Here is a 57,671-nt window from a genome sequence, read left to right on the forward strand (position 1 = left end):
TACAATTTTAAGCTCCGATTCAACCAAATCAAGGAACAAATTGTTTTTTGGCTTAATTATTTGTTCAACTTCTATCCTGAAAATAATATTCCTATTTTTGTGGAAATTAAAAATAGCTCTTTTTAAGGGTTGACTAAATAGTCCCAAGTTCTTACTAAAAATACTAAGCTATTTGCACATTCAGAGTGTTTTAAAAATCAAAAAAAATATTTTTGAATCATTATAGTTCGTTGAGCATAATTGAAATTTGATAATTATTAAACACATATAAACATAGTTTTTAATGATCTTGATAATCTTTCCATTTTTTAATTTAAAAGAGAATGTTTTACAAACATCAATTGGTTTATCTCGTTATTTTCTACGTTTCTAAATAATTACAATTTATGATTCTAAACAGATTTTAAATTTATATAAATTGCAGCCAAAAGATTACTATAACTTCACTGTAAGGCAAAATTTAATTTCATTAATTTTAAAAAAAAAATATGCAAAATTTCACATCTACTAGTAAAAAACTTCTTATGTTAGCCATTATGCTTTTTGTAAGCATTTCTTGTAGTTCATCAGATTCAGATTCAAATAATAACGATGTAGGTACTCCATCTAATCTTAACGTTACGGCAGAAATTGTCGGGAAGAGTGCAGAGAATCCAAATGGCGATGGAACAGGAATTGTAAAATTTACAATTAACGCAACAAACGCTACATCTTTCAAAATTGCACTTGGAGACGGTGTAACGAAAGAATTAGGGAGTGGTGTTTTTTCTTATACATATAACGCTTCAGGAACAAATAATTATACTGTAATTATTTCAGCTTATAATGGAGTGAAATTTGTAAGTAAATCTTTCACAATCGTACTTTATGTAGCACCTAAGTCAATATGGTCCGATGAATTTAATGGCAGTGGCGCACCTGATAGTTCGAAATGGGGTTATGATTTAGGAGCTGGTGGCTGGGGTAATAATGAATCTCAGAACTATACGAATCGCGCAGATAATGTAAAAGTGGAGAACGGTGTTTTAAAGATAATTGCAAAAAAAGAAAGCTATCAAGGAAGCAATTATACGTCTGCTCGTCTGTTATCTAAAGGAAAATTTTCTGTCAAGTATGGTAAAATAGAATTTAGAGCAAAACTACCCGTTGGTGGAGGTACCTGGCCTGCTTTATGGATGTTGGGAGACAATATCGGAACCGTTAGTTGGCCCGCATGCGGCGAAATTGATATAATGGAACACGTAGGCAATCAACTTAATAAAATTCATGGAACACTTCATTACACAGGTCGTTCTGGTGGAAATGCAGACAGTTCGAGCATCACTATTTCCAATACTACAACTGAATTTCACATTTACAGTATAGATTGGAGAGCGGAAAACATCAAGTTTTATGTTGACAATCAGCTATTCAAAACCTTTGTAAATTCAGCAAATGTTCCATTTAATCAGAACTTTTTCTTGATCATGAATTGCGCTATGGAAGGAAATTTTGGCGGTGCAATAGACCCAAATTTTGTCGCCTCTACTTTCGAAGTGGATTATGTAAGAGTTTATAATTAAGGATTTTGGTTAGTTAGCTTTTCATTATTTGCTTCTGCCAAAAGATACAGAAGCAAATAATGAAAACAATCTTCTTTACAATCAATAATTGTTGGCTATTTTTTTAATTGCTTTAACGTTATTACAATGAAATATTTATTGACTGCAATGCTTTTATTGTTCCTTTTCGAAGGGAATTCACAATCATTAAAGTTGATGACCTATAACATCCGTCTGGACATTGAAAGTGATGGAGAAAACAAATGGTCCAATCGGAAAGATTTTTTTACTTCACAAATACAGTTTTACGAACCCGATATTTTTGGCGTTCAAGAAGCAAAACCCAATCAAGTAATTGACATTGCAACAGCGCTTTCTGCGTATAGTTCTATAGGAATTGGAAGAGATGGTATAGGTGATGGCGAATCTTCGAATATTTATTATAAAAAAGACCGTTTTAAAGTAATAGCAGGCCATACTTTTTGGATTTCCGAAACTCCAGATAGTATTTCAAAAGGCTGGGATGCTGCCTTCAATAGGGTTTGCACGTATGCCTTGTTTAAAGATTTAAATACAAAAAAGCAATTTTGGGTTTTCAATACACATTTAGACCACATAGGAGAATTAGCCAAAACAAAAGGCATTCTACTTATTCTTTCGAAAATTGCAGCATTGAACACCAAAAATGATACGGTGATTTTTATGGGTGATTTTAATTCTAAACCTACAGATAGTCGAATCATAGAACTAAAAAAAGTGATGAATGATACTCGAGATATTTCTGAAACGAAGCCTTTTGGTCCATCGGGAACTTTTAATGGTTTTAAACATAATGAGCCAGTTACTAACTTAATTGATTATGTTTTTATATCCAAAAACAGCAAATTCAAAGTGAAAAAATTCGCTACTTTGAGTGATTCAAAAGAGCTAAAATATCCATCTGATCATTTGCCAATATACACTGAAATAAGTTTTTAATAAAACGAAAAAATGAACAAAATAGAAACGATAATGAAATATTTTCTTTTAGCGGTAATCACTAGTCTAGTATCTAATTGCTCCTCAGGTGGAGAAAAAGCTCCAACACCAAAACCAATTCCGCCTCCAGTGGTAACAAATGAAGTGGATTTTTGGTTGACTAAAGGAGATCAATCGGTATTGCTCAAAAAACAGTCTGCCGTTCTGGCATTTGGCACAACATATAATAGCTATCCCAATATTGAAGTTGATGATACCAAAACTTTTCAAACCGTTGACGGTTTTGGTTACACACTTACTGGAGGAAGTGCGGACGTGATTAATCAATTAACGGCTATCAAAAAGCAGGAATTATTACAAGAGTTATTTGGCTCTAGCGAAAATTCAATTAGCATAAGTTATTTACGTCTAAGCATTGGAGCTTCGGATCTAAACGCAGTACCATTTTCTTATGATGATATGCCACGTGGTCAAACAGATTTGAATTTGACCAACTTTAGCTTGGCTCCAGATATGACTAATTTAATGCCAGTTCTAAAATCAATATTAGCAATAAATCCAAATATAAAAATAATGGCCACACCTTGGTCTCCTCCAGTTTGGATGAAAGATAATAACAGTTTTATTGGCGGAAGCTTGCAACCACAATACTATGGAGTTTACGCTCAATATTTTGTGAAATACATCCAAAAAATGAAAGCTGAAGGGATTACAATTGATGCGATTTGTCCCCAAAATGAACCCTTGCATCCAGGAAATAATCCCAGTCTTTTGATGACAGCATTACAACAAGCAGAATTCATCAAAAATAGTTTAGGGCCAGCTTTTCAAACAGCGAGCATAAACACCAAAATTATTATTTATGATCATAACTGCGATAGACCAGATTATCCGATTGCAGTTTTGAGTGATACTGGAGCAAATCCATTTATAGATGGCTCGGCTTTTCACTTATATGGCGGTGATATTAGTGCTTTATCCACGGTACACAATACATTTCCTAATAAAAATGTTTATTTTACAGAACAATGGACGTCCTCTCAGGGTGATTTTGGAGGGGATCTTAAATGGCATTTAAAAAATGTTGTAATAGGTTCAATGCGCAATTGGAGTAAAATAGCACTCGAATGGAATTTAGCTAATAATGCTTCATTTGGACCTCATACAGCTGGTGGATGTACTCAATGCAAAGGAGCTATAACAGTGAATAGTTCAGAAAGTTTTGTTAGAAACGTAGCCTTTTACATCATTGCTCACGCATCAAAATTTGTTCCCGCAGGTTCAATAAGAATTGGCAGTACTCTTCAAGGAAATCTCAGTAATGTAGCATTTAAAACTCCGGCCGGAAAAATAATCGTACTGGTTGTAAATGATGGAAATACAAATGAAATATTCAATATTAAAATGCATGGGAGATGGTTTACTACTTCATTAGCAAGTGGTTCGGTTGGAACGTATGTGTTTTAGAAAACAAAATACTTCCTTTATATAAAGTTGAAATCAAAATTCAGCCACAAATATTTCAAAAAGAATAACGATAACAATCAAATAAATTATGAAAACAACAATTTCGGTACTGATTTTACTAGTAACATTAAGTGTATTTTCTCAGCAAAAAAGCAAAATGCAACCCAAACCTTTTTCTGTAAATGGTAAAACTGTTATGGTTTACACATCTGCAGACAGTACGAATCTGAGGCTAACAAATACTGATAATTTGAAATTTTCAGTCTTAAAACAACCGTTCGAAACTCAAACCTGTGTGTTTGTAGATCCAAACAAAACCTTTCAAACTTTTTTAGGAATTGGAGGTGCTATTACAGATGCTAGCGCTGAAGTTTTTGCAAAATTACCGCAAAACAAACAACAAGAATTATTGACTGCTTACTATAGTAAAGACAAAGGAATTGGATATTCGCTCATTAGAACTAATATTCACAGTTGCGATTTTAGCAGTGATATGTACACTTATGTCGTCGAAGGAGATGCAGATTTGAAAACTTTTTCTATTGAACATGACAAAAAGTTTAAAATTCCTTTAATTAAAAAAGCAACAGAAACCGCTGGTGGAAAATTGACCTTGTATGCCAGTCCCTGGAGTCCACCTGCTTTTATGAAAGACAATAATGACATGCTAAAAGGCGGAAAATTATTGCCCGAATTTTATCAATCTTGGGCCAATTATTATGTAAAATTCATTAACAGTTATCAAAAAGAAGGGATTCCTGTTTGGGGATTAACGGTTCAAAACGAACCAATGGCCAAACAAACCTGGGAGTCTTGCATTTATACCGCCGAAGAGGAACGTGATTTTCTAAAAAATTATCTTGGGCCAACATTATCCAAAGCTGGACTTGGTGACAAAAAAATTACAGTTTGGGATCACAATAGAGATTTGATTACTCAAAGAGCAACTACCATTCTTGATGATCCTGATGCCAATAAATATGTTTGGGGAGTTGGTTTTCATTGGTATGAAACGTGGACAGGCGGAGCGCCAATGTATGAAAATGTGGGGGCTGTCAAAGAAATGTATCCAAACAAAAATTTACTTTTTACCGAAGGGTGTAACGAAAAATTCGATGCAAATAAATACCAACTTTGGAAAAATGGCGAGCGTTATGGCAAATCCATGATTAACGATTTCAATAATGGAACAGTAGGTTGGACGGATTGGAATATACTATTAGACGAAAAAGGCGGGCCCAATCATGTAGGTAATTTTTGCTTCGCTCCCATTCACGCTGATACCAAAACTGGTGAATTAATCTACACTCCATCCTATTATTTTATTGGACATTTTTCTAAATTTATTGGTAAAGATGCCAAAAGAATTAGTAGTGTAACCAGTCGAAGCCAACTAATTTCCACTTCGTTTTTAAATCAGGACGGAAAGGTAATAACGATTGTTATGAATCAAAGCAACAAAAAAGTAACTTACAATTTGTGCGTTGGAACAAACACAACAGAAATTTCAATTTTGCCAAAAGCTATTCAAACATTGGTGTATTAATATGTAAAAGATCTATATTCTAAAAGTTGTTAGACAAAAGGATTTCTAATTTTTTTTTAAATAATTGAAATGAAAAATATAATTCTGTTTTCTTTAATGTGCTATAGTCTAGCTTCGTTTGGTCAAGGTTTTTTGCATAGAAACGGACAAAACATTGTAGATGGAAACGATAAAAATGTTGTTTTGCGTGGTTTAGGATTAGGCGGTTGGATGATTCAAGAAGGCTATATGATTCAAACTGGTGCTTTTGCAGGACCACAATATAAAATCAAACAAAAAATATCAGATTTGATTGGTGTCGAAAACACCGAAGAATTCTATAAAGTTTATAAAGCAAACGGAATTACAAAGAGAGATATCGATTCTTTGGCTTCTTGGGGATTCAATTCCGTTCGTTTGCCAATGCACTACAATTTATATACGCCTGCAATTGAAAACGAAAAAGACGGCCAAATAACTTGGTTAGAAGAAGGTTTTACCATGACCGATAATTTGTTAAACTGGTGTGCTGCCAATCAGATTTATTTAATTCTAGATTTACATGGAGCTCCAGGAGGACAGGGTCACGACGCCAATATTTCAGATTACGATCCTTCAAAACCATCACTTTGGGAAAGCACTGCAAATCAGGATAAAATCGTAGCACTTTGGGAAAATTTGGCACAACGCTACAAAGACAGTCCTTGGATTGGAGGGTATGACATCATCAATGAACCCAATTGGAATTTTGACAGTAAGAATTTAAATGGTTGTGATGAAAAGTTAAACATCCCTTTGAGAAATTTAGAAATTAGAATTACAAAGGCCATAAGAGAAGTCGATCCGAATCATTTAGTCATCATCGAAGGCAATTGTTGGGGTAATAATTACGACGGAATTTTTCCGCTTTGGGATGATAATATGGCATTGAGTTTTCACAAATATTGGAACCACAATAACGTAGAGTCAATTCAAAAATTCTTAGATTATAGAACTCAATACAATGTGCCTATTTGGTTAGGAGAAAGTGGCGAAAATTCGAATGTTTGGTTTAAAGAAGTGCTTTCATTAGTCGAAAAAAATAATATTGGTTGGGCTTTCTGGCCAATGAAAAAAATTGAAAATATTGCTGGAGTAACATCGGTTCGTAAAACACCTGAATATGAACAAATACTCAACTATTGGAAAAATGGAGGGACGAAACCCACCGTCGAATTTGCACAAAAAGCATTGATGCAAATTGCCGATAATTATAAAATGGAGAACGTAACCGTCAAACCTGATGTAATTGATGCAATGTTCCGCCAAGTACAAACAAACGATACCAAACCTTATAAAAACCACAAACTACCTGGAAAAATATTTGCAACAGAATATGATTTAGGAACAAATGGCTTTGCCTATTCAGACAAAAATGTGGCCAATTATGAAGGAACAAAATTTACCCCTTGGAATAAAGGAAACCAAATGAGAAACGATGGTGTTGATATTGTAACCTGTACGGATAAAACTACTAATGGTTTTCATGTTTCTTTCATTGAAGACGGGGAATGGTTGCAATTTACTGCCAATGTGAAAAATGCACGTGAATTTGATGTTGCCATTCGTTATTCAAGTGAAAAAAAAGGAGGAAAATTGTATTTGGAACAAGAGGGAAAGAAAATTTCAGAAACTATTGAACTTACATCTACTGGTGGAGAAACAATTTGGAAAACAACTTTCCTTAAAAATGTTACCCTCCAAAAAGGAAGTAATCCAATTCGCGTTCACTTTGTTGGAGGAAATTTCAATTTAAACTATATAGAATTTAAAAAATAGCTTTTGTAAATTTACTACTATGAAATAATACCAATTGTAATTTTAAAATGGTCTAATCCATTTTAAAATTTTACAATGGTTTATGCCGGTAGACAATATATTGAGTACAATTTATTGGACTCTTATATATTGCTAATCGGTATAATTTTCACTAACTATTTTTGTCTAGTAAACCAGCTTAAAATACCAATATTAACCGATAGGAATAGAGTAAATCCTAAAACTCTTTTTCGCCGAATTCACTTGTTGGCAGTTTATTTTTACTGGACAATTTGTTGAAATTATAGCTAAAATTGAGCAACAAAACATTGGTTTCATAAATGTAATTTGTTGTGGTATAAAAGTCGCTACCAAAAGTAGTAATCCTTTGTTGGTTTGAATCCATATTTCCGAAGTTGATGTTTTGCCATTGCAATCCCAAACTGCCTTTTCCGTCAAAAATAGTTTTCTTTACGGACATATTCGGAATCAAAAATCGGGAATCTTCTCCTTGAGCTGTAGGTTTTGCCGAAGTGCAATTTACATTGGCCGTAAGGCTCCAACTTTTATTTAAATTAAAAGTAGTATTAGCATTCAATGAATACACCCAATCCGAATTATTGACAGTGGATGCTTCTCCCAAAACATCCAAATCACCATTGATTTTATAATTGTAAATATTGGCTCCAAAGTATAAAGACAGCCATTTTTTGGGCTTTAGATTCGTTCCCATTTCCAAACCAAAAAGCCTCGCCCTTTCGGCATTGGTGTAAACCCGATTCAAAATCGTATCGTTGTACACACTGTTGACTCTTTGAATCGGGTTTTTGATGTTTTGATAATACAAGGTGGTGAAAAAGGTTCCCTTTTTAAAGCTATGATTGATTCCAAGTTCGGCTAAATCGACGAATTGTGGCAACAAATCAGGATCTCCTTGCTCTAAAGTTTCAGAGTGTTCTCTTTCGGGAATTGGATTCAATTCAGAGTTATTGTTGCGTTGCACTCTTTTACTGTAACCCATTTTTGCATTCCAAGAATCATTGAAAGTATATAACAAATTAGCCGAAGGAAAAAGATTGCTGAAATTCAAAAGATGTGGATTCACATCGGTCGATAGAATCACTTCCCTTTGGGCATATTCATAGCGCAAACCAGCCACATAGTTGAGTTTTCTGATTTTCCTGAATATTGGGAATAAACCGCATTGATGTGATTATTAGTTTTGGCTGTTCCTCTAAATTGGGAATTGTCAACAGCCGGAACAGGTTCGGGATTGATGGTATAACCAAAAGTTCCATCTTGTTTGTCATTTCGATATTGGTAGCCAGTTTCTAATTTCCCTTCTCCTATAGCAATGGCATAATCTAATTTGAAACGAAAACCAGAAATAGGATTGGTATATGGATTGTTTACTTCCTGAAAAACGTTTGTTTTGGCAGGATAATCCATATTCAAATTGATGGTATTTCCGTATAAATTGGCGTGTTCATAAAGTGTCGAAGCGGTCAATGTGGCTTCGTTTTTAAAAGTGTGCGCATAATCAAAATTGGCCAAAGTAAATTTCCCTTCCTTGGTTTGGACATTCGAATTGAAATAAGGGAATATGCTCAAAACAGCATTTGTAGTCAAATCGGAAGTGCTGTTGTTGTACACCAAATCGGCTCTTCGAGCTTGGAATCTTTTGCCGAGATAAAAGCCGAAATTGAAAGTATTGTTTTTATTGGCAGTGTAAAGCAATGCTGTTTTAATGGAATAATTGTGTTTGTCAAAACTTCTTTCGCCATTGGATGGAAAACGAGTAATGGTATTCGCATCGAAATCTTTGGTAAAAACATCGCCTTCTCGGTAACCATTATTGTCATTTCGTTGATAGTTTGCTGTAACCGAAAGGTCAATTTTTTCTTTTTTATAATTGGCTGTAATATCAGCACCAAAGCGTTTTGGTTGTTCTAAATTATCATAATCATCCGTGCTGGGTAATCCTCCCATTGCATTTGCAGAAAGTGCAAAACCATCGGTGCTGCCTTTGGTAGTGACAATGTTGATGATTCCTCCTTTCCCATCGGGATCATATTTTGCCGAAGGTGCTGTAATCAATTCGATATTTTGAATCGTATTGGCCGGCAACTGACTCAAAATGGTTGCCGCATCGGTCAAAACAGGTTTGCCGTTGACCAAAACCATAAATCCATTGGAGCCTCGCATACTTATTTGACCTTCACCATTAACGGTAACAGAAGGTAAATTCTTGATGACATCAATGGCGGAACCTCCTTTGGCGGTTTCAAATTGGCTCGCTTTGTATTGTTGTTTGTCAATTCTATTGGAGGAATTTGCTTTTTTGCTCATTACAACAACCTCTTCCAAAGCTTGGTTACTGGCTTTTAATTTGATGACTTCTAGCTGAATGGTTTGGTTGCCTTGTACTTTAACATTTTCTAATATTCGGGATTCGTAGCCTATAAAGTATATTTTGAGATTGTAATTTCCGGGTTTGATATTTTGAATGGTAAAATTCCCCTTTTTATTGGAAACTTCACCAGCAATAACCGTATTTTCAGCGGAATTTAGTAATGCAACGCTAGCATATTCAATAGGTTCCCCATTTTGACTGTCTAAAACTGTACCTTTTATGGAAGCCTTTTGAGCTGAAACAGTTTGAATAAAAAGAAAAAGAACAATGTATAAGCAGCACTTTTTTAGAGTCATTTCTTGGAATGATTGTGTGTTTAATTTTTTTTGAAATTGTAAATGCGAAATTAAACATTAAACACAAATTCCCAACCGCATTTTCAGGATAAACAATAAAAGAAAAGATACAATATTTTTTAAATTTAACATTTTCTTAAAAACTAGAATATTCAAAATTTTAATAATCACGTTTTAACTTATCTACAATTTCAATTTAATAACCGTCAAAGGATTGTCTTTATTGATTTTATCACAACTTAATTGCACTATCCCATCTTTTACAGAAACCAAAACGTTGTCAGCGGTTAATGGTTTTCCAGATTTAATTCCTTTTAGGCCTTCAATTGTAATTTTTCCGTCGGCTGGCCATTCCCAAACGTGGATATAAATGGCTTTTGCAGTGGAAGTTGCTCCGTAATTTGGAGTAGGCAATACAGGTCCTCCTTTTGTACCATAAATACATTCGCCATACAGTTTCAACCATTCGCCTACTTCTTTAAGTCTTGCTACTTGCGATTGCTCAATTTGTCCGTCTGGTCGTGGACCAACATTCAGCAAATAATTACCATCACGACAAACAATATTAGAAAGATTTTCGAGGATCTTTTTCAACGGAAGTGGCTCAGTTCGTACTGACATATAACCCCAGCCAGCGGATATTGTGCCGCATTTTTCCCAAGGTCTTAGATTGTCAAAATCGCCCATTGCTTTTTCTCGGGAAGTAAAGTCGCCTTCATAACCCGATCTTTCATTCATGATCACTTTAGGTTGGTATTGGCGTACCATAGTGTTGAGTTTTATAGGTTCAAAAAGCGGTTTTCCTTTGTATTTTTCTGTTATTGGACGTCGACCCCAACCTTCTTTTCCACCCCATTGCAATCCGCCCAATCCGAGCCAATCATCACCGCCACCATCATACCACAAAACATCAATCTTACCATAATTTTTCATCAATTCTTCTACTTGTGAGTAGGTTTGAGCTTTGAGTTGTTCGGCATTTTCACGGTACATATCAGGGAAGAAATACCCTGGAAAACGCCAATCGAGTGGTGAATAATAAAGTCCTACCTTCAAACCAGCTTCTCGACAGGCTGTGGTGTATTCAGATACAAAATCTTTTTTGGCAGCACTGTTGATGCTTGTAAAATTATCGTAACTACTTGGACTATCCCACAAAGAAAAACCATCATGATGGCGCGAAGTCATCACCATATATTTCATTCCGGCATCTTTGGCACATTGCGCCCAGTCTTTGGCATTGAATTTTTCAGCAGTAAATTGGTCTTTCAGTTTTCGATATTCTCGTACATCCACACTTTTATTGAACATATACCACTCGCCTTTGCCAACAATAGAATACAATCCCCAATGGATAAACATCCCAAATTTGGCATCTTTCCACCATTGCATATCGGCTGCAGAAAGTTCTAATTCTTTTGAAGTTTCTTTTCTAGCGCTTTCGAGTACAACAGCAGTTTGCAATTCCTCGTTTGTTTTTTTATTTTCTGCAGGTTTAACTTGTGCAGAAAGATTCAGTCCAAGAGTCAATAAGACGATTAAAATAGATTTTGTTTTCATGCTTACTAATTTATTTTGTTTACTATGTTTAAAAAGTAGTTTCTAATTTCAATTTTCATTTTAAATCGATGCCATTCCAATTTGGATTTGGTTCTAATTTTTTGTTGTAATTTTTGGTTACCCAGTTATTCAACATTGCTTTTAGCGCTGCTGTTTTTTCTGGTAAAGAAGAAGCGAGGTTTTTAGTTTCGCCAATATCTGATTTCAAATTGTACAGTTCATAAGAATCCAATTCCAAATCATGAATTAATTTAAAATCTCCTAAACGAATAGCACTCGCAGGATTTGCACCCTGATTAGGATAATGCGGATAGTGCCAAAACAATGGCCGTTCTTTTGCCACTTTTCCTTCGTCTATAAAAGGTTTTAAATTCATTCCGTCAATAGATGGGAATTTTGTTAAATTGTTGGCATAAGCCATAATAGTTGGGAAAAAATCGACTCCAGTTACTGGCATATCAGCAACACTGGCTTTTTTTGAATTTGGAGATTTAATTATAAAAGGTACTCTGATACCGCCTTCGTAAATCCATCCTTTACCTTTTGCTAAAGGTAAGTTTGAGGTTGACGAACCCTCAGCTGTAGATAGGCCTCCATTATCAGAAACAAAAATAATAAGCGTATTGTCATAAGTCCCTGTTTGTTTTAGATAACTGATTATTCTACCCACGTTGTCATCCAAAGCTTTTATCATGGCAGCATATGTTGGATTACCTTGTTTGATTCGTTCTTTGTATTGTTTTGATGTACCCGATGCGGTTTCCATCCAAGGTTGTGATGCTGAAAATTCTTGGACTTCAGTAATACCTAGTTTCGCTCTTTTTTCTTTAAAAATAGCAATATCCTCTTCTTTTGCTTGCAATTTTGCGTGAACTAAATAATAGGACAAACACATAAAAAATGGTTTATCAGTATTGGATTTTAAAAGCGTGATGGCCTCATTGGTTAATCTTTCTGGCAAATATTCTCCTACTGGTCCATCTTTCAATCTAGGATTTCCATAAGGAGAAAAATAGCCATTACTTCCTTTTGAATGTTGTGGTCCACCTGCACTCCAACCTCCAATGTTGACATCATATCCCTGATTTTCAGGCCAGAAAGCTTCGGTTTCACCCAAATGCCATTTTCCTATGAACCCCGTATTGTAACCTTGTTGTTTTAATGCTTCAGCGATCGTGGTTTCACTCAATTTCATATCATATTCGGTGTCTGGAACAATCCAGCGGTCATTAGGAGTTGTTCCTGGATCTACTTTTCGCCCTTTTATCCAATCCGTAACTCCTGTATTTACAGGATATTTTCCGGTTTGAAAACTTGCTCGTGACGGAGAACATACCGGACAATTGGCATATCCATTTGTAAAACGAGTAGCGTTACTAGCGAGTTTGTCAATGTTTGGAGTTTCGTAAAAACTACTGCCATACGCTGCAATATCTTCGTAACCTAGATCGTCAGCGATGATAAAAATTACATTGGGCTGTGCTTTCTTGTTTTCCAAAGCCACTACTTTTTTTTGGGAACAAGAATTGAAGCTTGTCAAGATTAGGATTCCAAAAAAGATTTGATATTTATTTTTCATAATGCTTTTTTTTGAACTTATTTCATTTCATTTGTTTGATAAACTCTCACATAATCTACGTATGCTTTCGCTACTCCACCCTTTTGGATATAATCATTTTGCCGTACATCTCCATCAACCCAATCGCTTTTGCCAAAACAACTTCCTGAAAAATAAAGAAAATGAGCTACTTTAGGGATTAATTTCGGATCGGTCATTTCTCTGACCAGCTTTCCGTCATAATAAAATTTCAAATAGGTTGGTGTCCATTCAAAACCAAATATATGATATTCAGCATCGTGAATATTTGGTGTTTTAACAAGCGCACCATTTGATTTATGCGCTGGTTTTGCATATCCATCCCAATGCAATCCACTAGAAAAAGCGTTTAATTTATTGCCTTCTACAATATCTATTTCGGCTCCATCGTTAGCTGTTCCGTCCGCAGGAGTCGAGGAAGCCATTCCTTTTCCTTCAGGCATCATCCAAAAAGCCATTTGAAAACCGTTTGGTTTTACTAAGTGCATACGGCTTTCCATAAATCCGTAAGTTGGAGCATACTTCCCTTTAGAATTGAACCTTCCAGCCATATATGTGGTGTCGTTCATTTGAGACTTTCTATAGTAGATATAAACATTCCCTTCTTTTTCTTCTACTTGATTTTCATCGGCGTAAAGCATAACGTCTACTCGTTTTTTTTGAGTTTTCTCAACAGTCCATTTGGTCGTGTCGACTTTCTTGTCGTTGAATTCATCTGAAAAAACAAGTTTCCATTTTTTATTATTCCCTTTTTTTGATGTTGTATCGAAAAGCAAAAAAGGAGTTGATTTTTTCGGCGTTGCTTTGTCCACGAAGATACTTTCATTTATTGAGGAAAGTGCTTTTTTTGTATTGCATCCAGTGACTAAAACAACTAAAAGTATTGCGGTTAATGCTATTATTTTTTTCATTTTTTAATTGATTTACCCATTGCAATGATTTTATTTTTAAGGATTATTCGTTGAAATTTTCACTTCTTGTGCTTTTAATAATCCTCCCGAAACTTTCAATACGATTTCTCCTGCTTTTGTCTCCGATTCAATAACAGCAACCATTTTGCCGTTGAATGTTCTCATATATTTAGATACAAATGCAGTTTGATCTGTGGCATCTCCATTGCAAATCGCTTTCAATTTTCCAGCACCAGTAACATCAAAGAATAATAAATTGTTAGCTCTTGGACATAAATTGCCGTTCTTATCTAAAAGTTCAACGGTTACGAAAGACAAATCTTTTCCATCGGCTTTAATTGTATTTCTATCAGCTGTAAGTTTAATTGTATAGGTTTCGCCAGCGGTTTTAATGATTTGTTCAGCGACTACTTTATCGTTGGCGTCATAAGCCAGTACTTTTATTTCTCCTGGTTCATAGATTACATCATCCCACATCAAGCGGTATCTTTTTAGCATACTTGATTTGTCTTTTACTCTCGTACCCATACTTTTTCCGTTGACAAATAATTCTGCTTTTGGATAATTAGTATAACAAAAAACAGGTACTTTTTGATTCAAACGGTCAGGCCAAGTCCAATGTGGCAACACGTGTAATACGGGTTTATCGCTCCATTTACTTTGGTATAAATAATAACGGTCTTTTGGGATTCCAGCTAAATCTACGATACCAAAGTAAGAACTTCGTGCTGGAGTTCCTTCGTTATACGGAGATGGTTCTCCCAAATAATCAAAACCAGTCCAAACAAATTCTCCTGCAACAAATTCTAAATCGTCTTGATATTGAAATTCAAAATCAGGAAGGTCTGCCCAGCTACAAGTTTCTAGGTCATAACTTGTTAATTGATAGTCTGTGTACCAAGCCTTTTTTGATGCCACTACAGGAAATTTATATTCTCCACGAGAGCTTACTGTCGAGGCGGTTTCGCTACCATAAATAGTAAAGGTTGGGTTTTCTTTGCGCATTTTGTCGTAGAAATCGGGTGCATAATTAAAACCAACCAAGTCCACCTCGGCTGCCAAACCATTTTTTATAGCTCCTTTCCAGTTATTAAATCCTGCAGATACTGGACGAGTTGGGTCTAAATCGTGACTAATTTTCGTTAAAAATTTCGCCATTGCTGCACCCTCTGGCATTCCTTGTTCTCTGATTTCATTTCCGATGCTCCACATCACTACAGAAGGATGGTTTCGATCTCTTTTGATCATTGCAGTTAAATCTTTTTCGGCCCATTCATCAAAAAATTCGCCATAACCGTTTGTGTTTTTCCCGTTTTTCCATTCGTCGAAAGCTTCTACTTGCACCATAAGTCCGATACTGTCGCATATTTTTAGCAATTCTAATGACGGTGGATTGTGAGAAGTACGAATCGCATTGACACCCATTTCCTTCATCATAACCAATTGACGTTCCGTGGCACGATGACTTACCGCAGCTCCGATAGATCCTAAATCGTGATGCAAACACACTCCTTTGAATTTGGTATATTTCCCATTAAGGAAAAATCCTTTGTCTTTGTCAAATCGAATAGTTCTGAAACCAAAGGTCGTTTTATATTCGTCTTTTTGAGTCTTACCAACAAACACTTTAGAAACCGCAGTATATAAAATCGGCGTTTCAACGCTCCACAAACTCGGTTTATTGACTTTAATTAGTTGTTCTACAGTGGTACTTCCATCCGCTTTTTTATTGGCAACAGCCGAAGCTACTTCCTTGCCTTTGGCATCATAAATTTCGGTAACCAATTGGATGGCTTCATTACCATCAATATCTGTTTTGATAGCTACTTGTCCTTGTTTATCTGTTATTACAGGAGTTGTAATATAAGTTCCCCAATGTGCTACTCGAACAGGAGCGGTTTTTACCAACCGCACATTTCTATAAATTCCCGCTCCAGAATACCATCTGGAGGATTCTTCTTTGTTTTCCAATCGAATGGATAAAATATTTTCCTTTCCGAACTGGATGAATTTTGTCAATTCAAATGAAAAAGAGGAATATCCATAAGGCCATTCGCCAACATAAACCCCATTCAAATATACTTTGGAACGACTCATCGCGCCATCAAATTCTACAAAAATTCGTTTGCCTTCATCTTCTTTTGAAATGGCTAGGGCTTTTCGATACCAACCTATTCCGAAACAAGGCAGCGCCCCTGTTCTTCCAGTTCTCAATTTAGCTCCTCTGTCGCCATCTTCAATCACGGTTACTTTTTGCATATCGATGGTCATATCGAAAGGTCCTGCTATTGCCCAATCGTGGGGAATAGTTACGGTTTGCCAAGAGGAATCGTCCACTTGACTTAGATTCGTGGTTGGGATTTCTTTATTGAGAAAACGCCATCCAGTGTCTAGCAATTGAACTTCTCTAGTTTTGGTTTTTTCTTGTGCCATTATTTGAAAAGCAAAGCAAATCAAAGTAGCGATTAAAAGGTGTTTTTTCATTTTGATAGTTGGTTATTATTATTTGCTTTTATGATTGGTTATTTTTTTTAATGTAATTCTAAATTTTTCAACGAGTTCGCCAATACTTCCATCCTTCTTGTTTTTGAAAGCTAAATCGGTGTATAAAGTGGCACATTCTGAACTCGATTCTTTTAGAGTTTGCCATTCTTTCCATAGTTGGTCATACCGATTTATCACTTTTATCAATGCTAGATTGATTGTATTTGGATCAGCGTTTTTAGCATCTTCAATCATTAGAACCCACATTTGCTCTATTAATTCATATTTTATTCTGCCATAAGTACAGGAAACTTTTATGGCTTCTAGAGTTTTAGCGTCATTTAGTGTTAATTGTTTTGATAATGCTTCTATTTGCATCCAAATTGCTGTAGCTTCGGCTTTTTCGGCTAGAATTTTATCCTGTAGTTTTTCTTTAATGATCTGATTTAAGACATTCTTATTATCCGAAACAGAAAAGAAATCATCTCTGGACCACCATTTATTATTACTTACATAACTATTGCACTGTCCTTTTCTGACGCCTTCGATAGTCAATAAGCATATTTGCCTAAAAATTTCTGCTTGTCTGCCAACTATTTCGTGCTTTGTTGCAAACTCATAAAAAATTTCTTCTTCTGTACGTTTGGGGTTTTGCGCCCAATGCGAAACTACATAAGTATTCAAATCAGTCCATATTTCATTGGTGGTATAAGGACCCTGCCAACCGCCACCATTCGACCAAGTGTTGACACCACACAGCAAATTAGAATTCAATATGTCTTTAACACCTCGCGGATTTTCGGGTTTATTCAAATTTCCAGTCATAGTACTGCCTTTAATTTCAAATTTGGTTTCAGGCCATCCATTTAACACGCCATAAGCTGAATAATACGGGTGAGCGCCTTTGCCATAAGCTTCCATTCGAGATTGTGATTCTACTATTTGACGATGTTTTCCAATTCCCAAGGTGGGATTAAAAGGTGTCATTCGTAAAAAATCATCTTGCTGATATTTAATAGAAAAAATCAAGTTTGGATGAGGCTCAATAGCATTGGTTACAGCTAAATAATAGTCTGGATTGTTGTGAAAGTTAAACCCGAAATCCCAAGTTCGATAGAATAGTTTTTTATTGCGTTTGACACATATTTCGTCACGTAGAATATTAATAAATGTGATGTGATCTTTAATTCCATCCTTCCCTTTTCGTATTGGACTTCCTCCTTTGTGATAAGGCGTATCAAACAAGTAGGTTTCCCCAAAACGCAGTACAAGTCCATCTAGCTGCGGAAAACGATTAAATATTCCGTCAATTTGAGCACGTAATAATTTTTGTGTAGTTTCTCGTTGGATGTCTGGAACCATAGCTTCCCCATTTCCACCAAGGGTAGAACCACCGCCCACTTCTTTTCTTCGAATGGAGTCGCCATATTTTTCCCAAATAGCAGTTGGAAATACAATGAAATCTGTAAAAGGGTAAACATCTATTCCTGCTTTTTCACATTCGGCAAGTTTCAAATCAACTGCTGCAGCTTTGGATTCAATCCATTTTCTGGCATCTGTATTTAATCCTATTACATCTTTTTCAAAAGAATTATAGTCAATTAGACAATTAATATACCAATGCGGCGTAGTGGATGTAAACCCTTCTTTTTTGAGGAATTCTGGGTCATTGTACTTGGTTTCATAAGGTTTTTCTCCAGGATTATTATGAACCATGTCCATAACGAATTCTAGCGACTGCCCTTGTAAAAAGAGTGGGATATAAATTAAAAGTGTAACTAAAAATATTTTTTTCATTTCAAGAGTTTTTGCGAACTAAAAAATTGTTGGTTTTTATAATTTTAAATTACCAAGAATCCGTTCTGAACGGAGAAGCTGGTAACCCTTCGGTATTGTATAATTTTTCGCCTTCTGGATTGTCAGCCCAAGCATATCTAACTGCAATAGGATTAGGTATTGCTGCGCTCCAAACTGTGATTTTTCCGTTTTCGATTTTGGCATCAGCCCAAACAAATTTTTTGTCTTCGCCTGCTATCGCAAAATTAGTGTGAGTTCCTTGGCCTTTGAATTGCATTGCGCTTCCAATGGTTGAAAAGGAGAGAATAATTTTGTCTTTTTCGATTTGCATGGATTTATATAGTGGACCTGAAAAAACAGTTTTAGAATTATTGTAGGCTACTTTTTGTGCAGCAATAGCCAATCGTGTTCCGACTTCTTTCTTTTGGTGAGGATGGATATCATTCCACGTGCCTATATCTATTGTGGTTGCCATTCCTGTATAAGGAATAGCTAAAGTTTTGAGTTGCGATTCTCTTAAAAGTGCCCAGTTGCTTTCGGACGGTAGATCTTGAGTTACCATAAAATTTGGCAATTGAACAAATAAGAAAGGAAGTTTTGGATCATTAAACAAGCTTCTCCAATTATTGATAAGCGCAGGAAGAATTTTGCCGTATTCGACAGGTCTTCTCACATTTGCTTCGCCTTGATACCAAATTGCGCCTTTAAATTTAAACTTTTTTATAGGCTCAATCATTGCATTATATAAGCCAGATGGAATTAATTTTATATTTATTAATTCGGGCAATTGGTCTAGTTTTGCTCCTAGTTTAGATTTCCAAATACCGGATAAATCTATCTTTTCGTTTTTACTAATAATTGCATAATTTAAACCCGGAGCAAAGCCACCATTACCGCGTTTGTTGCAAATTCTTACCGTAATAGTATTCAACCCTTCGTTCCAACTGTTAGCGGGAAGCACGTATTTTCTGGGTTTATTTCCTCCTAATCCGTTCCCTATTAATTTTCCGTTGACATAGGTAGAATCAATTCCTACAATGTTTCCTAGTTCTAAAATGGATTCTTGCAAAACGATGCTTTTAGAAATTTCAATCTCTTTTTTATACCAAACTGCTCCGTGAATTTTCACTAACGAATTGGTATTCCAATAGCCAGCGACTTTAGCTTCGACCCAATCATTTGTTTTTGTGGCATTAGATATCCAATTTTTTTTCGATGCGACACCTTCATCTGTTTTTTGAAGCAAGGCATCCCAATTTTTTTCTTCTTCTTTCTCTTTATTCGCTATACCCATTATGTATTCGGGATTTTTTGCTTGTTGAATTTCTTTGTATCGGTCCGGAAAAGGTTTTAAAACTTTCTCGCTCATCCAACATTCGGCATAAGTACTACCTAAACTTGCGTTAACCAATCCGATTGGAATTTTTAGTTTAGCTTGAAGTTCTTTGGCAAAAAAATAGGCTGCTGCCGAAAATTGCCATTGGTTTTTAGGATTTGCTTGCATCCAAGAACCACCACTTAAATCAGTTCTAGGAGCTATAAAATCGACTTCTCTTGGGACTAAAAAAGTGCGTATCAATTTATTTTCGGAATTGGCAATATCCTCTTGATAGGATTTCGAAACTTCGCCGACTGTCATTGCCATATTGGATTGTCCTGAACACAACCAAACATCTCCAATATAAATTTCGTTTATTTCGATGGTATTGCTTGCCTTTATTGTCATCAAAAATGGCCCGCCTGGTTTTAGATTGGACAAATTCAATTCCCATTCGCCTGTATTATTTGCCTTTATTTGGTATTTTTTATTAACAAATGTTATTGAAATAGATTCATTAGGCGATGCCCAGCCCCAAATTTTGATTTTTGCATCACGTTGTAAAATCATCCCATCGCTTATTAATTTTGGAAGACGTACCTGACCAAAAACACTCACGCCAAATAATATTAGTGTTGAAAAAAGGATTTTCTGTAATGATTTCATTTGTACTATTTGCTACTTTAAATTAAAATAAACTATCTTTTTTTTAAATATTCTACCAAGAATCTGTTCTGAACGGAGAAGCTGGTAACCCTTCGCTATTGAATAATTTTTCACCATCGGGATTATCTGCCCAAGCATATCTTACGGCAACTGGATTTGGTATTGCTGCGCTCCAAACTGTAATTTTGCCGTTTTCTATTTTGGCTTCAGCCCAAACAAATTTTTTGTCTTCGCCTGCTATCGCAAAATTAGTATGAGTTCCTTTTCCTTTGAATTGCATTGAGCTTCCAAAAGTTTCGAAATCGAGAACAATTTTGTTGTCTTCAATTTGCATTGATTTGTATTTTGGCCCGTAGCAAATTACTTTTGAATCGCCATAAACTAAATTTTGAGCAACAAGTGCTAGACGAGTTCCCACTTCCTTCTTTTTATGGGGATGAATGTCGTTCCACTCACCAAGATCCAGCGTGGTAGCCATTCCGGTATTTGGAACTGACAATGTTTTTAGTTGTGATTCTCTCAGTAAAGCCCAATTGCTCTCTGATGGGTTGCTATTTGGTTTCATATAATTAGGCAATTGAACATATAAAAAAGGCATATTCGGATTGTTAAAAACACTCCTCAATTCTCCTATAAGCGCTGGTAGTAATTGAGCATATTCCTTTGGTTTTGCAGCATTTCCCTCGCCTTGGTACCAAATAGCTCCTTTGACAGCATACTTTTTTAAAGGTTGAATCATTGAGTTGTATAAAGAGGTTGGTTTCCATCTCAAATTCACTGCATTTGGTAAAGCATCTTGATTGAAACCTATTTTATATTTCCAAATTCCTTTTAAATTCATGTTCTCTTCATTGCTGCCAACTAGCTCATATTGCAAGCCCTCGACAAAACCACCATTGCCACGTTTTCTTTCTAATCTAATTGTAATGGTGTTCTTACCCTCTACTAATGCGCTCGCTGGAATTGTATATTTTCGTGATGACCATTGGTCCTTTGTGTAACCAATAAATTTTCCGTTTACATAAGTAGAATCGGCGCCCATCATAGTTCCTAATTTAAGTGTCGACTCATTAGAAGCGAAATCTTTAGAAACCTCGATTTCTTTTTTGTACCAAACTACACCGTATATTTTTTCTAAAGCCGTTCCGTTCCACATTCCTGGAATTTTAGCTTCTTGCCAATCTTGTATATTGGTCAAGTTAGAAGCCCAATTTCCTTTGGTTGCAAGACCTTCATCATTCGATAGAAGATTTACATTCCAACTTTTTTCAAGTTCAATATCTTTGTTTTCGATACTTTTTACAAAATCAGGATTTTTTAATTCTTGAATTTCATTGTAACTTGTTGGGAAAGGCTTCAAAGCTTCCTCACTTAACCATGCATGAATTGGAGTTCCGCCATAACTTGAATTAATCATCCCTATGGGGATTTTGTATTTTGCATAGAGTTCTTTGGCGAAAAAATAGCCAGCTGCCGAAAATTTGGTAACTGTTGTTGGGTTTGCTGATACCCACGAACCTCCACTTAAATCCGTTCTAGCAACATTGAATTCGTATTCTCTTGGAACTTCAAAATTTCGAATAAATTTATTTTCAGAACTAGCGATTTCATTTTCGTATAAATCTCTAACAGCGCCAACAGTCATCGCCATATTGGATTGACCCGAACAAAGCCAAACATCTCCAATTAAAATATCGTTGATTTCTACAGCATTGCTAGCTACAATTTTCATGGCGTAAGGACCTCCCGCTTTTTGATTGGGCAGTTGCAATTCCCATTCTCCTTTATCATTGGCCTGAATTTTATGTTTTTTATTCAAAAAATCTATTGCAATTTTCTCATTGGGAGCGGACCATCCCCAAATTTTAATTTTGGTATCACGCTGCAAAATCATTCCATCGCTAATTAGTTTTGGAAGTCTAACTTGGCAAAAAGCGGGGGTCGTTAGCAGTAGTGAAACTACGATTAGAAAATATTTATTTAACTGTTTCATCTGTTTATTTTTATTGTTTTTTATCGGTCAGATGGAACGCCTATAATCATAACCCTGTTTGTCATTGACGATTGTGGTAGGCGTTTCATTTTGGTTTGAATTACTCTTTATTGTCTTCTTTTGTTTTTTTTCCTTTCGACATGATCAAGCCTTTAAAAATGGGTTCGATTAGTTGAGAATCCCATTCTTTTCTGATGGCTTCTAATTTTTTAACTTCTTCAGGATATTGTTGTGCGATGTCGTTTTGTTCTCCAATATCTTTTGCCAAATCATAAAGTTGAGGAACACCATCCTTTTTTAGAACTAATTTTAAGTCTTTGTTACGAACCGAATACCCCTTTTCGTCAAATTTTCTTAAATAAATAGTTTCGTGTGGAAGTCCTTTATTTTTGCCAGTGATGTAAGGAATCATATTGACCCCGTCTAGTGGACGGTCTTTCTTGATTGGTACTTTTGAAAGTGCTGCAATGGTGGCAAAAATATCTAAAGATGAAATAGGGTTTTCATAAACACTTGGTTTTACTGTACCTTTCCATTGCATAGCAAAAGGAACTCGATAACCTCCTTCATAAATAGATGATTTCCCTTCTCGCAAAACGCCATTGTCGGAGCTATTATCTTTTTCAGGTCCGCCATTATCTGACAAGAAATACACCAAAGTATTTTTGTCTAAATCTAAAGATTCTAATTTATCCAAAAGTTTACCGACACCGTAATCGACAGCACTAACCATAGCCGCATACGTTTTTCGTTTTGTGTCTTGAATACTCGGAAAACGATTTAAATACTCTTGTGTAGCTTGAAGTGGAGAATGTGGTGCATTATAAGCCAGATACAAAAAGAAAGATTCTTTTTGATGTTTTTCGACAAATTGAACTGCTTCATCCGAAAACTCGTCGGTCAAATATTTTTTAGTTTGTATGGGCTCGTGATTTCTCATTATCCAAGTTTTATAACTCTCGCCTTCGCTATTTTCAACTGCATAACTGTCTTTAATGGTTAAAAGTTCCGGAAAATAGGCGTGTCCGCCACCTAAATGCCCAAAAAATTCATCAAAACCTCGGTTTAAAGGATGGTTTGAAATATCCGCACCTTGATGCCATTTGCCTATAATTCCCGAGGTAAATCCTACTTGTTTCAAAGATTCGGCTAGTGTGGTTTCTTCTTTTGGTAATCCCATATTGGGGTCGTGCGGACGGTATTGAGGGTTACGCTCATATCCAAAACGTTGTGGATAACGCCCTGTTAAAAGTCCTGCTCGACTTGGTCCACAAACGGAAAAGCAAACATAACCGTTGGTGAATTTTACTCCGTTTGTTGCAATTCTATCTATGTTTGGCGTTGGAATGTCTTTGCATCCATTAAACCCAACATCTGCATAGCCTAAATCATCCGCTAGAATGATTATAATATTTGGTTTTTGAGCATTCTGACTGTATCCGCTCCATTGGAACAGACAAGTCAGTACAACAATTAATGCAATTCGATTTATTTTCATTTGTTCGTTTAAAACCAATTAGTTCAATTATTATAATTTTTGCAACTCAGTACCTATTTATCAAAAAAATCTAAATTCCAGGAATCATTCCATTTCAAAAAGGGCAATCCGTTTTTAAATTGAACAGGTAACCAAATGTAACGGCTGTCCTTTAGATTGTCAGAAATCCATCGGTCTCCTACAAAAATATAAGCGTCTTTTTTACCCACGACTGGAATCACATAAGTGCTTTGCGAATGAAAAGTTGTTTTCCTTTCTAATTCATTGCCTCTACAAGGATTTTCTAAAGCTTTCCAACCCGACATCATATTGTCAGAAACAGCCAATCGTCCTGGATTTGGTTTCCAACCCGTTGTATAAGATGAAAACATAAAATACTTTCCGTCTTTTTTAAAAATGGCGGGAGCTTCATTTGCTTCACCAGGAAAAACACGTACATATTCATCGGTCATTGACAAATAATCGTCGGACAGCTTTGAAATTATCAAGGTTTGGTTTTCTTCGGAAGCCGTAATGTGGTAGGCTTGTTCATCCTCGTCTACAAATAAGTTCATATCCCTTGACATTTGACCACTTTCAAAATCTCGGCACATAATAACACCGTCTATCTTTTTTTGTTTTTTTTCTACACCTTCCTTAGTGGCTAGTGTTACGTTTTGTTGTTGCGCTACAGTAAAATTACTTGCCCAAACGTTGGGATGTAACCTAAAACTACTGATGTATCTATACGGTCCTGTTACATTATCCGATACGGCAACTCCTGTTAATGCAGCTTTATAGCCTTGATCTTTTAATTCATGATGAAACCACATCACAAATTTTTTCGTTTTTTTATTATAAATCACTTTTGGGCGTTCCAAAAGACATTCTTTTTGTAGCATCGAAGTGGTGTCGTTAGCCATTGCCAATGCAACCCCTTCGTCTTTCCAATTGTACAAATCTTTAGAACTATACACATGAACACCCACCAAAGCTTTGTGACCCATTTTTCCTGATTCTTTATGTTCTCCAAACCAATAATAGGTATCATTATAATATAAAAAACCGCCGCCATGAGCATTAATATGATTTCCCTTATCATCAAGCCACAATTGGCCAGGTTTGAATTCCTTGTAAGCGGTTTGTGCCATCATTGAAGCAGCATAAAACCATATATAGATTAAGAATATTCTTTTCATCTTTTTATAATATTTGTTTTTTAATGGAAGATGGAACGCCTATAATCATTTCCTTCTGTTTTAATGACAATTTTCGTGGGCGTTTCATTTTATTGGTTTTTACAATTCCAAATTACTTCATCTTTTAACTTTTTGTTTTTTGAAACAACTGCAATCGTATTATTTCCTTCCGCCAATTTGATATTGTCAAATTTTACGACATTTATGTCCGATGTTAGCTTTTGAGTGGCTACTTTTTCATTATTTACATATAAAACAACTTCCTCCTGATTGGTGTATACTTTAAAGGAAATAAGATTAGTTTTCCTTTCTATATTTCTTCTCTCCGCTATGTAAAGTACTGGTTCTTTGGACCAGTTGGCTTTGTAGAAATAAAAGGCATCTTTTTTTACCGTTCGGTCAAATGTGACTAATCCCTTTTGATTCATGTGCGGAACTCCGCCTCTATTCCAAACATTGACAGACACATCAAACATAGTCCAAACAAAAGTACCCCAAACATAGGGACGATCTTTTAGAATTTTCCAAGTCAACTCATGGTAATTGGACTGTTCCATTTCGGGAAAATAATTTCCCACTGGTTTTTCTAGTTTTGAAGCATCCTGATGATAAATATTGGCTTCAACCCCATACTCACTGATGGCTAATGGTCTTTCTGGATAGTTTTTGTGAGAAGTATCAAGCCAAGAACCCATATCTTTGTATTGACCATAATACCAACCGAAATACTTATTCCAAGCCTGTAGATCCGTAATATTCCCCATATTAGATACCATACCTTCATCACTAGCTGAAACTGTAAGCCTAGAATCGTCTAGTTTATGTGCCAATTCGTTAAGTTCTTTGGTCAATACTACACAAGATTCATCAGGACTTTTATAGGCTCTAACCTCATTCCAAAGTCCCCACACAAAAATACTGGGATGATTGTAATTTTGCAGAATAAGTTCGGTCAATTGTTGTTTTGCATTTTCACCCTCACGACCACTATAATCGTGCACAAAAGGTATTTCTGCCCAAGCAAGAATTCCTTTTTTATCTGCTAATTCATAAGCCCTATCCGAGTGCTGATAATGAGCAAGTCGCAATACAGTAGCTCCTATTTCATCGACCAATTCCAAGTCTGTTTTATGCTGTTCATCAGTTAGAGCTGGGCCCACTTGTTTCCATTCTTGATGCATATTGACTCCATGTAATCCATAAGGTTTGTTATTTAAAATAAACCCTTTATTGGCATCAAAGGAATAGGTTCTGATACCAAAGTTTTGAACTACTTGGTCAGTAGAAGTGTCCGTTATAAGTTTTGCTTCAACAGAATAGAGATATGGATTTTTGCGTCCGTTCCAAAGTATTGGATTTTTAATTTCTATCGTTGAACTTATAACTTGGTTGGATTGATTTAAATCAAATAATTCCTTGTGCACCAATACATTTTTGCCTTTGGCATCTTTAATAGTATACTGTAGTTGTGCATTTTTTTGGTTTAAAGTACTTGAAACCTGAGTTCGTATTTCCAATTTGGCATTCTGTTCCGTTAGCTCCTTAACCTCTACAAATAGACCTGGCGAAGCGTTATACGTTGGTGAAATATTGCATATTGGCGTACTGAAAACACATACAGGGCGATAAATTCCTCCATAATGGTTGAATAAATCATCATCCACAGGAATTCTTTTGAAGTTTGAGGCATTAGTTACCCTCACAGCAATTAGATTTTTTTGACCCATTTTAACCTGATTCGTAATTTCAAAACAAAAGGCCGAATATCCACCTGAATGTTTCCCAACATTTTTTTCGTTGACGAAGACCTCAGCTTCTTGTCCAACTCCTTCAAATCGTATAAATAGGCGTTCCCCTGACATCGAGGATGGAATTTCAAATGTGGTTCTATACCAAGCATCTCCCTTGTAATATCCTATGTTTTCGATAGCATCCATCGAAAAGGTATGAGGAACTTTTACCTTTTCCCAATCACTTTCAGTAGTTGATAGTTTTTCGGCATAATTAAGTTTTCCTTTTTGGAATGACCATTCTTCAAGATTAATCGCCTTTCTATTTTGCAAAGCAGCAGCTTGCCCATTGCAAGGATTTTGCAATAAGAACAAAATGAAGAATGGAATAATCTTTAACATTTAATTTATTCTTTGAAATGGACACTTAATTTGATTTTTAAAAATCTTTTAAAACGATAAATAAATATTATCTAATTGGACTAATCGTATACGAATACTGCAAATTACCCGCTTTGACTCTATATTCTTTATGCGCTAAACCTTGCGGACTCCAGCTGTTATCTCCGCCAACTCCTGTTTGTCCATAATCAATATTGATGTTTACTAAATCCCGTTTCTTAATATCGGTTGAATGGCGTTGTATTTTCTTTTCTCCATCATCAAAATCATCATTGTATTGATGGTGTGCGCTAAAACTCAACAATTCTGGTCTTTCAATTTTCACGCCTTTGCCATTATTGTTCGTAAAAGTTACCCAACGCACCTCGGTTTTGTATCCATTTTCTTGAGGTCGGATGTAGGCAAAATACAAATCAGAAACACTGGCTTTATATTCGCCAATTAGTGCTGAAGTTTTTCGGTCTTGATAATTTTCGTGTGGTCCTCTTCCAAACCAATTTACCGTTTGATATTCGTCTTTTAAGATTAAATTATTTCCAAATCTTGGCAAATGAGGCAGATCCGTTTTAATGTTTGCCAATTGATTGTTTACGGTAATTTCGCCCAACGCATTGATTGTGTAGGAGACTACTATTTGTCCTTCAACTGCAGGTAAATCAAATGTAGCTTGAATGGTAAACTCATCTTTTATTTCGTTTTTTGAATTGATTTTGATTTCTTTAGAATCCTTCAAAAATGTAACTCCTTTTAGCATTTGATTTTTCGTGGCTTGTTTCCATTGAGCCAATGATTTTGGTGTTTTTGCCCCAAAATCATTATCGGTGGTTGCTCTCCAAAAGTTGGGTTCAACGCCTTTTAGCAATATATTTCCGTTTCCATAATCCAAAGAACTCAGTGTTCCTTTCGCATTATCAAATTCTATTTTGAAATTTGTATTTGAAATAAAAGTAGTTCCATTTTTTTGAACCACTGAAATGGTTCCTTTAACTTCTGGTTTTACTATTGCAGCTTTATCAGTAGGCAACTGAAATTGTTCGTACGCAACGATATGGTTTAATGGCACTAAATCCGTAGCTGTTTTATTCAAAGCATAAACATTCAAATGGTATTCGGCGTTTTGAAATACAATCTTTGGTAAATCAATTTTAACTTTTTTAGTTTCATAAGAAGCAATATCCAATGTTGGCAAAACCCCAGAGGCAATTTCTATTCCATTCTCCAAAAGTTTCCAAGTAAATTGAAATTGATTTAGATTCGTGAAATCATAGATATTTTTGATGGAGATTTCAGCTTCTTTTAAATTTGAGGCTTTGAATTTAATGTATTGATACACTTTCTTTACTTCATATAATGCAGGATGAGGCGTTCTATCTGGAGCAATAATTCCGTTGGAACAAAAATTTTCATCGTTTTGATAATTGAAACCTCCAAAATCACCGCCATAACCCCAAAACTTTTCTCCAGCTGCATTTTTGGTTAAAATCCCTTGGTCTACCCAGTCCCAAATAAAACCGCCTTGCATAGTAGGATGGCTTTCTATTACATCCCAATAATCTTGAAAATTCCCAGTGCTATTACCCATAGAGTGCGAATATTCACATTGAATTAATGGTCGAGTTTGGTTCTTTTGTACATATTCAATCATTTTTTCAATCGGCCAATACATTGGTGCTTGAATATCAGTGTTGGCATATCCTGTGGCACCTTCATATTGCGTTGGTCTTGTTGTATCATTATCTTTTAACCATTTGTATGTGGTAAAAAAGTTTTCTCCATTTCCTGCCTCGTTTCCTAAGGACCAAGTCACAATACAGGGATGATTTTTATCTCGTTCGAACATTTTAGTAGTTCGATCTAAAAATGTGGCTTTCCATTGTGTCAAATAAGCGGGATGCACCGCTTGTTTTTTCTTGTTGCCGTCCAAACCTTGATTGGTCGCTCCCATACCATGAATTTCAATATTGGCTTCGTCGATAACATAAAAACCATATTTGTCACACAATCTATAAAAATGAGCGTTTTTAGGAAAATGAGCGCAACGAATAGCGTTTAAATTGTTTTGTTTCATTATTTGTAAATCCTTCAAGGTAAGTGCTTCCGAAATCACATGTCCTTCTGTTTCACTATGGTCGTGAATGTTAACTCCTTTAATTAATACGGGTTTGCCATTCACTAAAAACTGATTGTTTTTGATAGCTACATTTCTAAAACCAACTTTTATAGAAGTGGCCTCAGTTACTTGTCCTTTTTTATCTTTTAACTCTATAAGAAGCGTATATAAATTGGGCGTTTCTGCATTCCAAGTTTTTACATTGGGTAGTTTTGTGTTAAAATCTAAAATGTTTTCTCCTTTTTTGGCAACTATACTTTTGGTATCGGAAAACACGTTTTTTTCTCCATCCAATAACTTGATGGAAACGATTTTATTTTCATTCGATTTAGCATTGTTTTCTAATTTAACAGAAAGATTAAAAATTCCGTCTTTGTAGTCATTTTCCAAATCTGAAATCACACGAAAATCTTTTACCGTAACTTTATTAGTAGCGTAAATAAATACATCACGCTCGATTCCGCTAATTCTCCAAAAATCTTGATCCTCCAAATAACTACCATCGTGCCAACGTAAAACCTGAACAGCAACTGTGTTTTTTCCTTTTTTGACTACATTGGTAATATTAAAAGTAGATGGTGTTTTGCTGTCTTCGTTATACCCTACTTTTTGACCGTTTACCCAAACGTACATGGCGCCACTAATCCCTTCAAAATTAAGGAAAATATCTTTTCCACTCCAATTTTCAGGAACTTCAAACTCTCTTTTGTAACTTCCATTGTTGTTGGCATTGTGTGGAATAAAAGGCGGATTGGGTGGAAACATATAAATAATATTGGTATAGAATGGAATACCATATCCTTTTATTTCCCAATTGGAAGGTACTTCTATTTTATCCCAACCTGTTAACGAGAATCCTTCTTTGTAAAAATCGGTTGGTCTGCCCGTAACGCCATCGGCGTAATAAAAAGCCCAACTGCCATTTAATGATTTGTAAAAAGGAGAATTGTTCCAACTCTCATTTTGTAATGCGCTCGATGCACTGTCATATCTAAAAAAAGACGCCGTTGGTTTCTCTCTGTTGATTTGAAAAATCTCTGGATTTTCCCACTCCGGATTTTCCCATTTTGGAGCGGTGTATGTTGGTTTTTCTATTTTTTGTGCTTTAATTGAAAAAATGGGCACCACTAAAAATAAAATGGCTAAATGATTAATCTTCATAATGAATGAATTTGTAGTTAATAAAAATTTATTTTTTCGGGCTAGAAATAACGGTTACATAATTTTTGAAACGCAACCATTCTTCACATTGTATTGTCCAATTCTTGCTGGTTCCGTTATTACCTAAACCAAAGCCGTGCGAACCTTTTTCGTAGAAATGAATTTCGCAAGGGACTTTATTATTTTTTAAAGCTAAAAAATAGTTGATACTATTTTCAACAGGAACGGTCTTGTCATCTACAGCGTGCACAATATAAGTAGGAGGAGTTGCAGCTTCAATTTGTTTTTCATTAGAATATTTTTCTATCAGCGCATCAGAAGGTTTAGTTCCAAGTAGATTATTTCTAGAACCTTTGTGGGTAATTTTTTCATCCATTGAAATTACAGGATAAATCAATATTGAAAAATCGGGTCGCGCGCTGATAGTGTCTGTTACTTTATAAACTTCATCTTTATAATGCGTGGACAATGTAGAAGCTAGATGTCCACCAGCAGAAAATCCCATTATACCCACTTTTCCAGCATTAATAGACCATTTCCCTGCATTTCTTCTTACATATCGCATGGCTTCTTGGGCATCTTGGAGCGGTCCAATGGTTTTGTCTGTCATTATCTCGTCGCTAGGCAATCTGTTTTTTAAAACAAAAGCAGTTATTCCTAATGTGTTCAACCATTTGGCCACTTTGAAGCCCTCTTTATTTATTGCCAAATAAGCATAACCTCCGCCAGGACAAATGACAATTGCTGTTCCATTTCGGTTTTCTGGTACAAAAACAGTCAATGTTGGCGTCACCACCTTGCTAACACCAGTAACAATTCCATTCTCTAAAACGGGGATTTCTTTGTAGCTTTCTGAGTTTATAGCTCCGGGAATTGCAGTACTCCAGAGTGAAATTTCTTGATTTTGAGCATTTATATTTACTGAAATCATATAAAGTAGCAACAAGATAAATTTTTTGTTTGTAAGCAAGTTAGTTTTCATATGTTTTTGTTATTATCAATTCGTTCAAATTAAGTTTCACACTTCCCTTTGGGGTAACATTTAATTCCGAAATTTTACCGTTTTTAAATTCCGCTTCAATGGTGGTATTATTGGTAGCATTTACCTTAAAATGAACATCCCATTCTTTTGGCCAAGCAGGAAGCAAATAAATATTGGCGTCTTCATATTGAAGAATCATTCGTTGCAAAGCTATCATTGCCACTGTACCATGATCTTGATCGGGAGTCCAGTCGTAATTTGGCCCCCAAAAAGCTGGAAATTTAAAGTTTTTATCCCAGGTTGAAAAACTTTCCACAATCATTTCCTGTGCATCTTTTGTCATTCCAAGATACGCTGCCTGAATGGAATTTTGTTGCCAGCCTTTGTTTTCTTTATGAACTTTGGCATCAAATGTTCGTTTGGCTAAATCAAAATTGGGTTTGCCAATACCAAAGGTTCTGTAAGGGAATATGGCATATAATTCGGGATTTTCAACGTTTTTTTTATCGCTATATTCCTGTGCTGGTGCAATAATAGTGTCGTTTTTAACAAATTGTAGAGGCATTGGTGGCAAATCATTTATCAAAGTTTTCCATTGTTGAATTTGAATTTCTGAAATCATATTTTTTGGCAAAGCCATCATTTTTTGAGCTATTTTTTTAATACCTACAATTTCTGGTAAAGGATTAACTGCGGTATGATATGTTTCTAATGCCAAAGCTGGCGAAAAAAGAATTTTCCCATCGTCTCCTCTTTTCCAATGCTGGTCAAAAAAAGTTAGTATTTCTGAAACAAAAGGAACTAAAGTATCTTTAGCAAATTGCTGATTATTGGTAAAAGAATAATAATCTAACATTATTAAAGACAGTTCAAGCCCACCAGACCAATAATATCTTATGTTTGGGTTGGTTGTGTAACCATCGACTAAATTTTTTCGGTTTGTTCCGTAATTTTTATTATTATAGGTTCCCCAAAAGTTCATTGTTTCAGGAAAAAAAGCGCCATCGTGATTGTAATATATTTGAGTTGCGGCTTTTCTTAAAGGTAACACATTGTTATACATTTTAAACAACGGTTGCATTAGATCAAAATCGCCAGAAACTAGCATTGACCAATAAGGCAAACGTGTATTTTGCCACCAATACGATCCACCCCAAGCTCGGAAATCAGCATTTAATCCTTTATTAATTCCTTGTCGGTTATAAGTGTCGACTGTAAAGATTGAGCCGTTAAATTTTATTGGTGAGTTTCCTCGGCCCCCACATGCATTAACATATCGCTGCAAAATATAGCCTCTTGTAACCGATTGTGCCTGTTGACTTTGTATAGGATCTTTTGCTGAAATGAAAATGTAATGTCTATTCCAAAATTGTTTCCACCATTTATGATGGGCTTTTAGACGACTTTTAGGGGATAGGTTCTGAATCACTTCTTTATTTTCTAATAATTCTTTTTTCCAGGAATCAATTGTTCCTATTTTTGTGAACGGATATACATTTATTTGAAAATGTTTGGCTAAATTATCACTAACGAGAGCGGCTTCTGATGTACTAATTAATCCTCTTCCTTCTATACAAACTCCAAAAGTTCTATCTAAAAGTGGATCTGTTTGAGTATTTGCAAAATCACCTAGTGCTTGTAGCTCTAGATTATTTTTCCATTGAGAATAATGGTTGTGATGACCACTAATTATTTTGTTAGATTGGTTAACCAATGTTGTGTCTGCTTCGCGATATACTGGATGAAAAAATTTTTTATCCTTGCCCACTTCATCTATTCCATAAAGTGAAAACATTTCATCTCCTTCTATCAATTTCCTTTTTGTTCGCCAGGTTTCAAAACTGACTTGCACTTTTATAAGTATTTTACTATCTACGTCAACCTGAATTGTGGGATGATTGGCATCTATCCAAAGTTTTACTTTTGTTTGTCCAAATTCAACAACCATTTCGCCTTGCTCCAGTTTTAATTCTTGATAAAAAAAAGCTTTAATTTTAGGACTTGGTGTGATTGATACTCGTATTTTCCCCAATTTTAGTAACTCACCCGTTTCACTCCAAGCATCTGTTTTTGAAACATAAAAAACGAGATCTCCATTTTCTTCAACCCAAGCATTAACTCCAATGTCACCATTTCCTAATGGTATTGAACCTTGAGAATTTAATCCAGGAGAAGACCAAATAACATTATAATCTTTTAGTTTTTGTGACTGCGAAAAACCCGCTATTCCAAAAAAAAGGAAACCGACGGAGATTAAAGAATGTATTTGTTGACACTTCATAGTTTTTCTAAAAAAATGACTTTGTTTTTACTTGAACTGAAATACTTCTGATTCTGTTCTACTTGCTTCTAGTATTTTTGACAATTCGGCAACTTTCTTAGGCATTGTAGAGGCCAAATCATTCGTTTCGGAAATGTCATTTTCAAGATTGTACAACTGGTAATTGCCGTTTTTATTCACATTGTATTTTATCAATTTCCAATTGTCTTTCCTAATGGCTTGTCTTCCGCCCAATTCGTGAAATTCCCAATATAAATAGTAGTGTTTTTTTTGACTGCCTTTATTCAAGAGTGTAGGAAGAAAAGAAATACCATCAACTGTAGCACTGATATTTGTGTTTGTAAGTTCTGCAAGCGTTGGCATCACATCCCAAAAAGCAGAAATATGATTCGATTTGCTTCCTTCGGCAATTTTTCCTTTCCATTTAGCAATCATTGGAACCCGAATTCCTCCTTCATATAAATCTCTTTTGTATCCTCTAAGAATTCCATTACTATTGAAATAATCGGGGTCGGCACCGCCTTCTTGATGCGGTCCATTATCGGAAGTGAAAATAATTATAGTATTATCTTCAAGCCCCAATTCTTTAATTTTTGCAACAATTTCACCCACTTGATTGTCCAACAAGGATATCATGGCTGCAAAAGCGGCGTGACTTTGGGGTTGAGAAGCATATTCTCCTTTTTTCAAAGCTTCGCTGTTAGTTTTTGACTTAAAAACTTTCTCCGGATTAAATTTCCCAACAAATTTATCCATATAAAGTTTTGGTGCTGCTAATTCAGCATGAGGCAAAGGGCTTGCATAGTATAAGAAGAACAATTCTTTTTGATGCTTTTCTAGAAATGAAAGTGCTTTTTGATGAATTAAATCAGGAGCATATTGTCCATTTTTGGAACCTTCATTTTCTGTGAGCATCACCTTATTTTCATTCTCCCATAAATGATCTGGATAATAATTGTGTGCCAATTTTTGACAATTATAACCATAAAAAGTGTCGAATCCTTGTTGCAAAGGATCACCTTCGGAACCCGAAAATCCCAAGCCCCATTTTCCGAAAGCTCCTGTTACATATCCTTTTGATTTTAACATTTCGGCTACGGTAAAAGCAGCTTTTGGCATTGGATATTGTCCTTCTGGTTCTACTTCTTTATTCCCTCTGATGTAAGTATGTCCAGTGTTTAAACCTGTCAACAAAGCCGATCTAGAAGGTGCACAAACCGGTGCTCCTGAATAATGCTGGGTAAAAAGCATTCCTTCTTTGGCTAATTTGTCAATATTGGGAGTTAGAAATTTTTCTTGACCATAACAGCTTAAATCTCCATATCCTAAATCATCTGCAAGAATGTATACAATATTGGGTTCAATTTTATTTACGATACGATTTTTTTGTGCGTAACACAAAATCATTGTAAAATAGAATAAAAGTAAAAATGCTGTTTTTATATTGGGCATAAATCATTGATGAAAGTGATGAAACTATTCTAATTTTAGTTCTGTAACATTGTTACTTATTTTTCCACGAATTTTTTCATAGCAAGCAATCATTTCATTCAGTTTTTTTGGATTGGATAGTGCCAAATTGTGTTCCTCACCAATATCTTCTTTTAGATTATACAACTGATAATCTCTATTATTTCCTAACTCAATGTTGACATCTTTGTAAACTGCAGGACCTTTGTAGGGAGGAATCATTGCCCAATCTCCTTTTCGAAAAGCTGTTTTAGTAGTAGCTTCAAGAACTAGTTCTTCTCTGCCTTTATTACTTTTTCCTGTAAACACTTTTATCAAATTTTCACTATCTGACGTTTTTACATCGCTACCAACTAAAGAAGCTAAGGAAGACAATAAATCAATTTGGCAAACTACTGCGTCTGAAACTGCTGGTTTTATTTTTCCTGACCAATTCACAATAAAAGGAACTCGAGTTCCAGCTTCGAATAAACTATACTTGCCTCCCCTTAGTGGCCCAGCAGGCTTGTGTTTTCCTGTTTTTTCGACAGCATCATCATTATAACCATCATTTAATACCGGTCCGTTATCACTTGACAAAACAATAAGGGTGTTTTCTAAAAGTCCTTCTTTTTGGAGTGTTTTGATAAATTCACCAATGGTCCAATCAGCTTCAAGAATAACATCGCCTCTCGGACCCATTCCAGATTTTCCAGCAAAACGGGGATTTGGTATGCGAGGTACATGGGGCTGATCTATAGCATAGTATAAAAAAAATGGTTCGTTTTTATGAATTTTGACATAGTCATTTGCTTTACCTAAAAAGGTATCAGACATAGTGTAATCGTCCCAAATAGCAGATTTTCCACCAGTCATATATCCTATTCTTGGAACACCATTTACAATACTATTGTTGTGACCGTGATGCCATTTCATTTGTACCAATTCCGGATTGCTAATAGCAGTAGGTCCTCCTTCAAAATTTTTATCATAATTAACTTTCAAAGGGTCTTTCGGATCAAGACCAACCACGAAACCATTTTCGATATAAACCGTTGGAACCCTGTCTTTAGTCGCTGCTAAAATAAAAGAATAATCAAAACCCACTTCGTTTGGGCTCGGGCTAATTTTTTGGTTCCAATCCAAATTACCTTCACCAAGACCCAAATGCCACTTTCCTACAATGCCAGTGTGATAACCCTTTTCTTTAAGCATTTTAGGAATTGTCATTTGACTGGTTTTGATAAGTAATGGAGCAGTTCCTGGTAAAATTTTAGCATCTTTTTCTCTCCAAGGATACACTCCGGTGAGCAATCCGTAGCGACTCGGGGTACAAGTTGCCGAAGTAGCATAGCCATTGGTAAAACGAATGCCTCCATTTGCTAACTTATCCATATTGGGCGTTTTCAATTCTGTTGCACCATAAGCCCCAAGGTCACCATAGCCTAAATCATCGGCATATATAAAAACTATATTGGGTAATTTCTTTTTAGCATTTTCTTGTTGTGCTTTTGCTATTCCAACGGTCAAAAAAATTATTAAAATTAATAGACCCCTTTCTACTTTTTTTGGCATTTTCATCAAATTTATTGTTTTCGTATTTATTTAACTGACAATAATGAAATTTTAATAAATTTTCTTACAGCAATATATTTTATTCAAATAAAAGCAAATTGAATAAATCAATTGTGTAATTAATTAATTAATTTTATGTCTGTAAAACAATTACAACATTATTGTAAACAAAAATAAACTATAGAAATATTTTATATGGGGTGTAATTAGTTCAATTAATAGGTCGGTTAGAGCATTTATACGAACATAAGAGTTATGTTATAAAATTTCTTATACTTTTACGAACTGATATTTATTTTGTTTATCTCAAAAAAAAATATAAAATTGCTACGTCTAAATTGTATAATAAATATGGCATTTTGTATTATTAACAATACTAAACAACACCCAGAACCAACCCAAATTTAAATTATAAAGTGATTATAAAATGCAAAAGACAATTCTAATTATTCATTTACTATTTTTCTCCATAATTCAGGCTCAAAATGATGATACAAATTATGTCGTGCAATACATTACAACTAATCAAGGTTTACCTCACGATTATGTCACCTCAATAATTAGTGATGATCTCAATGCCAAATGGATAGGTACTGAAAATGGTTTAACTAAATATGACGGCTATGATTTTGAAAATATAAAACCAGGTAAAAATTACAAAAAACTAAAAAATGAAAATATCGAAGTTCTTTTCAAAGACCTTTCAAACATTATTTGGATTGGAACGAAGAGCGGGGGGATTTCATCTTTAGACCTAAGAAATAACACCATTAAAAACTACAATCATTTATTAAATTTAGGCAATAATGGTGACATAAATGTTACTGCAATTGCATCGGATAACGCTGGAAATATTTGGGTTGGAACATGGGAAAATGGTGTCTTCATCATTAACCCAACAACAAACAAGCTCATAAAACATATCAAAATAAAATCAGTTGTAAACTCTATTATAAAGGATAACGATTCTAATGTTTGGGTCTCATTTCATCAAACACTTTCAAAATACAATTCTTCAGGAATTAATTTGGCACGATATAAATTTAGTGAGGGTATTTCGGACTTAATTCTAGATAAAGAACGCGATAAAATTTGGATAGGAACAACAGCAGGAAGCACAAAATTATTTAATTATGACTTGAATGTTCAAAAAATAAATTCGATAGAAACGGGTATAGCTACTGATTTTTATAAAACACTTTCGTTAGACTCAAAAAACAGACTTTGGATAGGCACCTGGGGCAAAGGCCTTTACAGAAGTAATGATAATTTGTCGAAATTTACTAAAATAGAGTTAGCTTCTTTGAATTCTGAAAGAATTCGTTCCAATTACAATACCATACTCAAGGTTCATCATGACAAAAACAATCAAGTTTGGGTAGCCACTGCCAATGGCGGTGTTGTAAAATTAATTGAAGGAAAAGGATTTGAAAATGCCAGTCAAAAAATTAATCTTGCAACCGTAAACGGTGATTTAAATTTTACAGCGATTTATAAAGGCAATAACAGCTTGTTTGTTGGAACGCTTAATAATGGACTTTATGAAGGTACCGATTTTACAAATCTGAAACTCATCAATGAAATTGGACTAACTAAAATAATTGAGCTATACGAGCACCAAAATAAATTATATGTTGGTAGCAAAACTGGCTTTTTTATCTATGACATTTTGCTAAAAAAAATCATTTTTCGCAATAAGAATATCTTAAAAGCTACTGCATTTTATGTTGATAAATCGAATACTTTATATATAGGAACGCAACAAAACGGAATTGCTATTGTTGCTCTTAAGGACATTAATAACGAAGAAGCTTATTCTTTTTACTCAGATAATAACAAAGGGAATACTAAAATTGAAAACAACCGAATAACTAGTATCAAAGAAGATTCCAAGGGGAATATTTGGATTGGTACGTACAATGGCTTGCATTTATATGACAAATCAAAAATAAAATTCAGTGCTAAATCATTAATGATAAATGATAAATTACCTAGCGTAATTATTAATTCAATTGCTATAAAAAATGATAATATATGGTTAGCAACGCCTAGTGGCTTAATAAAATTAGAATATAAAAACAAAAAACTAACTATAAAAAATAAACTAACAATTGAGGAAGGTTTAAATAGCGATTTTATTTGTGCCATAACTTTTGATGATAAATCAAATGTTTGGTTGAGCACCAAAACACAAATTGTAAAATACAACGAACAAAAACATTCTTTTGTTAGCTTCAACAGAAATGACGGTGTAAAAACAACATCTTTCAATAATAGAAGCTCTTGCAATTTTGAAAATAATCAGCTCTACTTTGGAGGTGTTGATAATATAACTTATTTTAATCCTAATACTTTAAGCGCTGCTAACTCTATTCCAGAAGTGATTTTTACGAAACTTCGAGTAAATAATAGTATAGTTCAGTTTTCGCTTGAAAAAAAAGGGAACAAAATTATTGATGAAAATTTTAGTTATGTTAAAAAAATACAACTGACCGACACGGATAAGTTTTTTTCAATTAGTTTTATTACAAACGATTTCTCCGGTAGAGTAAATACTAAATTCCGATACAAATTAGAAGGATACCAAGAAAAATGGTTTGAGATACAAAATCAAAATGAAGTGAATTTTGCTGGGCTTAATGCCGGAAATTACATTCTTAAAGTATCGGCAACAAGAGATAACCAAACCTGGAGTAAATCAAAAAATCTAGAGATTGAAATATTAAATTCACCCTGGAAAAGCCCTCTGGCTATTTTTATATATATGGTAATCATTGTTTTAATTATTATATATGTTTTAAGGTTCTATAACAATCAATTAAAACTTCAAAATAATTTAGAAATTGCTAAAAAGGACAAGGAGAAAGAAATTGAATTGAGTGAGTTAAAACTAAACTTTTTTACGAATATATCTCACGAATTCAGAACTCCGTTAACACTCATTATTAGCCCGCTCAACGAACTTATGGAAAATCTTGAAGTAAGTCCAAAAGTTGCTAAAAAACTAAGCGTAATTGACCGAAATGCAAATAGACTTCTTAATTTAATCAATCAATTGCTTGATTTTCGTAAAGCAGAATACGGACTTTTACAATTAAATGTCTCTGAAGGGAATATCGTTCGGTTTTCAAAAGAAGTACACCTGTATTTTAATGAAATGGCAAAATCCAAAGAAATCAAATACAAGTTTAAGCACAGCGAAGACGAAATCCTCTTTCCATTTGATCGAAACAAAATTGAAATAGTGTTGTGCAATTTATTATCTAATGCTATAAAATATTGTAAAGCTGGAGACAAAATTACTTTAGAAGTTTCTAGAAAAGACGAAAATTGCATCATATCAGTTAAAGATACTGGTTTAGGAATGGAAGCTGATTATTTGGATAAAATTTTTGATCATTTTTACCAAATCAAATCGGCGGAATCAACAGAGATGATTGGAAGTGGAATCGGCCTGTCTTTTTCTAAAAAAATCATCGAACTTCATCAGGGTAGCATTGAAGTAATAAGCCAAATAAATAATGGTGCCGAATTTATTATAAAATTACCATTAAACTTAAATTACTACAAAAGCCAAATCGACACTAATTTCATTAATACAGATAATATAGAAGCTTACGACACCAAATGGAACGAAAATCAAATAGAAAATTTAAAAATTAAGACTAAAGAAAACACCCTATTACTTATAGATGACAATCAAGAGATATTAGAATATTTAAAAGATATTCTTTCAGAATCTTATACCATTCTTATCGCTAATAATGGAGATGAAGGATTTAAAATCGCCTCCGCCGAAATCCCTGACCTAATACTGAGTGATGTGATGATGCCTGGAAAAGACGGGATAACATTGTGCAAAGAACTTAAATCTCAAATTATCACTTCGCACATTCCTGTCATCTTACTCACAGCAAGAACCTCGACAGTATTTGAAATTCAGGGGCTTGAAACTGGTGCTGATGACTATATTACTAAACCTTTTAATCCCACAATCGTCAAGGCGAGAATTGCTGGTTTACTCGAAAATAGAAAGAAAATCAGATCACTTTTATTGAATAAAATACAATTTGAACCTACAATAACAAATAGTGAACAAGATACAAATACTGAAAGCGCATTTATTCATAAAGCAATTATCCTCGTTGAAAACAACTTGCAAAACAGTTCGTTTAGCATAGATAATATGGTCGATGAGCTGAACATGAGTCAATCCACGCTATACCGTAAAATCAAGTCCCTGACTGGGTTGTCCTTAACTTCATTTATTCGTTCGATAAGACTAAAAAAAGCAGCACATCTCATTTTGATTGATGACTTAAATTTAAGCCAGATTGCTTATGAAGTTGGATTTAATGATTATAAATATTTCAAGATATCATTTGAAAAACAATTTGACTGTTTACCATCCAAATACAAGATGAAAATGACTAAAAAAAACTCTTAGCAATCATTTTATAAAATTAATCTCGCTGTTTGCAATTAGCTTTTGCTAATAAACAATGGTGTTCACAACGTGTTCCGATGCATAAGCTGTTTTTGTTTGTAGCAGGCCTTCAACTAGTATCCGAAAAGATAATTAATTTTTTTAAATAATTATAGACATGAGTTTTAGGGCTAAATATCCAGACAGTAAAATTATCAAACCTACAATCGATTCACTATTTTATTTGGTAAATGAGCTATTTGACCCCTTATTTGAATTATTTGTACTACTGCGAAAACGTTATTTCTCTTTAATTTTGTGTTAAATATTTAATAAAATTTCCTTAAACACATATCTTGTTAGAACCAATGTTATTGTCTATTTCCTAATCAGAGCACATATTACTTTTTTAACTAAAAACTAATACTGTTTTTTCATTCATTAACATCAAAATTCATTAAGAAAAATAGTTGAAAAACACTATTTGAAAAATTATAAATAACCAAGCAATTAACTATACGAAAATTTAAACCAATGAGAATAAAACAAACAAAATCTTATTTATTTCTTAGCTTAATGATTTTACTGGGAATGATTCAAACCTTGCAGGCACAATCATTGCAAGTAACAGGAACGGTAACTGATAACCAAGGTATTCCAATTCCCGGAGTAAACATTATTGAAAAAGCCTCTAAGAAAGGCGTTAATACTGATATAGATGGAAAGTACAAGATTGGAACCACCTCTAAAAGTGTACTAGAATTTAGTTTTATTGGTTTTGAAACGAAACAGATTACTGTTAATGGTCAAAGCGTGATTAACCTTAAAATGACATCTTCAGCAACTGACTTGGATGCTGTTGTAGTTGTGGCTTACGGAAAACAGAAAAAAATATCAGTTACCGGAGCTATTAGTACTATCAGTGCAGAACAATTAAGTAGATCTCCTAGTGCGAATATTGCGAATTCATTGGCAGGACAAATTACAGGAATCTCTACGGTACAGTTTTCAGGCAGACCAGGAGCTGATGATCCACAGATATTCATACGTGGTTTAGCATCATTGTCCGAGGCAAATTCCCAACCCCTAATTATTGTGGATGGTGTAGAACGACCGTTTACAGGATTAGATGCTGATGAAATACAAAGTTTCTCCATATTAAAAGACGCCTCTGCGACTGCGGTATATGGAGTACGTGGTGCTAATGGTGTTGTGATAGTAACTACGAAACGTGGAACAAAAGGCAAGGCCACTATAACAGCAGGCTACTCACAAGGGGTACAACAAGCAACAAAATTACTTGATTTCGCTGATAGTTACACGTACGCTAGTGTCTATAATCGCGCCCAGTTAAGTGATAACCCACTTCTTACTGCGGGTGAACTTAAATTTTCTCCTCAGGTATTAGAAGCTTTTAGAACAAATTCCGATCCTATAATATTCCCAAACACAGACTGGTTGGATTATATCTTAAAGCCATTTGCTAATCAATCTAGATCGAATGTAAGTATTTCGGGAGGTAGTGATAATGTAAGATATTTTACCTCCATCGGGGTATTAAGCCAAGATGGACTTTTTAAAACATTCGATACGGATTATGATTACAACTTTAGTTTTCAGCGATATAACTTTCGTACAAATCTTGATATCGATGTAACCAAAACAACAAAGTTAGGCGTAACCATTGGCGGTCAAGTAGGTATTAGAAATGAGCCACGAACAAACAGTGGAATTAATGAGTTGTTTAGAGAAATTTATTGGTCTCAACCTTTTTCAAGCCCAGGTATTATTGATGGAAAATATATTACTAGCAGTAATGAATACATTCCTGGTAATAAAAAAGATCCATTTAGTTCTTATTATGGCTTGGGATATTCAAATATCCTTCAAAATAGACTAAATTTTGATATCGATTTAACACAGCAGTTAAATTTTGTAAAAGGACTTAGTTTTAGAACTAAACTATCATACAATACAACATATACGCATACTAAAACCAGAGCAACAAGCGTAATGAGGTATGCACCTTATTATCGTGTAGACCTGGATCCTGAGTTCAAACTGAATAATCCAGACAGCAAAGAGATTGCCTACCGCACCTCTTCGGCAAACGGTAATCTTAATTACAGTGAAGCACAAGGAAAAGACAGAGACTGGTATTTTGAAGCGGGTTTAAACTACACTCGGAAATTTGGCAATCACAACTTTGGCGGATTATTGCTTTATAATGAGCAAAAAGATTTTTATCCAACACCAAACCCAGATATCCCACGAGGTTTAGTAGGAATAGCTGGGCGAATAACTTATGATTATCAAGGTACGTATTCAGCTGACTTCAATATAGGGTACAACGGTTCTGAAAATTTTGCTAGAGCGAATCGTTTTGGTGTATTTCCTGCTTTTTCTGTTGGGTGGATAGTTTCAAAAGAAAAGTTTATGAAATCCGTATCTTTTGTTGATTTTCTAAAATTGAGAATGTCTTATGGACTTGTTGGTAATGATAAAATTGGAGGCAATCGTTTCCTCTATTTACCTGATAGTTATGATTCAGTCAACGGTAGTTATAGTTTTGGAACTGATAATCCTACCAACCAGTTAGCTGCTTCTGAAAATACGCCTGGAAATCCTAACGTAACTTGGGAAACTGCATTAAAACGGAACCTAGGTGTAGAATTAAAATTTTTAGAAAATAAACTGGGTATAATAGTAGATGTTTTTGATGAAAACAGAACAAACATTTTAACTAACAGAGGCACAATTCCTGAATTTGTAGGTAGTCCTCTTCCCGCGGTAAATATTGGTGAAGTACTAAACAAAGGATATGAGGTTGAACTAAATTGGAACCATAAACCTAACAAAAACTTTAGTTATAGAATTAATGCTAATTTGTCGCAATCAAAAAACAAAATAGTCTATGTTGATGAGGTTCCTCGAAGCCAACCATACCTCTACCGTACAGGCAACCCTGTTAGTCAGCCATTCGGATATGTGTTTGATAGATTTTTTGGTGCTAATGATGTTAACAACGTCACTACAGCAGATCACAACTATATACTTAAACCAGGAGATATGGTTTATAAAGACTTAGATGGCAATGGTGTAATTGATGCAGATGACCAAAAAGCAATAGGGTTCCCCAACTATCCTGAATATATTATTGGTTTGAATACAGGATTTGAATACAAAAAATTTGACTTTAGTATGTCATGGGTCGGCGCAACAAACACTTCAAGATTGTTAGATGAATCATTACGTACGCCTTTTGGAGTTACTGGAGAACGATCTTTATTGCAATATATGGCAGACGAAGCTTGGACGCCCGAAACAGCAAGCACAGCAACCTTCCCTAGAATAACGTTTAATGGAAATGTTAACAATTCTAAAACTTCAGATTATTGGTTACGCGATGCTTCATATTTACGTTTAAAAACGCTGGAAATGGGTTATAATTTCAAAGGAGCTTTTCTGAAAAAAATGGGTATCTCTATGTTCCGTTTTTACTTTAATGCTAATAATTTAGTAACATTTTCTAAACTAGATATAATAGACCCAGAATCAAGAGGAGGATCAATACAAGATTATCCGCTTACAAAACTATATAATTTAGGATTGAAATTAAATTTCTTATAAAAAATCATACAACTACACACAAAATAACAAGTTATGAAAACAAAAAAAATATTATTTAGTATTATCGTCATGTTACTGATTTTAGGCAGTTGCGACGAACCAAAATTCGGAAATGCCTTCTTAGACAAAGAGCCTAGTGTAGATGTTACAAAGGATACTATATTTGGCTCGCTTGAACTGGCTACAAGATATTTAACGAAAGGGTACACAACCCTGCCGTATGGCTTAAATTTAGATTGGGGTGCAAAAGACAATAAATTAGGGATGGATCTTTTAGAATCATTAAGTGACCTCAACCAAAGTTATTTATCTTGGGGCGGACCGAATTCCTTATACTACAATGGACAATATGCCGCTGCTATAGAAAACACCTCTGGAAACACAAAATATCATTATATTTTCGAACAAAGTTGGGTAGGAATTCGTATTGGTTGGAATTTTATAGAAAATGCAGATAAAATACCTGCTCCTGATGAAGATACGAAGAAAATTGTAAAACAACTGAAAGCAGAAGCTAAAATGATCATCGCGCTTCATTACTGCGATATGTACAGAAATTTCGGCGGATTACCTTGGGTTGATCATGTTTATTTACCAACTGAAAGCACAGTTGTACCACGTTTAACTTCATTAGAAACCTTGAATAAAATTGTGGCCCTTCTTGATGAAGCAGCACCAGATTTACCTATGGTAATAGCAGATTTATCCAGTAATGACGGTCGTTTTACAAAAGCCAGTGCACTAGGTCTAAAAGCTAGAATTCTTTTGTTTGGTGCAAGTCCACTTTTCAATGCTAGCGCACCCTATCTTGATAGCGAGGCTTCAACAAAAAAAATGACCTGGCATGGTAGCTACGATCCCAATTTATGGAAACGTGCAGCTGATGCTGCTAAAGAATTACTAAACGCTGGCGCTTACAAGCTTGTAAGTACAGGAAACTATCGAAAAGATTTTCAAGATGCTTATTACAAACGAGGCAATGGAGAAATATTAATAAGTACAAGAGCAAGATACAAATCAGGGGCATATTGGGCTACAAATTATTATTTCTACCAAAGTGCTGGTGGTTATGGAACTGGCTGTCCAACTAAAGAATATGTTGATATGTTTCCAATGGCAGATGGAAAACCGGCTAATGCTGACAATCCTGACTGGAATCCCGCAAGACCTTGGGAAAATCGTGATCCGCGACTGTATGAAACTGTACTAGTTAACGGCGATGCTTATCAGGGCCGAACAGCTGAACTTTGGATAGGAGGACAAGAAAGAGCAAGCCTTTCTGCTGGTGGAACTAAATCAGGATTTGGACTTAAAAAGTTTTTGCTAGACAGAGACGCTGCCACTTCTACACAATCGATAGTACAATGGCCTTATTTACGTTTAGCTGAAATTTATCTAACCTTCGCAGAAGCTGAAAATGAATTCAAAGGTGGACCAACAGCGGAAGCTTATGATGCCGTAAACATAGTTAGAAATCGAGTTGGTCTAGGTGATTTACCTTCGGGCTTATCGCAAATAGCATTTCGCGGAGCGGTTTTAAAAGAAAGAGCTTTAGAGTTTGGGTTTGAAGAAGTGCGTTGGTATGATATTATTCGTTGGAAAAGAGAAGACCTATTTAGACAAACACTCCATGGCGTTAATACAACAAAAAATCCTGATGGTTCCTATAGTTATGAAACAGTTGAAATGCCAGCAAGGTTCTGGAAAGATAACTGGTCACCAAAATGGTACTTAAGTGCATTTCCTCCTAACGAAATAAATAAAGGGTACGGTTTAATCCAAAACCCTGGCTGGTAATTCCAATAGAATTTGAATGTATTAATCAAAACCAAATGAAAAAAAACAAAACCAAACAACTAAAGGATGCCATAATGAAGAAACAATTGCCTAATATTAACGCTACTCATTTCATCGATTTTATAAATATAAATAATTTGCGATTTATTAAAAATGTTTTCTTTTTGCTACTACTAGTTGCTACTCAAAAGGTAGCGGCTCAAAATGGTAGCGTGAAAATTAATGTAGTTGATGAATTCGAAAAACCAATAGCTGGAGCACTTGTTGGCTCAGTAACAAATCCTGAAAAATCAGGAGTGACAGATATTGAAGGCAATGTAACTCTAGAAATAGAGCCTATTGGATTAGTAAAAGTTTTTCATAATGATAGAGAAAAAACGGTTTCCGTTAATTCAAAATTGATAAAAATAGAACTTAAAAAAACAGATAAAAAAATTAATGTAGGCTTTGGTATTAATAAATCTGTTGATGCAATCACGACTTCTATAGATATGGCTTACTCCGACAAATTAGAGAAAAGTTCTTTATTTAATCCTGCAGAAAGCCTTTATGGAAAAATTAAAGGTTTAATGGTTCTTGAAAATGCAGGTGCACCGTGGAGTAGAAACCCAAGTATATTTATTCGCGGTGTTGGCACAACCGGAAGTAATAGAATATTAGTACTCGTTGATGGATTTGAAAGAGACTTAGCCTCGCTTTCGGTTAACGATATTCAAAATGTATCCGTTTTAAAAGATGGAACAGATGTTGCAAAATATGGAATACGAGGTGCCAACGGCGTAATTTTAGTTACAACCAAAAGAGGTGAAGCTAATTCATTTCACGTTGATGTCACTTACGAAAAGGGATGGAACATGCCTACTCGTAAACCTAAATTTCTTGATTCTTATGGTTATGCAAATGCAGTGAATCAAGCAAGTGCTTTAGATGGTAATTTGCCTGTCTATTCAGATCTAGACCTACGTGACTTTAAAAGTGGTTTAAGTCCATATTCTCATCCAAATGTAGATTGGTGGGACGAAACCTTGAAAGATTATGGAATTACTAATAACTTAAACACAACTTTTCGGGGAGGTGGAACAAGTATCAATTACTTTGCTTCTTTAAATTATCAAAATGAAAGAGGATTAATTGACAATACTAATCTTGACAATCGATATGATAGTCAAGTCAAATACGATAGACTAAATTTTAGAACTAACCTTGACATTGCATTAACAAAGACAACAAAATTTTTAGTTGATGCTTCAGGCTATATTGGTGGGCAAAATGAACCAAATGCACGAGTGAGTGGTATAATGAACGCCATTTACAGCATACCATCAGCTGCTTTTCCAGTACGAACCAGTTCAGGAGAATGGGGTGGTACTAATATTTATGATAATAATCCGGTAGCTTTAGCTTCTTCAACAGGTATTAACAAACCCAACTATAGAACATTGTATGCCAATGGTAAAATTATTCAAGATTTAAGCTCGTGGGCCAAAGGGTTATCAGCAGAATTAGCTGTAGCTTATGACAATTACGCTTCATTCTTTGAAAATAAAACTAGAAAATTCATATACGAAAATGTGCCTTTTACAAGAGATGCGAATGGTGCAGTAGTATTCGGCACTCCTCAACAATTTGGCACAGCAACAGATTTAACCTATTCAGATAGTTTTGGAGATCAAGTTCGACAAGCCACAGGTATTGCTAAAATAAATTACGAAACAAAGTGGAACGAGAACCAATTAACTGCTAGTGCTTTGTATCAAGAAGATAAACGTGTAAATGATGGTCAATACAATACATTTTTGCATCAAAACTTTATGTCATCAGCTAGCTATTCTTACAAAAGCCGCTATTTTATTGATGGTGTTGTATCGTATAGCGGAACAGATGTGCTACCGCAGGACAACCGTTTTGGCTTTTTTCCAGCCGTTTCAGCAGGTTGGATTGTAAATCGTGAAAATTTCTTAAAAAACAATAAAAGTATAAATTACTTAAAGTTAAGAGGTTCTTGGGGAATGAGTGGTAATGATATTATGTCTCCAAATCTAGACAAACAAGCTTTTGATGCAGGTGGTACTTATTATTTTGGTATCAACAACAACGCTTTCAGCGGCATACGTGAAGGAAGATTGGCCGCCGAAGGTCTAACATACGAAAGTTCAGAAAAAATAAACGTGGGTGTTACTATGGAATTGTTCAATCACCTTTCTGTTAACTTTGATGCTTTTCAAGATAAGAGAACCAATATTATAGTATCTACTAGTGGTACTTTACCCTCTATTATTGGCGTTTCGGCTGCATTAGAAAATACTGGACAAGTATTGAATAAAGGTATTGAGGGCTCTTTTATGTGGAAAAACAAAGTAGATAAACTAAACTATTTTGTTGGAGGTAATTTTACCTATGCCAAAAACGAAATTGTAAATATGAATGAAGAGTTCAGACCCTACGATTATTTATACCGAACAGGACAATCTATTGGTCAACGATTTGGACTTGAAAGTCTTGGGTTTTTTAAAGACCAAGCAGACATAGCGAGCAGTCCAAAGCAAATTTTCAATCAAGTGCGACCAGGTGATGTAAAATACAAAGATCAAAATAATGATGGTGTAATTGATGCATTCGACGAAGTTGCGATAGGTAAAACTGGAACAAATCCTGAATTGTATTATGCTTTAAATTTTGGCTTTGAAATGGAAGGCTTTGGATTAGATATACTTCTTCAAGGTATTGCAAATCAAACACTCTATTTAAATACACCAAGTGTTTTTTGGCCACTAGTTGGACAAAAAAATATCAGTGAATTTTCAGCAGGAGCTTGGACACCAGAAACAGCACAAACAGCTACCTTGCCAAGGCTAACAATGCTGTCTAATGATAATAATTACAGACCCAACGATATTTGGCTACAATCTGGAAATTATTTAAAAATGAGACATTTTGAAGTATATTATAACTTTCCTGAGAGCTTGTCGAAAAAATTAAAAATGAATAAAGCAAAATTATACGCTAGGGGAATGAACTTGTTTTCAATTGACGATATAAAAATTGTTGATCCTGAAGCAATAGGAATAAATTATCCAACAGTAGCCTCGTATTATCTAGGAATTAAACTCGAATTTTAAAAAAGAACTCATGAAGATACAAAAATATATAAACTACGGATTATTTTTTTTAATAGTAGTTGCTTTCACTAACTGTGAAGATTTAAATTATAGTGAAACATCATTTAACACTAAAGAAACGGTATTTAGCGATTTTGCTCGTTCAAAAAGTTTTCTAACAGCTATCTATGCTTATTTGCCTAATGACTTCAATAGTATTAATGGAGCAATTCGAGCCACTGCAACAGATGAGGCGGAACACGTTTCAGATTTATCGGATGTTCAAAAATTCAACGATGGAAGCTGGAGTGCTTTACAGCCATTAGATAACGTGTGGAACAATATGTACGCAGGTATTCGTGCCAGTAATGTGTTTTTAAAAGAATCGGAAGGTCAAACATTTTCAGAATTGCAATACAATCTTGATTACGCAGAGCTAATCAAACAATATAAAAATTACCCTTACGAAGCCAGGTTTTTAAGAGCCTATTTCTATTTTGAATTGGTAAAGCGATATAAAAATATTCCTCTCGTTACTACTGTTTTAACACCTGACGAAGCATTAAATGCAAAACAAAACTCCTTTACAGAAGTTGTCAATTTTATTGCAAGTGAATGTGATGCGATAGCAGCCGTTTTACCTCTTACTTATGCTGATTTTTCCTCTGCGAAAGAAACAGGCCGAGCTACAAAAGGCGCAGCTTTAGCATTAAAAGCACGTGTTTTGCTTTATGCCGCAAGCCCCTTACAGAATCCTTCGAATGATCTAGTATTGTGGCAGAATGCAGCAAAAGCAGCAAAAGAGGTAATTGCCTTAAATACTTATGCACTGTCTCCGAGCTACAGTAGTGTTGTAAATAATCCTTCGCTAACTCCAGGCGCCGAATTAATCCTTGAACGACGTGAAGCTGCTTCCAACGGATTTGAAATCAGAAACTTTCCTATTGGTTATCAAGGAGGCAATACCGGAACTTGTCCGACACAAAATTTGGTAGATGCATACGAAATGAGAACTTCAGGACTACCAATAACGGATCCAGCATCGCGTTACAATCCTTTACTTCCATACAGTGGTAGAGACCCTAGATTAGCACAAACAGTAATTTTAAATGGGTCTATCTGGAAAGGCGTACAAGTAGAATCATTTTATGGAGGTAAAGATGGTTTGCCAATAACTAATGCAACAAAAACTGGATATTACTTAAAAAAATATGTAATTGAAGCCGTAAATCTAGATCCTAAAGCTGGCCAAATCACTACAAGAGAGCATAGTTGGGTAATATTCCGATATGGTGAAGTACTGCTGAACTATGCAGAGGCTATGAATGAAGCTTATGGCCCGGCAAATGCATCTGATCTTGGCGTAACAGCGCTTCAAGCCGTAAATCTTGTTAGAAAAAGAGCAGGAATGCCTAATTTCCCTGCTACTATAACTCAAGATAATTTCCGTACAAAAATCCGTAATGAACGTCGAGTAGAATTAGCGTTTGAAGACCATCGCTTTTGGGACACGCGTCGATGGAAAATTGGAGAAGACACAAAAAACATTTACGCAATGAGTATTACACGTAATGAAGATTTAAGTCTTAATTATCAAATAAAATTATTAGAGGTAAGACCATTTGAAGAGCGTATGTATTTATATCCAATACCTCAATCAGAAATTTTTAAAAATAAAAATCTTACGCAAAATACCGGCTGGTAAGATGCTAATTTTTTAAAATTACTATTTGGGCTCGTTAAATGAAAACGCCCATTTAGCAACAATAATTTAAAACAATCGAGTGGTATTTTCTCAGCAAAATATCTACTCGATTTATTTTTTAAACACTAAAATTCTTTGTTTTGCAGAAAAAAAAGTATTACAACCTCACGTTACTTATTTTTATTTTTTTAACGCAGGTGAATCAAACAATCATCGCTAAAGACTATTATGTTCACCCAACTTATGGCAATGATTTGAATTCGGGAGAATCTAAAAAAAATGCCTTTAAAACATTGGCTCGAATCACACAAATAAAACTGCTGCCTGGTGACCGAATAGTATTGGCTGCTGGGCAATTATTTTTAGAAAGTCTAAGTTTGATTAATCAAAATGGAAATCTTCAAAATCCAATAGTCATCACTGCTATTGACTGGGATGTCACAAATTCAAAAACAAATGCCATAATCGATTTTAGAAGCCAAGCGAATGGTATTTTGATAGAAGATTGCAGTTACATTACGATATCAAATATTACCCTCACCGGAAATGGATATGTTAAAAAAGATGAAAGCCTCAAAATGCGATGTGGCATACTATTGACTTCCAACAAGTCAAAACTGGTAGAGCACATTTTGATTCAAAACATCTATATACATGATGTGTATTATGAAAATCCAGGTTTTGTGAGAGGAAAAGAAGAAGTTAAATCCGCTAATGGTACTCAGAAATATGGTTGGGGCATTCGATTAATTAATAACAACTTTGAAAATACTATAGAAAATGTAACAATTGAAAATTGCCACGTCAATAGCGTTTGCCATACCGGAATAAAATTATCTGGAAATAAAAAAAACATCAAAAAAGTACAGCTTCTAAATAATACAATAGAAAATACCGGCGGGCCAGGAATTCAAATGTCGGAAGTCGAATCTGTTTACGTTTCAAAAAACAATGTATCACATTCAGGTTGCAATGATGATTCCAGAAAATGGGGTCGCGGCAGTGGTCTTTGGACTTGGGGATCGTCTAATGTTTTGATAGAAAAAAATAAATTTATTTACGCTAATGGCCCAGGAGATTCTGCTGGAGCACATATAGATTATAATTGTGACAATATAGTCTTGCAATATAATGTTAGTGCGTACAACGCCGGAGGCCTCTGCGAAATTCTCGGAAACAACTACAATTGTATGTACCGTTACAATATCAGTATCAATGACGGCCACCGCATAAAAGGTGTGGATGGCGCCTTTCAAGAAGGCAAATTGTTTTGGTTAAGTGGCTACCAAGGAGACAAAGAACGTAAGGGTCCAGTTAATTCCTATTTTTATAATAACACCATCTTTTCGGATGCTACAATCGAAGCCAAATTTGCCATTGACAATACCAGTAACGGCGTTGTAATTGCTAATAATATCTTTTGCATCAAAGGAGATTCTAAACAAGTTTTGGGAGACCAAAACAAACAAGATTCTCACGGGAAGGCAACAGTGCAAAATGTTTTTTTTAAAAACAATCTTTTTTTAGATGAAAGTACATGGCCAAAGGATATGAAAATGGAAGATAGTGAACCACTATTCGGAAATCCACTATTTCTGAAGGAAGGAAGTTTGGAAATTACAGATTATATTTCGCAAAATCTATCTTTAATCCAAAACAAAGGAATAGAAATACCAACTTTGCAAGAAAGTAGCATAAAATTATTATTTGGTTTAAAAATGGAAAAAGATATAATGGGCAATACAATTCAAGGGCTTCCAAGCATTGGAGCGATCCAAAGCAACTAGTAAATAAAATCCTTCAAGGCAACCTGAAGGATTTTTTGTAATTCATTTTTGAATTAGTTAGCTTAAAAAAATATTTTGACTATACTTTTGAATACCGATATATACCGCCAAATTTCAATAATAACCATGCTATTGGATGCAAGAACGCCATAATTAAAAACCACATTGCGTAGCCTTGTCCTTGCACTGCGTTTAGAATTGGATCAAGTACTGCGTGAAAAGCTGTATCTAAAAAACCGGCTGGTTTATCAGAAGGACCTGTAACCATAGAAGCAACAATCATATTCATTATAATCCCTCCTAATGTACTACCTGCGGCAACTACACTAAATACAGTACCTAAAGAGTGTTTAGGTACAATATCAACTATTAATGAACTGATATTTATCAACCAAGCCAAAGCTGCAATTACCGTAAAAACTGTTAATGTTAATGAAGCGTTTAGACCTGCTGCAGTGGCAATAAAGGGCGACAATGGCATGAGTAAAGCACACACTAACATTACCCACATTCTACTTGCAACGGGCATAACTCCTTTTTTTACTATTTGGCCTGATATAATTCCTCCCAATAAACTACCAACACCAGCTGCTAGATAAATTATCCAAGTAATCTTTAAATCTTCTTGTGAAAGTCCTCTGTCAGAACTTAGATATTTTGGAAACCAAAATTGGTAGAAATACCAAACTGGGTCAGTAATTAAACGAGCCAATAATAACAGCCAAGTTCCCCTAAAAGAAAGAACTTGTTTCCACGACCATGGATTTACATTTTCTAAACTATCAGGATTTTCAGCATTTGAAGCAGTTTGCAACATCGCCAATTCATCGGCTGTAATGAGCTTGCTTTTTTCTGGCTTTCTATAAATCATTAACCAAGGAATAAGCCAGACTAAACCCGCTAAACCAGTGAGAATAAATGCAACACGCCAACCTGTTCCGTTACCTAACCAATTTGCAATTTCCGGAACTGATTGAGTATAATCATAAGTGGCTAATGGAATAACAATGTAAGGAGCGATGGTTGCACCGATAGTTGCTCCCATAGTGTACAGGCCTATGGCTAAAGCTCTCTCTTTGGCTGGAAACCACTCGGATACAGCCTTTGATGCGGCAGGCCAAATACCTGCTTCACCTAATCCTAATCCAAAGCGGTAGAAACTTAAAGAAGTTACCCCACGTGAAGCGGCGGTAAGCATATTAAAAATAGACCACCATGCAACAAAGAAAAATAAACTAGCACGAGTACCTATTTTATCAGCAACTCTCCCTGAAATAAGGTAAGCGATGGTGTACGCTATTAAAAATATATTGATGACATTAGCGTATTCTTGATCATTCATACCCAAATCAACTTGTATCGTTGGCGCTAAAGCCGATAAAGTTTGCCTGTCTATATAATTTAAAACCGCAGCAAGAAATAATAATACAATAATCCACCAACGCATTCCTCTAATTTTCATAAGTATGTTTATTAAGTAGTTAAATAATAGTTTTTAGGTTTTTCGATAATTATTAAACAGTTTTCAAACATTAAATTCTAAAACAAGCAAAAACTTAAATTTAGATCGTTTGATTTTTTCACTTCTTCTGGCAAGCCAAAATGGGTTGTTCCGCATAGCCCTTTACCGCATTTCCATACTGTATTGATAGGACACAATTCCCACTACAATATAAATACCATCACATTAAATATGGTAATTTGAAAAAAAATAAATCAATACATTTCATAGAAGCAGTCGTTTTAAAACATATCAACAACTTACAATAAAAATAATTCTCTCAGAATTGATTTCGATTTTTAATATTAAAATACGAATTGCAACCCTATTTAATTAATTGCTTTTGCAATATAGCAAACCACAGGTTAAAACTCTGTGTTTTTCGTAAAAATAACATTCGAATTGTAAATCAGCTCTTATCAATTACCAATCATTAAAATTTATCAGTTAATAATTTTCTTGTTTACAACAATTTTACCCTCCAAAACAATTTTAATCAATAAAACTTGATTTGTTTTTTTCACGTTTTTAACAACCGAACTTATAGAATTTACGTTCTTTTGGTGAGCAAGTTGCCTTCCTAAGACATCGTAAACTTTCACGTCTTCGATTATTTTTGAATCTGATTTGATATAAATTTCTTCATTTTTCTTATACACTTTTACATCATTAATATGTACTAGATTGACATCTGTATTTAATGATTTTTGATACTTTAACGAAAACCTATTGTTATAAATCTCTGCTAATGACGCAAACGAATAGGAATCCTCTTTTAAATTGGTTTCTAGTCCTGTTTTATGATCTACTAAAAATAGATCTTGACCATTTGCAAATACACCCTCCGCACGGTCGAGTGAAATTTTGTATTCTCCCGCAATATTGGTTTTGAATTGCAATGGTACGATATCGGATTCTGTAAATTTTGGACGACCTTGTATGATATATTCTTCATTATTTAATATTGAGGTTAAAGCTACTGCACTGTCATTGATATACTTCGCATCAAAATCATCAACGCCAATTGTGGCTTGGGCAAAATATCCTATCATTAGTTGGCTAAAAGCTCCTGATACATTACTTAAATTTAACCATAAGCGGTTGTGAGCTTCTTTATCGTATTTAAAAAACTGATTGCTATTGTTTGGCAATCGCATTGAATTGGTAAATGTAATTGTATTTGCTCCACTTTTTGCCTTTACAAAAAATCCTTGTCCTACCTGAATTAAACCATTAGGAATATCACTTGAAACTGTTCTTGTTGATCCTGCCCTAGTGTAAACTGCATAAGCAGATCCAGATGCCCCATTAACTTTTCGCCAAAAATACAAACTGCCTTCTATTTGCGCACTATTTGCGGTTACAAAAGCATCTGCATCAATACTAGAAGGGTATGGATTGCCTAACATATTATAACCAAATACAGATGACCCGGAATAAGATACCGGTTTATTAATGGTACCATTGTTTGGTATTCCTGTAAAACTACCCGTCCATAGTGTTGGCACATCAGGATGTGTATTAGGAGCGCGAATTAGATAACCGCTGCCGATATCGAACGGTTTGGTTGCAGGATTAACTATTACATTATAAAAATTTGTGCTTTCGTTATAGTTGTAAAATCGAGTTTGTGCTGTTAACGGCGAAAAAACCGTTAAGTATTGATTTGCATTGGTTACAGGAGAAGACCAAATTGTATAATCTAAGCGCCTCAAAAGACTACTACTTCTGTTAATCGTTATGAATCCTGCATTTTGAATATTTTCTATTTGAATTAGGTTCGAATTATTCTCAAATGTTAAACTTGCAGTAGGCGCAACTGTCACCTTTCCCGAAATAGTAAAATTATAACCCGATGGAACTGTAACAATAGATATACCTGTTACTTCTAAGCTACAAGCCGAAACATTTGCCGCTTGTGAATAGTTGCCAGAAATGATAGCTTTTGTGTTTATATCTGGAACACCATTACTCCAAGATGTGCCTGTCCAAGTGGTCCGGCTAATAGTCAAGCTAAGTCTTTGGGTCACACAATTAGTTGTCGTTCCTGTGTACAATCCTGATTCTGTATACGTATTATCGTTCCAAATGTAGCTATCGCAAGCAGTGATTGTAGTAGTTTGAAATGAACTTGGCGTAATGGTTAAGTTCAATCTCTGTGTAACACAATTCGTGGTTGTACCGTTATAAGTTCCCGTTGTGGAATAGGTAGTGCCATTCCAAACGTAACTATCGCAGGCACTGATTGTAGTGGTTTGAAATGAACTTGGCGTAATGGTTAAGTTTAATCTTTGGGTAACACAATTTGCGGTTGTGCCGTTATAAATTCCGGTTGCGGTATAAGTAGTGCCATTCCAAACATAACTATCACAAGCACTTATTGTGGTGGTTTGAAAGGAACTTGGTGTTATGGTCAAGAGTAATCTTTGAGTAACACATCCTGTAACTGTGCCTGTGTAAGTGCCAGAAGTTGTATACCTTACACCATTATTAGACCAGGTATAGCTATCGCAAGCACTAATTGTTGTGTCTTGAAAGGAACTTGGTGTTATAGTCAAAATTAATCTTGGAGTAACACATCCTGTAACTGTGCCTGTGTAAGTGCCAGAAGTTGTATACCTTACACCATTATTAGACCAGGTATAGCTATCGCAAGCACTAATTGTGGTGTCTTGAAAGGAGCTTGGTGTTATAGTCAAAATCAATCTTTGAGTAACACATCCCGTAACTGTGCCTGTATAAGTGCCCGAAGTTGTATACCTGACACTATTATTAGACCAAGTGTAACTATCGCAAGCACTTATCGTAGTGTCTTGAAATGAGCTTGGTGTTATGGTCAAGATTAATTTTTGGGTAACGCAAGCTGCTGTTGTGCCAGTATACGTGCCTGAAGTTGTATACCTGACACTATTATTAGACCAAGTGTAGCTATCGCAAGCGCTAATTGTTGTGGTTTGAAATGAACTAGGTGTGATGGTTAAGTTCAATCTTTGGGTAACACAATTGGTGGTTGTTCCC

30 protein-coding genes (1 of these 30 running past the window's edge) are annotated in these 57,671 nt (G+C 35.0%); 11 read left to right on the plus strand and 19 right to left on the minus strand.

The features are described from left to right. Positions 1-488 precede the first annotated feature (488 nt). The 5 genes from RMO83_RS15195 to RMO83_RS15215 all read left to right on the plus strand — a co-directional run bounded on the left by RMO83_RS15195 (position 489) and on the right by RMO83_RS15215 (position 7,329). A complete protein-coding gene (locus tag RMO83_RS15195; protein ID WP_310560548.1) occupies positions 489-1,562 on the plus strand; it encodes a glycoside hydrolase family 16 protein in 1,074 nt (357 codons plus the stop codon). Between the two features lie 126 nt (positions 1,563-1,688). Continuing rightward, positions 1,689-2,519 (plus strand): endonuclease/exonuclease/phosphatase family protein, encoded by an 831-nt coding sequence (locus RMO83_RS15200; RefSeq protein WP_310560549.1) that lies wholly within the window; start codon positions 1,689-1,691, stop codon positions 2,517-2,519. A gap of 12 nt (positions 2,520-2,531) precedes the next feature. After that, positions 2,532-3,986 (plus strand): glycoside hydrolase family 30 beta sandwich domain-containing protein, encoded by a 1,455-nt coding sequence (locus RMO83_RS15205; RefSeq protein WP_310560550.1) that lies wholly within the window; start codon positions 2,532-2,534, stop codon positions 3,984-3,986. A gap of 88 nt (positions 3,987-4,074) precedes the next feature. Continuing rightward, on the plus strand, positions 4,075-5,532 hold the full coding sequence (locus RMO83_RS15210; protein ID WP_310560551.1) for a glycoside hydrolase family 30 protein: 1,458 nt from the start codon (positions 4,075-4,077) through the stop codon (positions 5,530-5,532). A 69-nt stretch (positions 5,533-5,601) separates the two neighbouring features. After that, positions 5,602-7,329, plus strand: a complete 1,728-nt coding sequence (locus RMO83_RS15215) for a cellulase family glycosylhydrolase (protein ID WP_310560552.1) — start codon at positions 5,602-5,604, stop codon at positions 7,327-7,329. 217 nt (positions 7,330-7,546) lie between these two features. On the opposite strand, the gene RMO83_RS15220 is transcribed toward RMO83_RS15215, so the two are convergent. The 17 genes from RMO83_RS15220 to RMO83_RS15300 all read right to left on the minus strand — a co-directional run bounded on the left by RMO83_RS15220 (position 7,547) and on the right by RMO83_RS15300 (position 36,709). Beyond that, positions 7,547-8,431 (minus strand): outer membrane beta-barrel family protein, encoded by an 885-nt coding sequence (locus tag RMO83_RS15220; RefSeq protein ID WP_310560553.1) that lies wholly within the window; start codon positions 8,429-8,431, stop codon positions 7,547-7,549. Further along, positions 8,428-10,017, minus strand: coding sequence for a TonB-dependent receptor (locus RMO83_RS15225; protein ID WP_310560554.1), 1,590 nt, complete (start codon positions 10,015-10,017; stop codon positions 8,428-8,430). Before RMO83_RS15225 ends, RMO83_RS15220 begins: the two co-directional genes overlap by 4 nt. 183 nt (positions 10,018-10,200) lie before the next feature. Then, positions 10,201-11,577: an alpha-L-fucosidase gene (locus RMO83_RS15230; protein WP_310560555.1), complete on the minus strand. Its 1,377-nt coding sequence runs from the start codon at positions 11,575-11,577 to the stop codon at positions 10,201-10,203. Positions 11,578-11,632: 55 nt separating this feature from the next. Next, a complete protein-coding gene (locus RMO83_RS15235) occupies positions 11,633-13,156 on the minus strand; it encodes a sulfatase (protein WP_310560556.1) in 1,524 nt (507 codons plus the stop codon). 17 nt (positions 13,157-13,173) lie between these two features. After that, a complete protein-coding gene (locus tag RMO83_RS15240) occupies positions 13,174-14,085 on the minus strand; it encodes a family 16 glycosylhydrolase (protein WP_310560557.1) in 912 nt (303 codons plus the stop codon). Positions 14,086-14,121: 36 nt separating this feature from the next. After that, on the minus strand, positions 14,122-16,569 hold the full coding sequence (galB, locus tag RMO83_RS15245) for a beta-galactosidase GalB (protein ID WP_310560558.1): 2,448 nt from the start codon (positions 16,567-16,569) through the stop codon (positions 14,122-14,124). Between the two features lie 18 nt (positions 16,570-16,587). Beyond that, positions 16,588-18,366 carry a hypothetical protein gene (locus RMO83_RS15250; protein ID WP_310560559.1) on the minus strand — a complete coding sequence of 593 codons (1,779 nt, stop codon included), beginning with the start codon at positions 18,364-18,366 and terminating at the stop codon, positions 16,588-16,590. 49 nt (positions 18,367-18,415) lie between these two features. After that, the gene (locus tag RMO83_RS15255; RefSeq protein ID WP_310560560.1) at positions 18,416-20,350 is read right to left on the minus strand and encodes a sialate O-acetylesterase; all 1,935 of its coding nucleotides are present in this window, start codon (positions 20,348-20,350) and stop codon (positions 18,416-18,418) included. 52 nt (positions 20,351-20,402) lie between these two features. After that, positions 20,403-22,343, minus strand: coding sequence for a sialate O-acetylesterase (locus RMO83_RS15260; RefSeq protein WP_310560561.1), 1,941 nt, complete (start codon positions 22,341-22,343; stop codon positions 20,403-20,405). Positions 22,344-22,443: 100 nt separating this feature from the next. Next, on the minus strand, positions 22,444-23,841 hold the full coding sequence (locus RMO83_RS15265; RefSeq protein WP_310560562.1) for a sulfatase-like hydrolase/transferase: 1,398 nt from the start codon (positions 23,839-23,841) through the stop codon (positions 22,444-22,446). Positions 23,842-23,894: 53 nt separating this feature from the next. Further along, positions 23,895-25,019 (minus strand): glycoside hydrolase family 43 protein, encoded by a 1,125-nt coding sequence (locus tag RMO83_RS15270; protein WP_310560563.1) that lies wholly within the window; start codon positions 25,017-25,019, stop codon positions 23,895-23,897. Between the two features lie 89 nt (positions 25,020-25,108). After that, positions 25,109-27,151 carry a glycoside hydrolase family 2 TIM barrel-domain containing protein gene (locus tag RMO83_RS15275; protein WP_310560564.1) on the minus strand — a complete coding sequence of 681 codons (2,043 nt, stop codon included), beginning with the start codon at positions 27,149-27,151 and terminating at the stop codon, positions 25,109-25,111. 67 nt (positions 27,152-27,218) lie between these two features. Next, the gene (locus tag RMO83_RS15280) at positions 27,219-30,422 is read right to left on the minus strand and encodes a glycoside hydrolase family 2 TIM barrel-domain containing protein (RefSeq protein ID WP_310560565.1); all 3,204 of its coding nucleotides are present in this window, start codon (positions 30,420-30,422) and stop codon (positions 27,219-27,221) included. Positions 30,423-30,450: 28 nt separating this feature from the next. After that, complete coding sequence (locus RMO83_RS15285) at positions 30,451-31,404, minus strand: alpha/beta hydrolase (RefSeq protein ID WP_310560566.1); 954 nt, start codon at positions 31,402-31,404, stop codon at positions 30,451-30,453. Continuing rightward, a complete protein-coding gene (locus tag RMO83_RS15290) occupies positions 31,394-33,685 on the minus strand; it encodes a DUF5703 domain-containing protein (protein WP_310560567.1) in 2,292 nt (763 codons plus the stop codon). The genes RMO83_RS15285 and RMO83_RS15290 overlap by 11 nt, the downstream gene beginning before the upstream one ends. Positions 33,686-33,712: 27 nt before the next feature. Further along, a complete protein-coding gene (locus RMO83_RS15295) occupies positions 33,713-35,137 on the minus strand; it encodes an arylsulfatase (protein WP_310560568.1) in 1,425 nt (474 codons plus the stop codon). A gap of 24 nt (positions 35,138-35,161) precedes the next feature. Then, a complete protein-coding gene (locus RMO83_RS15300) occupies positions 35,162-36,709 on the minus strand; it encodes an arylsulfatase (protein ID WP_310560569.1) in 1,548 nt (515 codons plus the stop codon). A gap of 427 nt (positions 36,710-37,136) precedes the next feature. On the opposite strand from RMO83_RS15300, the gene RMO83_RS15305 reads away from it, so the two are divergent. From RMO83_RS15305 to RMO83_RS15330, 6 genes are all read left to right on the plus strand, one after another. Continuing rightward, positions 37,137-41,156, plus strand: a complete 4,020-nt coding sequence (locus RMO83_RS15305) for a two-component regulator propeller domain-containing protein (RefSeq protein WP_310560570.1) — start codon at positions 37,137-37,139, stop codon at positions 41,154-41,156. Between the two features lie 513 nt (positions 41,157-41,669). Then, the gene (locus RMO83_RS15310; RefSeq protein ID WP_310560571.1) at positions 41,670-44,765 is read left to right on the plus strand and encodes a TonB-dependent receptor; all 3,096 of its coding nucleotides are present in this window, start codon (positions 41,670-41,672) and stop codon (positions 44,763-44,765) included. A gap of 33 nt (positions 44,766-44,798) precedes the next feature. Continuing rightward, positions 44,799-46,562: a RagB/SusD family nutrient uptake outer membrane protein gene (locus RMO83_RS15315; RefSeq protein WP_310560572.1), complete on the plus strand. Its 1,764-nt coding sequence runs from the start codon at positions 44,799-44,801 to the stop codon at positions 46,560-46,562. A 35-nt stretch (positions 46,563-46,597) separates the two neighbouring features. Continuing rightward, positions 46,598-49,681, plus strand: coding sequence for a SusC/RagA family TonB-linked outer membrane protein (locus tag RMO83_RS15320; RefSeq protein WP_310560573.1), 3,084 nt, complete (start codon positions 46,598-46,600; stop codon positions 49,679-49,681). 10 nt (positions 49,682-49,691) lie between these two features. Next, entirely contained in the window at positions 49,692-51,365 is a 1,674-nt protein-coding gene (locus tag RMO83_RS15325; protein WP_310560574.1) for a RagB/SusD family nutrient uptake outer membrane protein, read from the plus strand. A gap of 197 nt (positions 51,366-51,562) precedes the next feature. After that, on the plus strand, positions 51,563-53,152 hold the full coding sequence (locus RMO83_RS15330; RefSeq protein WP_310560575.1) for a right-handed parallel beta-helix repeat-containing protein: 1,590 nt from the start codon (positions 51,563-51,565) through the stop codon (positions 53,150-53,152). Positions 53,153-53,231: 79 nt separating this feature from the next. Here RMO83_RS15330 and RMO83_RS15335 read toward each other — a convergent pair whose 3' ends face one another. Beyond that, on the minus strand, positions 53,232-54,614 hold the full coding sequence (locus RMO83_RS15335; protein ID WP_310560576.1) for an MFS transporter: 1,383 nt from the start codon (positions 54,612-54,614) through the stop codon (positions 53,232-53,234). A gap of 482 nt (positions 54,615-55,096) precedes the next feature. After that, positions 55,097-57,671, minus strand: the final stretch of a protein-coding gene (locus RMO83_RS15340) for a reprolysin-like metallopeptidase (protein WP_310560577.1). It continues 3,620 nt past the right edge of the window; the window shows 2,575 of its 6,195 coding nt (coding positions 3,621-6,195); the start codon falls outside the window, past its right edge; its stop codon occupies positions 55,097-55,099.

The organism is Flavobacterium sp., from assembly GCF_031423415.1.
In the GTDB taxonomy this organism is placed as follows: Bacteria; Bacteroidota; Bacteroidia; order Flavobacteriales; family Flavobacteriaceae; genus Flavobacterium.

Bases quoted from the DNA above. Each gene is read 5' to 3' on its own strand.
- RMO83_RS15265 (WP_310560562.1), bottom strand. From the start codon at position 23,841: ATGAAAATAAATCGAATTGCATTAATTGTTGTACTGACTTGTCTGTTC.
- RMO83_RS15290 (WP_310560567.1), bottom strand. From the start codon at position 33,685: ATGAAGTGTCAACAAATACATTCTTTAATCTCCGTCGGTTTCCTTTTT.
- RMO83_RS15215 (WP_310560552.1), top strand. From the start codon at position 5,602: ATGAAAAATATAATTCTGTTTTCTTTAATGTGCTATAGTCTAGCTTCG.
- RMO83_RS15325 (WP_310560574.1), top strand. From the start codon at position 49,692: ATGAAGATACAAAAATATATAAACTACGGATTATTTTTTTTAATAGTA.
- RMO83_RS15300 (WP_310560569.1), bottom strand. From the start codon at position 36,709: ATGCCAAAAAAAGTAGAAAGGGGTCTATTAATTTTAATAATTTTTTTG.
- RMO83_RS15305 (WP_310560570.1), top strand. From the start codon at position 37,137: ATGCAAAAGACAATTCTAATTATTCATTTACTATTTTTCTCCATAATT.
- RMO83_RS15270 (WP_310560563.1), bottom strand. From the start codon at position 25,019: ATGAAAAGAATATTCTTAATCTATATATGGTTTTATGCTGCTTCAATG.
- RMO83_RS15195 (WP_310560548.1), top strand. From the start codon at position 489: ATGCAAAATTTCACATCTACTAGTAAAAAACTTCTTATGTTAGCCATT.
- RMO83_RS15260 (WP_310560561.1), bottom strand. From the start codon at position 22,343: ATGAAACAGTTAAATAAATATTTTCTAATCGTAGTTTCACTACTGCTA.
- galB (WP_310560558.1), bottom strand. From the start codon at position 16,569: ATGAAAAAACACCTTTTAATCGCTACTTTGATTTGCTTTGCTTTTCAA.
- RMO83_RS15240 (WP_310560557.1), bottom strand. From the start codon at position 14,085: ATGAAAAAAATAATAGCATTAACCGCAATACTTTTAGTTGTTTTAGTC.
- RMO83_RS15280 (WP_310560565.1), bottom strand. From the start codon at position 30,422: ATGAAGATTAATCATTTAGCCATTTTATTTTTAGTGGTGCCCATTTTT.
- RMO83_RS15315 (WP_310560572.1), top strand. From the start codon at position 44,799: ATGAAAACAAAAAAAATATTATTTAGTATTATCGTCATGTTACTGATT.
- RMO83_RS15200 (WP_310560549.1), top strand. From the start codon at position 1,689: ATGAAATATTTATTGACTGCAATGCTTTTATTGTTCCTTTTCGAAGGG.
- RMO83_RS15235 (WP_310560556.1), bottom strand. From the start codon at position 13,156: ATGAAAAATAAATATCAAATCTTTTTTGGAATCCTAATCTTGACAAGC.
- RMO83_RS15250 (WP_310560559.1), bottom strand. From the start codon at position 18,366: ATGAAAAAAATATTTTTAGTTACACTTTTAATTTATATCCCACTCTTT.
- RMO83_RS15335 (WP_310560576.1), bottom strand. From the start codon at position 54,614: ATGAAAATTAGAGGAATGCGTTGGTGGATTATTGTATTATTATTTCTT.
- RMO83_RS15230 (WP_310560555.1), bottom strand. From the start codon at position 11,577: ATGAAAACAAAATCTATTTTAATCGTCTTATTGACTCTTGGACTGAAT.
- RMO83_RS15320 (WP_310560573.1), top strand. From the start codon at position 46,598: ATGAAAAAAAACAAAACCAAACAACTAAAGGATGCCATAATGAAGAAA.
- RMO83_RS15275 (WP_310560564.1), bottom strand. From the start codon at position 27,151: ATGTTAAAGATTATTCCATTCTTCATTTTGTTCTTATTGCAAAATCCT.
- RMO83_RS15225 (WP_310560554.1), bottom strand. From the start codon at position 10,017: ATGACTCTAAAAAAGTGCTGCTTATACATTGTTCTTTTTCTTTTTATT.
- RMO83_RS15210 (WP_310560551.1), top strand. From the start codon at position 4,075: ATGAAAACAACAATTTCGGTACTGATTTTACTAGTAACATTAAGTGTA.
- RMO83_RS15255 (WP_310560560.1), bottom strand. From the start codon at position 20,350: ATGAAATCATTACAGAAAATCCTTTTTTCAACACTAATATTATTTGGC.
- RMO83_RS15295 (WP_310560568.1), bottom strand. From the start codon at position 35,137: ATGCCCAATATAAAAACAGCATTTTTACTTTTATTCTATTTTACAATG.
- RMO83_RS15285 (WP_310560566.1), bottom strand. From the start codon at position 31,404: ATGAAAACTAACTTGCTTACAAACAAAAAATTTATCTTGTTGCTACTT.
- RMO83_RS15310 (WP_310560571.1), top strand. From the start codon at position 41,670: ATGAGAATAAAACAAACAAAATCTTATTTATTTCTTAGCTTAATGATT.
- RMO83_RS15205 (WP_310560550.1), top strand. From the start codon at position 2,532: ATGAACAAAATAGAAACGATAATGAAATATTTTCTTTTAGCGGTAATC.